General features: G+C 37.1%; 55 protein-coding genes, 1 pseudogene and 1 riboswitch. Of the genes and pseudogenes, 36 read left to right on the top strand and 20 right to left on the bottom strand.

Annotated features, from left to right (window positions below; all coding sequences use genetic code 11):
* The first annotated feature begins 459 nt into the window (after positions 1-459).
* Positions 460-678, top strand: coding sequence for a hypothetical protein (locus J4N24_RS24255; protein ID WP_207536327.1), 219 nt, complete (start codon positions 460-462; stop codon positions 676-678).
* 62 nt (positions 679-740) lie between these two features.
* Here J4N24_RS24255 and J4N24_RS24250 read toward each other — a convergent pair whose 3' ends face one another.
* Positions 741-1,130 carry a response regulator gene (locus J4N24_RS24250; protein WP_207536326.1) on the bottom strand — a complete coding sequence of 130 codons (390 nt, stop codon included), beginning with the start codon at positions 1,128-1,130 and terminating at the stop codon, positions 741-743.
* An 819-nt stretch (positions 1,131-1,949) separates the two neighbouring features.
* Here J4N24_RS24250 and J4N24_RS24245 point away from each other — a divergent pair.
* From J4N24_RS24245 to J4N24_RS24230, 4 genes and pseudogenes are all read left to right on the top strand, one after another.
* Positions 1,950-2,216, top strand: a complete 267-nt coding sequence (locus J4N24_RS24245) for a hypothetical protein (protein ID WP_207536325.1) — start codon at positions 1,950-1,952, stop codon at positions 2,214-2,216.
* Between the two features lie 212 nt (positions 2,217-2,428).
* Positions 2,429-2,866: a BLUF domain-containing protein gene (locus J4N24_RS24240; protein ID WP_207536324.1), complete on the top strand. Its 438-nt coding sequence runs from the start codon at positions 2,429-2,431 to the stop codon at positions 2,864-2,866.
* 310 nt (positions 2,867-3,176) lie between these two features.
* Positions 3,177-3,437 (top strand): annotated as a pseudogene (locus tag J4N24_RS24235) (response regulator); the annotation flags it as partial.
* A 163-nt stretch (positions 3,438-3,600) separates the two neighbouring features.
* A complete protein-coding gene (locus tag J4N24_RS24230; protein ID WP_207536323.1) occupies positions 3,601-6,003 on the top strand; it encodes an ATP-binding protein in 2,403 nt (800 codons plus the stop codon).
* Between the two features lie 106 nt (positions 6,004-6,109).
* Here J4N24_RS24230 and J4N24_RS24225 read toward each other — a convergent pair whose 3' ends face one another.
* On the bottom strand, positions 6,110-6,646 hold the full coding sequence (locus J4N24_RS24225) for a GAF domain-containing protein (RefSeq protein ID WP_207536322.1): 537 nt from the start codon (positions 6,644-6,646) through the stop codon (positions 6,110-6,112).
* A gap of 222 nt (positions 6,647-6,868) precedes the next feature.
* Between J4N24_RS24225 and J4N24_RS24220 the strand changes: the two genes are divergently transcribed.
* From J4N24_RS24220 to J4N24_RS24210, 3 genes are all read left to right on the top strand, one after another.
* Positions 6,869-7,483: a cysteine hydrolase family protein gene (locus J4N24_RS24220; protein ID WP_207536321.1), complete on the top strand. Its 615-nt coding sequence runs from the start codon at positions 6,869-6,871 to the stop codon at positions 7,481-7,483.
* Between the two features lie 83 nt (positions 7,484-7,566).
* Positions 7,567-7,887 (top strand): antibiotic biosynthesis monooxygenase family protein, encoded by a 321-nt coding sequence (locus tag J4N24_RS24215; protein WP_242691795.1) that lies wholly within the window; start codon positions 7,567-7,569, stop codon positions 7,885-7,887.
* A 150-nt stretch (positions 7,888-8,037) separates the two neighbouring features.
* On the top strand, positions 8,038-9,525 hold the full coding sequence (locus J4N24_RS24210) for an ATP-binding protein (RefSeq protein ID WP_207536320.1): 1,488 nt from the start codon (positions 8,038-8,040) through the stop codon (positions 9,523-9,525).
* Positions 9,526-9,886: 361 nt separating this feature from the next.
* Here J4N24_RS24210 and J4N24_RS24205 read toward each other — a convergent pair whose 3' ends face one another.
* Complete coding sequence (locus J4N24_RS24205; RefSeq protein WP_207536319.1) at positions 9,887-10,540, bottom strand: HAD family hydrolase; 654 nt, start codon at positions 10,538-10,540, stop codon at positions 9,887-9,889.
* A 46-nt stretch (positions 10,541-10,586) separates the two neighbouring features.
* Positions 10,587-11,468 carry a sugar phosphate isomerase/epimerase family protein gene (locus J4N24_RS24200; protein WP_207536318.1) on the bottom strand — a complete coding sequence of 294 codons (882 nt, stop codon included), beginning with the start codon at positions 11,466-11,468 and terminating at the stop codon, positions 10,587-10,589.
* A 138-nt stretch (positions 11,469-11,606) separates the two neighbouring features.
* Here J4N24_RS24200 and J4N24_RS24195 point away from each other — a divergent pair, with 138 nt between their 5' ends.
* Positions 11,607-12,443, top strand: a complete 837-nt coding sequence (locus J4N24_RS24195) for a helix-turn-helix domain-containing protein (protein WP_207536317.1) — start codon at positions 11,607-11,609, stop codon at positions 12,441-12,443.
* 143 nt (positions 12,444-12,586) lie between these two features.
* On the opposite strand, the gene J4N24_RS24190 is transcribed toward J4N24_RS24195, so the two are convergent.
* The gene (locus tag J4N24_RS24190) at positions 12,587-13,447 is read right to left on the bottom strand and encodes a helix-turn-helix domain-containing protein (protein WP_207536316.1); all 861 of its coding nucleotides are present in this window, start codon (positions 13,445-13,447) and stop codon (positions 12,587-12,589) included.
* Between the two features lie 98 nt (positions 13,448-13,545).
* On the opposite strand from J4N24_RS24190, the gene J4N24_RS24185 reads away from it, so the two are divergent.
* The 4 genes from J4N24_RS24185 to J4N24_RS24170 all read left to right on the top strand — a co-directional run bounded on the left by J4N24_RS24185 (position 13,546) and on the right by J4N24_RS24170 (position 16,353).
* The gene (locus J4N24_RS24185) at positions 13,546-14,700 is read left to right on the top strand and encodes an MFS transporter (RefSeq protein ID WP_207536333.1); all 1,155 of its coding nucleotides are present in this window, start codon (positions 13,546-13,548) and stop codon (positions 14,698-14,700) included.
* A gap of 447 nt (positions 14,701-15,147) precedes the next feature.
* Positions 15,148-15,438 (top strand): hypothetical protein, encoded by a 291-nt coding sequence (locus tag J4N24_RS24180; protein WP_207536315.1) that lies wholly within the window; start codon positions 15,148-15,150, stop codon positions 15,436-15,438.
* A 74-nt stretch (positions 15,439-15,512) separates the two neighbouring features.
* Positions 15,513-15,643: riboswitch (cobalamin riboswitch) on the top strand.
* A gap of 123 nt (positions 15,644-15,766) precedes the next feature.
* Positions 15,767-15,988: a hypothetical protein gene (locus tag J4N24_RS24175; RefSeq protein ID WP_207536314.1), complete on the top strand. Its 222-nt coding sequence runs from the start codon at positions 15,767-15,769 to the stop codon at positions 15,986-15,988.
* 17 nt (positions 15,989-16,005) lie between these two features.
* On the top strand, positions 16,006-16,353 hold the full coding sequence (locus J4N24_RS24170; RefSeq protein ID WP_207536313.1) for a recombinase family protein: 348 nt from the start codon (positions 16,006-16,008) through the stop codon (positions 16,351-16,353).
* Positions 16,354-16,705: 352 nt separating this feature from the next.
* Here J4N24_RS24170 and J4N24_RS24165 read toward each other — a convergent pair whose 3' ends face one another.
* Positions 16,706-17,614 (bottom strand): FimB/Mfa2 family fimbrial subunit, encoded by a 909-nt coding sequence (locus tag J4N24_RS24165; RefSeq protein ID WP_207536312.1) that lies wholly within the window; start codon positions 17,612-17,614, stop codon positions 16,706-16,708.
* Positions 17,615-17,712: 98 nt separating this feature from the next.
* On the opposite strand from J4N24_RS24165, the gene J4N24_RS24160 reads away from it, so the two are divergent.
* Complete coding sequence (locus J4N24_RS24160) at positions 17,713-18,939, top strand: collagen-like triple helix repeat-containing protein (RefSeq protein WP_207536311.1); 1,227 nt, start codon at positions 17,713-17,715, stop codon at positions 18,937-18,939.
* 88 nt (positions 18,940-19,027) lie between these two features.
* Positions 19,028-20,824: a phospholipase D-like domain-containing protein gene (locus J4N24_RS24155; RefSeq protein ID WP_207536310.1), complete on the top strand. Its 1,797-nt coding sequence runs from the start codon at positions 19,028-19,030 to the stop codon at positions 20,822-20,824.
* Between the two features lie 92 nt (positions 20,825-20,916).
* Here the strand turns inward: J4N24_RS24155 and J4N24_RS24150 are convergent, their stop codons facing one another.
* Complete coding sequence (locus J4N24_RS24150) at positions 20,917-21,249, bottom strand: hypothetical protein (RefSeq protein ID WP_207536309.1); 333 nt, start codon at positions 21,247-21,249, stop codon at positions 20,917-20,919.
* Between the two features lie 71 nt (positions 21,250-21,320).
* Here J4N24_RS24150 and J4N24_RS24145 point away from each other — a divergent pair, with 71 nt between their 5' ends.
* The 9 genes from J4N24_RS24145 to J4N24_RS24105 all read left to right on the top strand — a co-directional run bounded on the left by J4N24_RS24145 (position 21,321) and on the right by J4N24_RS24105 (position 28,364).
* The gene (locus tag J4N24_RS24145) at positions 21,321-21,617 is read left to right on the top strand and encodes a hypothetical protein (protein WP_207536308.1); all 297 of its coding nucleotides are present in this window, start codon (positions 21,321-21,323) and stop codon (positions 21,615-21,617) included.
* A gap of 15 nt (positions 21,618-21,632) precedes the next feature.
* The gene (locus J4N24_RS24140; RefSeq protein WP_207536307.1) at positions 21,633-21,890 is read left to right on the top strand and encodes a hypothetical protein; all 258 of its coding nucleotides are present in this window, start codon (positions 21,633-21,635) and stop codon (positions 21,888-21,890) included.
* Positions 21,891-21,896: 6 nt separating this feature from the next.
* On the top strand, positions 21,897-22,592 hold the full coding sequence (locus tag J4N24_RS24135) for an SOS response-associated peptidase (RefSeq protein WP_207536306.1): 696 nt from the start codon (positions 21,897-21,899) through the stop codon (positions 22,590-22,592).
* Between the two features lie 289 nt (positions 22,593-22,881).
* Positions 22,882-23,745 (top strand): hypothetical protein, encoded by an 864-nt coding sequence (locus J4N24_RS24130; protein ID WP_207536305.1) that lies wholly within the window; start codon positions 22,882-22,884, stop codon positions 23,743-23,745.
* 74 nt (positions 23,746-23,819) lie between these two features.
* Complete coding sequence (locus J4N24_RS24125; protein WP_207536304.1) at positions 23,820-24,692, top strand: DUF6562 domain-containing protein; 873 nt, start codon at positions 23,820-23,822, stop codon at positions 24,690-24,692.
* A gap of 79 nt (positions 24,693-24,771) precedes the next feature.
* Positions 24,772-25,644, top strand: a complete 873-nt coding sequence (locus J4N24_RS24120) for a DUF6562 domain-containing protein (RefSeq protein ID WP_207536303.1) — start codon at positions 24,772-24,774, stop codon at positions 25,642-25,644.
* Between the two features lie 43 nt (positions 25,645-25,687).
* Positions 25,688-26,560 (top strand): FimB/Mfa2 family fimbrial subunit, encoded by an 873-nt coding sequence (locus J4N24_RS24115; protein ID WP_207536302.1) that lies wholly within the window; start codon positions 25,688-25,690, stop codon positions 26,558-26,560.
* Between the two features lie 193 nt (positions 26,561-26,753).
* Positions 26,754-27,119, top strand: a complete 366-nt coding sequence (locus J4N24_RS24110; protein ID WP_207536301.1) for a hypothetical protein — start codon at positions 26,754-26,756, stop codon at positions 27,117-27,119.
* A gap of 222 nt (positions 27,120-27,341) precedes the next feature.
* A complete protein-coding gene (locus J4N24_RS24105) occupies positions 27,342-28,364 on the top strand; it encodes a hypothetical protein (protein ID WP_207536300.1) in 1,023 nt (340 codons plus the stop codon).
* 176 nt (positions 28,365-28,540) lie between these two features.
* On the opposite strand, the gene J4N24_RS24100 is transcribed toward J4N24_RS24105, so the two are convergent.
* Positions 28,541-29,266, bottom strand: coding sequence for a hypothetical protein (locus J4N24_RS24100; protein ID WP_207536299.1), 726 nt, complete (start codon positions 29,264-29,266; stop codon positions 28,541-28,543).
* Positions 29,267-29,524: 258 nt separating this feature from the next.
* Complete coding sequence (locus J4N24_RS24095) at positions 29,525-29,866, bottom strand: hypothetical protein (RefSeq protein WP_207536298.1); 342 nt, start codon at positions 29,864-29,866, stop codon at positions 29,525-29,527.
* A 188-nt stretch (positions 29,867-30,054) separates the two neighbouring features.
* Here J4N24_RS24095 and J4N24_RS24090 point away from each other — a divergent pair, with 188 nt between their 5' ends.
* From J4N24_RS24090 to J4N24_RS24080, 3 genes are all read left to right on the top strand, one after another.
* Positions 30,055-30,477: a hypothetical protein gene (locus J4N24_RS24090; RefSeq protein ID WP_207536297.1), complete on the top strand. Its 423-nt coding sequence runs from the start codon at positions 30,055-30,057 to the stop codon at positions 30,475-30,477.
* Positions 30,478-30,489: 12 nt separating this feature from the next.
* Positions 30,490-30,747, top strand: coding sequence for a hypothetical protein (locus J4N24_RS24085; protein WP_207536296.1), 258 nt, complete (start codon positions 30,490-30,492; stop codon positions 30,745-30,747).
* Positions 30,748-30,946: 199 nt separating this feature from the next.
* On the top strand, positions 30,947-34,075 hold the full coding sequence (locus tag J4N24_RS24080) for an SIR2 family protein (protein ID WP_207536295.1): 3,129 nt from the start codon (positions 30,947-30,949) through the stop codon (positions 34,073-34,075).
* A gap of 202 nt (positions 34,076-34,277) precedes the next feature.
* Here the strand turns inward: J4N24_RS24080 and J4N24_RS24075 are convergent, their stop codons facing one another.
* The gene (locus tag J4N24_RS24075) at positions 34,278-37,421 is read right to left on the bottom strand and encodes a type ISP restriction/modification enzyme (protein ID WP_207536294.1); all 3,144 of its coding nucleotides are present in this window, start codon (positions 37,419-37,421) and stop codon (positions 34,278-34,280) included.
* Between the two features lie 301 nt (positions 37,422-37,722).
* Here J4N24_RS24075 and J4N24_RS25955 point away from each other — a divergent pair, with 301 nt between their 5' ends.
* Together J4N24_RS25955 and J4N24_RS24065 are read left to right on the top strand one after the other, a co-directional pair.
* Positions 37,723-38,373 (top strand): helix-turn-helix transcriptional regulator, encoded by a 651-nt coding sequence (locus J4N24_RS25955; RefSeq protein WP_207536293.1) that lies wholly within the window; start codon positions 37,723-37,725, stop codon positions 38,371-38,373.
* A gap of 47 nt (positions 38,374-38,420) precedes the next feature.
* The gene (locus tag J4N24_RS24065; RefSeq protein ID WP_207536292.1) at positions 38,421-38,996 is read left to right on the top strand and encodes a hypothetical protein; all 576 of its coding nucleotides are present in this window, start codon (positions 38,421-38,423) and stop codon (positions 38,994-38,996) included.
* A gap of 592 nt (positions 38,997-39,588) precedes the next feature.
* On the opposite strand, the gene J4N24_RS24060 is transcribed toward J4N24_RS24065, so the two are convergent.
* From J4N24_RS24060 to J4N24_RS24050, 3 genes are all read right to left on the bottom strand, one after another.
* Entirely contained in the window at positions 39,589-39,858 is a 270-nt protein-coding gene (locus J4N24_RS24060) for a hypothetical protein (RefSeq protein ID WP_207536291.1), read from the bottom strand.
* A 104-nt stretch (positions 39,859-39,962) separates the two neighbouring features.
* Positions 39,963-42,272 carry a PKD domain-containing protein gene (locus tag J4N24_RS24055; RefSeq protein ID WP_207536290.1) on the bottom strand — a complete coding sequence of 770 codons (2,310 nt, stop codon included), beginning with the start codon at positions 42,270-42,272 and terminating at the stop codon, positions 39,963-39,965.
* 201 nt (positions 42,273-42,473) lie between these two features.
* Positions 42,474-44,603 carry an LruC domain-containing protein gene (locus J4N24_RS24050; RefSeq protein WP_207536289.1) on the bottom strand — a complete coding sequence of 710 codons (2,130 nt, stop codon included), beginning with the start codon at positions 44,601-44,603 and terminating at the stop codon, positions 42,474-42,476.
* 529 nt (positions 44,604-45,132) lie between these two features.
* Between J4N24_RS24050 and J4N24_RS24045 the strand changes: the two genes are divergently transcribed.
* The gene (locus J4N24_RS24045) at positions 45,133-45,621 is read left to right on the top strand and encodes a hypothetical protein (RefSeq protein WP_207536288.1); all 489 of its coding nucleotides are present in this window, start codon (positions 45,133-45,135) and stop codon (positions 45,619-45,621) included.
* 428 nt (positions 45,622-46,049) lie between these two features.
* Here the strand turns inward: J4N24_RS24045 and J4N24_RS24040 are convergent, their stop codons facing one another.
* On the bottom strand, positions 46,050-46,292 hold the full coding sequence (locus tag J4N24_RS24040; protein ID WP_207536287.1) for a helix-turn-helix domain-containing protein: 243 nt from the start codon (positions 46,290-46,292) through the stop codon (positions 46,050-46,052).
* A gap of 113 nt (positions 46,293-46,405) precedes the next feature.
* On the opposite strand from J4N24_RS24040, the gene J4N24_RS24035 reads away from it, so the two are divergent.
* Positions 46,406-46,906, top strand: coding sequence for a hypothetical protein (locus J4N24_RS24035; RefSeq protein ID WP_207536286.1), 501 nt, complete (start codon positions 46,406-46,408; stop codon positions 46,904-46,906).
* A 324-nt stretch (positions 46,907-47,230) separates the two neighbouring features.
* Here the strand turns inward: J4N24_RS24035 and J4N24_RS24030 are convergent, their stop codons facing one another.
* The 4 genes from J4N24_RS24030 to J4N24_RS24015 all read right to left on the bottom strand — a co-directional run bounded on the left by J4N24_RS24030 (position 47,231) and on the right by J4N24_RS24015 (position 50,771).
* Complete coding sequence (locus J4N24_RS24030) at positions 47,231-48,682, bottom strand: relaxase/mobilization nuclease domain-containing protein (protein WP_207536285.1); 1,452 nt, start codon at positions 48,680-48,682, stop codon at positions 47,231-47,233.
* Entirely contained in the window at positions 48,679-49,041 is a 363-nt protein-coding gene (gene mobC / locus J4N24_RS24025) for a plasmid mobilization relaxosome protein MobC (protein WP_207536284.1), read from the bottom strand. The genes J4N24_RS24030 and mobC overlap by 4 nt, the downstream gene beginning before the upstream one ends.
* A gap of 846 nt (positions 49,042-49,887) precedes the next feature.
* Positions 49,888-50,130, bottom strand: a complete 243-nt coding sequence (locus J4N24_RS24020; protein ID WP_207536283.1) for a hypothetical protein — start codon at positions 50,128-50,130, stop codon at positions 49,888-49,890.
* A 41-nt stretch (positions 50,131-50,171) separates the two neighbouring features.
* Positions 50,172-50,771: an AAA family ATPase gene (locus J4N24_RS24015; protein WP_207536282.1), complete on the bottom strand. Its 600-nt coding sequence runs from the start codon at positions 50,769-50,771 to the stop codon at positions 50,172-50,174.
* Positions 50,772-51,456: 685 nt separating this feature from the next.
* Here J4N24_RS24015 and J4N24_RS24010 point away from each other — a divergent pair.
* Positions 51,457-52,374 (top strand): replication initiation protein, encoded by a 918-nt coding sequence (locus J4N24_RS24010; RefSeq protein ID WP_207536281.1) that lies wholly within the window; start codon positions 51,457-51,459, stop codon positions 52,372-52,374.
* 499 nt (positions 52,375-52,873) lie between these two features.
* Here J4N24_RS24010 and J4N24_RS24005 read toward each other — a convergent pair whose 3' ends face one another.
* Positions 52,874-53,317, bottom strand: a complete 444-nt coding sequence (locus J4N24_RS24005; RefSeq protein WP_369806258.1) for a HigA family addiction module antitoxin — start codon at positions 53,315-53,317, stop codon at positions 52,874-52,876.
* Positions 53,318-54,149: 832 nt separating this feature from the next.
* Here J4N24_RS24005 and J4N24_RS24000 point away from each other — a divergent pair.
* Both J4N24_RS24000 and J4N24_RS23995 read left to right on the top strand, forming a co-directional pair.
* A complete protein-coding gene (locus J4N24_RS24000; protein WP_207536280.1) occupies positions 54,150-54,425 on the top strand; it encodes a type II toxin-antitoxin system RelE family toxin in 276 nt (91 codons plus the stop codon).
* A gap of 57 nt (positions 54,426-54,482) precedes the next feature.
* Positions 54,483-54,689 (top strand): hypothetical protein, encoded by a 207-nt coding sequence (locus J4N24_RS23995; protein WP_207536279.1) that lies wholly within the window; start codon positions 54,483-54,485, stop codon positions 54,687-54,689.
* Between the two features lie 527 nt (positions 54,690-55,216).
* Here the strand turns inward: J4N24_RS23995 and J4N24_RS23990 are convergent.
* The gene (locus J4N24_RS23990) at positions 55,217-55,585 is read right to left on the bottom strand and encodes a winged helix-turn-helix transcriptional regulator (protein WP_207536278.1); all 369 of its coding nucleotides are present in this window, start codon (positions 55,583-55,585) and stop codon (positions 55,217-55,219) included.
* Positions 55,586-55,676: 91 nt separating this feature from the next.
* On the opposite strand from J4N24_RS23990, the gene J4N24_RS23985 reads away from it, so the two are divergent.
* Complete coding sequence (locus J4N24_RS23985) at positions 55,677-56,264, top strand: NAD(P)H-dependent oxidoreductase (RefSeq protein ID WP_207536277.1); 588 nt, start codon at positions 55,677-55,679, stop codon at positions 56,262-56,264.
* Positions 56,261-57,433 (top strand): MFS transporter, encoded by a 1,173-nt coding sequence (locus J4N24_RS23980; protein ID WP_207536276.1) that lies wholly within the window; start codon positions 56,261-56,263, stop codon positions 57,431-57,433. Before J4N24_RS23985 ends, J4N24_RS23980 begins: the two co-directional genes overlap by 4 nt.
* Positions 57,434-57,671 lie beyond the last annotated feature (238 nt).

Below are 57,671 nucleotides of genomic sequence, written 5' to 3'. Positions count from 1 at the left end.
ACCTCTATAACCATATTTAAAATAGGTCCAGAAGCAGCTGTTTCTCTTTTAAGATACGAATACGTTGACCTTATTAATACTATTTTCAGTTAGGGAAGGAGTACTCTTTAGCAAAAAATACTATTAGCTTCAGCAAGATGGACTTTCTAATATAATCATAAAACAAGTATATTACTTCATTTTAACTAACTTTCCCTTGTTATAGTCGTAAGAAATATTAGAGAGAACTATTACAAGGAGTAAATGCAGGGCAATGATATATATTATAGGTACTTAAATCAATGCCGGAAAGGAATTAACCTTACAAAAAGATTGCAAGTTTCCCATCGTCTACTCATAGATGATACCGGGACAACTCAATTTTTATTTTACTATGAAGAATTAGCTTTTGTGTATCTGAAACTAATAATACTTATAGCTAGTTCGGAGCGTGGCGAGTATGATGACAAAGAGCCATCTATGCTAGCAAAATCTGAGAAGTCTGACTTTAAGTTACCTTATGCCATTAACTTTTTCGAGTCTAACCGAGAGTTTCTGATAAGCTGGTTTAATGCATTCCCACATAAATATATATTCACCTTTGATTTCAACTATTTGGATTTGACACTTAACTTTTTAGAAAAAGCAATACGGTTGTATGAAGAAGAGCTGGTGAAGAGAATTAATCTTCCTGGGTAGTTATATCTATAAAAAGACTCTTACAGATGGATAATCGATTGTATTAGATTAATTTAAATAGATTATCTCCTGTTTACAATAGCCTTTAATATTTCGTTAGATAACGGTTTTGAATAAAATCCTTTAACGGCAGGATAACATTGTGATTTGGCCACATCATTTGGATCAATAGAGGAGGTAACGATAAAAACGCTGATTTCTTTATTAACCAATGCCCTTAAGTTTTCAAACATCTCTAAAAAATCCCATCCATTTACATCCGGCATATTTAAATCCAGTAAAATTATATCGGGAAGATTCATTGCTTCGTAATAGGCGTCTACTAAATCAATTAATGCTGTCTTTGGATCAATATAGCTCTTGAATTTCCTAAATGTCTTATGATGTTTTATCAATATTTCTGCTAGATAATGATGAGTAGGATCATCATCAATAAGGATTAGTTCTGCCATTGTCGAAGCGACAAATCTAAAGAAAATTATCAGGTATCAGTGAAGTCAGAGGCAGTAGACCAACTGCGGCCTACTGTTATTTATTAAATAACGTTAATTGTACGGGCTGAAGTTAAAGAAGTTAGGTTGGTTAAGGGAGGTTTGGTTTCTAGAAAATGACCCTGACTTTACTTTCTATTTCTACTATATTTCCGATATTGTGTCCCACAAATAATTGTGATAAGGTTTAGGTTGCCCTGCTGCTCTCATAGCTACAGGGCTTTTTTGTGCGCTAGGCAGGGCACTCCGCTAATTGAGAATGCTATCCGTCCGATTGCCCTGGGCGGAAGAACCATTTTCTTGCAGGAAGTTATAATGCTGCTACCCGTGCAGAAATAAATCGTGGATTAAAGTGTTCCAAAATATTTTTTCATTAACACAATATTTGAAAAACCTTGACGTTAAGCTTCTACTGGCCCATAAAGGAAAGCTAGGTTAGTTGGACTATTAAGAAAACGAGTGGTCTCTTTAACTTACCCATCACTTTTATATCTCCTATCGACAAAGTCCCCTTCCATTTCTCTCATTTAATTATTCATTTTCATGACTTGCAGGAAAAGTGATAAAGATTACATCTATTCTTAATTTGCCTCACTTAAGTATCTACCCTATTTTCATTACTTTGTACTAATTGTAAAATGAGAGTAACAGCTTATAATATAGACACAAGGGAGAAGCAGCCACTTGCCCTGGCTAATAGAAGGAAGCATCAGATTACGCTGGTTACCAATTTTTTAAACAACGATACTGTCGGATATGCCAGTAACAAGGAAGCAATAATTGTATCTTCTAAAAATTTTTTTAGACAAAGAAGTGCTTGATAGGCTGGCTGCCTACGGAATTAAGTATATCCTGATAATCGCCCCTCAAATTTCAGCTGAGGTGAATCAGTTCGGACACACTACTGTTGATAGGGCGCTAGAATACTGGCCATTTTTGTTGAGTTCTACTGATCTAGAATACTCCATTGAAGTAGGAGCAGAAGCAATAATTTCAGTTTTAGACGGATGGGACAGCATCGTTCCACCGAAAATAGTTAATGGTTAATTTCTCCCCGCTTTCCTATACGAGTGAGTGACCTGTAGCTGCCGTGTTAGCTCTCCTTTATTTATGTCTCTTTGAATACCATATATCTCGATCATTGGCCAATTATCCGTCATTAAGTATTAGATTATGTTAAGAGGTGAAGGTAACAATTTCTGCATATCCTTCGTAAAAAGGGCAACTAACTAATCAATAGAAAACTTAAGTCCTTCTTTATGGCAGCCACAGACACTGAAGTTTGGTGCATGGTGTTTGTAAGTTCAACGATAAAAGACACCACACCTGAAATGACCCATAGTATTTTAGAAACAGTGCGAAAAGAGCGACGAGAGGCAAATCTTTCCGGATTGACGATTTTTGCAGGTGGAAATAACCTTATTCTGGTTGAGGGAGAAAAAGCAGAGGTTTATAAAGAATATGAACAGGCAAAAAAACATCCTGCACATCATAGCATGATTAAGTTATATGATGGGGCTCTGCCCTGTCGCTTCTTCGAAGATAGCCCATTAGCGCTTAAGGTAATTGGGGGGGAAGGCTTCCGGGGCCTGGATAGTTTCATTACAGAGGAACAGAAAGAATATTTTGATGAATTCTTGACCATGGAGCATGCCGTGGCCCGACTATGTAAGGATTTTATAAGGAACAATACCTAGTATGGCAGTAGTAATCCGCATAATGAATACTCTTAGCGGGTAGAAGGAGCGATCGTTAGAAGTTATAATCCGGAATCAGGCGAGTATTACCTTACTCTTCATGGAAGCTCTATAGGCTGCAAACTTTTTAAATGCCAGAGGATCGTTTGATTGCGGAAGAATAACGATTCTTCCTATACTTTGGAGTATACCATAAAAAGGGCATTTTAACAGAGTGAAAAGGGTAGTTGTGTTTGAGCAGAATCAGGACATTTTGGAGGTAGTTACGCATGTTTTGGTTAATGAAAGATATTAGGTAAAGGGATTCAGTTCTGAAGAAGATTTTCTAAGTTATACTTCAGTAGCTATGCCTGATTTAATCCTTTTAGATGTTATCCATGTAACTCCTGAAGGAACTGACCTCTGCAGAAAGCTTAAAGCTCTTGATTCTATTAAGCATATACCTGTTATTGTTTTATCTACACATAACAAAGCTATCCAGACAAAGAAAATCTGTGCAGATGAAGTTATTCCAAAACCCTTCGATATCGATATCCTGCTGCAGGTTGTAGAAAATCATCTGGCAGCGTAGCGGTATTAGGCGGAAAGTCATCGAAACTATAACTTGCCCAACTTTAAATAGGAAAATGAGTTCCCTTCCTCATCCAGGTGCAACAAGTTTTGGCTTGATTAATGAGTTTTAAACTAACAAAGCTACTTTTACCCCTACTGGATAAGAATTGAGTACAATAGAAATGGATTCGAGGTTAAATAGGATAAGACAATTGGAAGACGAGCACGGATTTGGACTAGTAGGGACATACCTACTGGACTATCAGAAGAAAATAGTGTATGCAGATAAAACTTTAAGTGCTATGTACGGGTTGCCGTTTGATGAAGCAGGTATCCCACTAGCTGATTTCTTAAAAAACATCGATGAAGAGGACCTTCAACGCGCCAATCAGTTGAGAGAGGCTCAAATAAATAAAAGCGAGCCCTACCAGATTGAATACCGGATTAGAATCTCCTCTAAGGACACGAAGTGGGTTTTAGCAAGAGCTAAGGCCAAGATGATGGATGGAGATCTTTTTTATGAGGGCATAGTGGTTGACGTAACTTCAGGCAAAGAAGCAGATATTGCACTGCAAAATCAAAACAAACTGATTAAGACTATCACCGACAATGCGACTTCTGCCCTGTTTTTAATGAATGACAAAGGGTATTGTACTTTTATGAACCCAGCCGCCGAAACCATGTTTGGCTACACATTAACGGAGATTAAAAGTAAACCTCTGCACTATTTAATACATCATCATTACCCTGATGGTAGGGAGTATCCAATGGAAGAATGCCCACTGGATAGGGCGCTACCACAAAACTTCGAAATGCGTGCGCATGAAGATCTTTTTTTTCGTAAAGACGGAACTTCTCTCCCTGTACTCTGCGCTGCCAGCCCTATTTTCGAAAATGGAATTCCGGTGGCAACAGTGATCGAAGTTCGAGATATTTCAGAGCAGAAGAAAGCAAACATGCTCCTGCAAACCCATGCAGAACGTCTTGAAATATTAAACTCGATAGGTTTATCAATTTCAGAGAGTTTAGACTTGCAGGAAATACTACAAAAGGTTACCGATGCAGTAACTAAACTGACAGGCGCCAATTTTGGGGCTTTCTTCTATAATACGATTAATGCATCTGGCGAGGCTTTTTTACTATATACATTGTCGGGAGCCCCGAGAGAGGCCTTTGAAAAGTTTGGCACACCGCGCAATACTGCTGTTTTTCATCCCACTTTTGCCGGCGACGGCGTAGTCAGGGTAGCTGATATCACTAAGGATCCACGCTATGGCAAAAATGCGCCGAATAATGGAATGCCTAAAGGGCATCTTCCGGTTGTTAGCTATCTGGCTGTACCGGTAATTTCTAAGTCCGGTAAAGTTATTGGAGGACTATTTTTGGGCCATAAGGATGCAGATGTATTTACCGCAGAACACGAGAATTTAGTCCTGGGGCTTGCTTCGCAAGCGGCAATAGCCCTGGATAATGCAAAATTATACGAAGAGGTAAAAGAACTTAGTTTAAAAAAAGATGAGTTTTTGTCTATCGCCAGTCATGAACTTAAAACTCCCCTTACGAGTATAAAAGCCTTCAACCAGTTGATGCAGCGCACGAAAGACTCCACAAAGTTGCCGGATTTTGTTCAAAAGTCTGCCGAGCATATTTGCAGATTGGAGAAGCTTATTAATGACCTTTTGGATGTTAGTAAGATCAATGCCGGAAAGATGCAATATAGTATGGAGCAATTCAACTTTAGGCAGATTATTACAGATTGTGTGGAGAGTGTTCAGCACCTTGCTCCCTCTCATAAAATTTCTGTTGAAAATGTTGTTGACGTTCTATATACGGGCGATCGTTTGAGGCTGGAACAGGTATTAAATAACTTTTTGACCAATGCGATTAAATACTCTCCTGGTGGGGAAAGGGTATTAGTTAACAGCACATTACAAGGTGATAATCTCATAGTTTCGGTACAGGATTTTGGTATCGGAATTCCTCAGGACCATCTGGATAAATTATTTGACAGATACTACAGGGTAGATAACACCTCAATGCGGTTTGAAGGCTTGGGATTAGGTTTATTTATATCATCTGAAATATTGAAGCGCCATGGTGGCGACTTTTGGATTGAAAGTGAACAGGGGAAAGGCTCAACCTTCTTTTTCAGGCTGCCACTTGAAAGGCAGGGGGAAGCGGAGGTAACAGAGACAGAGATCTCTTATAAAGATTCTTCTATTACCATTCTATATAACCAGCAGGACGATCGAATTGAAGTGGATTGGAAAGGCTTTCAAAATTTTTCTTCGGTCCAGAACGGCTGTATGAAAATGTTGGAAATATTAAAAAAGAATAAGTGTTATAAAGTAATTAATGATAACAGAAATGTTCAGGGAACCTGGTCAGAAGCAGCAGAATGGGTAGGTCGGGAATGGTTTCCTATGATGGAAGAGGCTGGTCTCCGTTACTTTGCATGGATCTTCTCTCCCAGCACTTTCAGCCAATTATCCGCTAAAAAGAGCGTAGATATAAAAGAGGGTAGGGTGATCACCGAATTTTTTACAGATATCAGTTTGGCTGAGAAATGGTTGGACGGGAAATGAGCATATTCCACTTTGACCTAAAAGAGAAAAACCTTTGTTTTTCTCTTTTAGTAAACATACAAATTTTAGATGCGAGCTAGTCGGTTAGAGGGAAATATGTCCCTGGCTATATTTGTGCTTTTTCGTATGATTCAATTTCCTCTATTCGTCGTTCAAGCTCTCTTGTAACATTACTGGCAAGCCATTCCAATCTCTTATACTCGTCACCCCGAAACTTACGAGGCCTTGTATCGATTACACAAAATGCTCCAATCTTATATCCTTCTTTTGACAATATAGGTGCAGCAGCATAAAACCGCAGTCCGAATGCCCCGGTTACGAAAGGGTGAGCAAGCAAGCACTGGGCCTGACTCGCATCTTCAAAAATTGTAGTATCATCGTTTAATATGGCAAGGGAGCAAACACTCAACTCGCGTGGGACTTCCGCTCCAGCCTGGCCTCTCTTATCTGCTTTGGTCCATACCCGGTTCCCATCAACAAAATTTATCAGGGCAATGGGAGTATTGAATATGGTTGCTGCAAGAGCAGCCATATTGCCAAATACCTGATCGTGCCCGGTATCAAGGATTTTATACTTATAAAGGCTTTCAAGACGCTTGCTTTCATTAGGCGGAATAATATCCAAGTCAAAAAACTTCATCATTACTTATTTGTGTAGGTGGTTTATAAAATGGTTCCTTTACTACTTAAAAACGTTAAATGTTGGCAAATTGTTCTACTAAATACGCTCTGGAGAATATCATGACGATTAACCATAAGAATATCAGAGATCTTTACCCATGTAGCAAAATCCTCAATAGCTTCGTAAGGGTATCTAACATTCCGGTAAGAGAAAAAAGTACTATTAAGAATAAAACATCATAATATGGAAAGGGGGATTTCAAAGTTTTTGAAACCAGCACTAATTTTAATTGATATTCAAAAAGCGTTTGACAATTTAAACTATTGGGGAGGACAAAGAAACAACCCCAATGCCGAAAATAATGCTAGTAAACTTTTGAAGTTCTGGAGGGACAGCAATCTTCCAATTTTTCACATCAAGCACTGTTCTTCAAATCCAGCGTCATTGCTTCATGAGTCTAACGAAGGAAATGAATTTAAAGAAATTGTCGAGCCAATTAAAGGCGAAAGAATAATTAAAAAAAGTGTTAATAGTGCTTTTATTAATACGGACTTAAAAGAACTACTGGACTGGGAGAAAATCACTCAGCTTGTAATCGTAGGACTAACCACAGACCATTGTGTATCCACAACTGTTAGAATGGCGGGCAATTACGGCTATGAAACGTACTTAGTTTCGGATGCAACTGCAACCTTTAACAAAAAAGGCTTGGGTGGTCAGAACTTTTCTGCAGAATTGATACATGAAACAGCCCTGGCCAGTTTAAAGGATGAATTTGCGACTGTTATTTCCACTGACTTAATAACCAGCCAATATACTAAGGGTGAGGGCACTCTGAATTCTATATATCTAAAATGAAAGTCACGCATTAACATTATTTATTTGAAAAACAGGGAATGAATCAAACCAAACATCAATAATTAAATAACAATATATCTTTAATGATGATAGCAAACACACCACAACCTCCTTACTATGCTGTAATATTTAGCTCAATTAGAACAGAAGTAAATGATGGTTATTCTGAAATGGCTGATTTAATGGTAGAATTAGCCCGTGAGCAAGAAGGGTTTATCGGGGTTGAAAGCGCAAGAAATGAACTTGGAATTACTGTTTCTTACTGGAAAGATTTGGATTCGATTAGAAAATGGAAACAGAATTCTGACCATCTGATTGCGCAAAATAAAGGAAGATCTGATTGGTATAAACATTATAAAACGAGAATAGCCAAAGTTGAAAGGGACTATGGTTTTGATAAATAAATCAGAAATGCATGGTATGTAAGATGAATGTTAATAGAGCATCCCCTTTTGAAGTCTTGTGTACTAATTCATTTACCTGAATTTAAGGTAGTTTTGTAGCTGTTAGCTGACTTGCAGGTATTTTCTCTGTAAGCCTTCTTATTTTTGCGAGTGACCCATTCAAACACCGATTCATTTTATACCAGTAAAGAATTTCATACTTTTTTTGAAAATTCACCGCGTTCGTTGGTACTCAAGGCCGATGCGCCTCGTTTTACCATTTTGGCGGTCAGTGATACTTACTTAAACCTCGTACACAAGCAACGCCGAGAAATATTGGGTAAAGGCCTTTTTGAGGCGTTCCCTGGAAGCGAGGGTGATCCGTCGGAGCAGAATAGTGTTCAAAGTTCATTTATGCGCGTCATCGCAACAAGGGTGCCGGACGAGCTGCCCATATTCAAATATGAAATAGTTGTTGACAACACAGGTAGGAAAGAAACACACTACTGGACAAATTTAAATGAACCTATTTTAGATGAGGAAGGTAACGTGGCTTACCTTATTAACACAACCACAAACATCACGGGCCGTATAAGGTTGGAGCAGGCTGTCGAAGAGAGCGAAGCCCGCTTTCGTATCATGGCCGAAGGAACCAATATCTATATAGCCATGGCCGACCAGGAAAGTAATGCAATTTATTTCAACCAGGCATGGAGCAGATTAACCGGCCGGACAGTTGAAGATTTAATGGCTTATAGTTGGGTAGATTTGCTACACCCGGAAGATAAAGACCGGTACCTTAAAATTTACCTTGATGCATTCAAGGTGAAAGGTCCCTTCCATGGCGACTTTCGTATATTGAATAAAGATGGAGAGTACCGGTGGTTATTAGCTGATGGTTCAGCACGCTGGCATACAGACGGTTCATTTGCGGGATATGTCAGTGCATCTATCGATATTACCGAGCAAAAGCAAAGCGAGCAGCGCAAAAATGACTTTATCTCGATGGTAAGCCACGAGCTGAAAACGCCACTAACTTCCATGAAGAGCTTTGTTCAGGTATTACAGAGAAAAGCTCAAAAAGACGGGGATGAGCTAACTGTATCGATGCTGGATAAAGCTGACAAACAAGTTAGCCGAATGACCAGGCTAATCAACGGCTTCCTAAACCTATCACGACTGGAATCAGCCGGGATCTTTATTGATTGCAAACATGTGGATCTGGCTGAATTGATTAAAGAAGCGAAGGAAGATGCCTTAGCTCATATCAGCAGCCACCAGGTAGTTTTTGCGCCTGTTGAACCCACTATAGTAAATGCTGACCCAGATAAGATCGCCCAGGTGATACAAAACTTAATTAGTAATGCGGCCAAATACTCTACACCGGGTAGCACTATACAGGTTGCATGTGTAGCGCAGGACGGAAAGGCGGTTATCAGTGTGAAGGATGAAGGTCAGGGTATCTGCAAAGAGGACTTACCTAAACTGTTTGAGCGCTATTACCGGGTTGAAAATAACGAAAGCAGGCACATTGCAGGCTTCGGTATAGGCCTTTACTTATGTTGTGAAATTATCAAGCGACACGAAGGGAATATCTGGGCGGAAAGTGAGTTAGGCAATGGAAGCACATTTTATTTTTCCATTCCTACAGTGTATTAATGGGTAGGCTGGGACTGCATTTAAGTGGATTCATACTTTTTCTTTCATAAAAACTGCAGCCACTTTAATAATTATAAATTCTGCTAAAAATTTAAAAGTCCATTTTAACGGTGGTTTTTTTGATCGCGAGGTTATGTAGCCAGCTAAAACACCAGTTATATAGTTCAAAAAAATGGTGTCAAATAAGAAAATACTAGTGTTTATGAAGCTAGTTTTTGAACTATGTTAATCGGGTGCCTTAACGCCAAAGGCAAGAAATGAGGTATGGCCAGAAAGCTATGACTTTCTGGGCCAGATAAGTTCTAAGATGAAAAACAATGCTATTCACTTAGAATAATTTTTTACGATCTTTAATTATTTCTTAATCAATTTTTCTCAACAACCAGGAAGAAAAGTTGGCAACAGTATAAAACACTTCGTCTGGCTCCAGTTCAATTAATTTTTCCGCCTCGGTGGTTTCTGCCCAAGCTGCTGCAATCACGGCAACTCCAGCTGCTCTGCTGGCTGTTATATCGCTGGGTGCATCGCCAACATAAATTACTTCCTCTTTTTCAATGTCACTCCAACCGTCAAGTAGTAGTTTGATAGCCTCTGCTTTCCTGGATCCTTTTGGAGAGCCGGTCTCAATCACCTCAAAAAAGTGGCGCATCTTGAAATGGTTCAGGGAAACATCGGCGCTTTTTTGTCCTTTTCCCGTTACCATCGCTATTCGCACTCCTCTATTTTTTAAAATAGCCAGTAGTTCCTCTATTCCGTCAAAAGGCACGGGGAAGTTTGGATGCAACCTTTCGTAATGATAAAGGTAATCTGCAACTCCCTTTTCATAATGATCGGGGATTAAGGCCATAATAGTCCCCTCTTCCGAGGGTCCAAAGGTGGATATTATTTCAGAATCGGAAACTGAACGGTTAATGAGTGGCTGTACGGAATGGCGGAAAGCTTCGATACAAAGAGGCAAGGTATCGGCCAGTGTTCCATCCAGGTCAAATATTACAGCTTTGATTTTTGATATCATTTTTAAGTTTATAGAAATCGTTTTATTTTTATTCTTTTAAGAGCCACTAGGTTTTCAAAAGGGTCAATTCCTCGAATTGTTCAATTGAACTGTCAAAGCTATTCTTTGCCATATCTTCCAATGGCCACTTTCGCAGCTCCTCAGACAGAACTTCCACTCCCCAATGTCCTTCGTATCCAGTATTTCTGATTGCCGTTATAAATCCTTTCTGATCGAAGACGCCTTTTCCGGGAAGCTTTCTTCTATAAATAGTATCCTGCCAAAGTGGCGAAATGGGATATTTGTCAGCATCATTCAACTCAATTGATTTAATGTATTTGCCCGGAACTTTGCTAAGCTCGGCATAGGAAATATTTCCCCTGTTGATGTGCCAGATATCTAACAATAACCCTCCATTAGGATGATCAGCACCCTGGGCAATGCCTAAACCGGTTTCCAGGCTCCTGATATTGCTAAAAGGCATTATCTCCAAAGCAATATTAGTTCCATGATCCACTGCTTCCTGAGCAAGACTGCCGAACTCATCAATCATCAAAGAAATGTTATTATGGCTTTCATCTAGATGTAATCCTGGAGCTATTTTGATATTTGTAGCTTCTAAAATCTCGGCTGCAGCCATCAATTCCTTCTTCATTTGATCAGATTCCTGACGTTCCTTTCCTGTAGCGAACCACCCTCCCAGGAACTCAAACTCCAGTCGCGTGATACCATTACTGTGCAAAATATTCTTCATTTCTTTTAAGCCAATCCTGTTAGCTGTCGAAATCAAATCAGCGTGGACTAGACCAACACCTTTATATCCTGCACCTGCAGCGGCCTCAACACGATGGGCGAAGTCAAAAGGGCTTATTTCTGTAGGCCCAAAAGGATAGATATCTCCTGCAATGGTAAAATAAGCTGCCAATAGCTCAATTTTTGAATTTTCCATCTCTTTTATCGTTAAGTGCAAACGTCAGAATAATACTGCTTGTCCCGTTTGCTTAATGTTTATTTTATACAAAGCTATCAGTAATAAAACCCGTAAATTTGTAAAATCATTCCATTTTTTGGTAATAGTATGTTATAAATGAAGGTTTTTAGGCAATTTGATCCTCTTTTGGTAGATGATGTTAAAGAAACTTCATTTACCTGCTCTCATCATTCCCATACTTACTACGAGATAGTATATATCCATTCAGGGGAGGGCCAACATTTGTTTAACAATGATAAGGTGGCCTACACTGCTGGAGATCTTTTTCTAATAGCTCCTGGAGACCAGCATTCGTTTCAGATCCAAGAACCGACTCATTTTACCTACATAAAATTTACAGAGGCATACTTTGAAAGTAAAAAACATCTTTCTCCCGACGAGTTCAAAGTAGGTTCTCCAGAGATTTTGATGGAAATGAAATGGCTGAAAGACGTTAAAATTGAGCTATACGAACCTTGCAGGGAGATTTTGCATGCTACCATTAACAATATAATCCTATACAGCTCTTATCGGGAACTGGCTTCTTCACCGATTGTCTATTACCAGTTACTGAGCATTTTTGGAATAATCAGAGAAGTATTAAAATCAAGAAACAATAATGTAAACAAAGCAGAGTTAAATTTCGAAAAGCTGCTTTCCTACCTTCACGAAAACATTTATGACAGGGAGAAACTATTAGTTAGAAACGTGTCAGCTTATTTCCATATATCAGTCACCTATTTTAGCAATTACTTCAAGCGAAACTTCGGTATTTCATATCAGGATTACCTGGACAATTACAGGGTAATGCTCATAGAAAAGAGGCTAGCTGTTGGGGGACTAAAGCTAAAAGAGATCGCCCGGGAGTTTGGTTTTACAGATGTGAGTCACCTTTCTAAAGCTTTCAAGAGAGTTAAGGGAGTTACACCTAAAAAGTATGAAGCAAAAAGCTAGTTCAAGACAGGATACTGTTAATAAGAATAATGCCTTGCTTCCAAAAGTATTATCCTTTTCTCAAGCACTAACAACCTCTATTTTATTTTAAAACAGTTTAGAGTATTCCGCCAGAATAATGAAGCAAGAGTTTGGTAAGCATCTTATTTAATGATGGTGTTCATCAGAGCCTTATTCCGGAATTCCTTCGGATTTACCCCCAACTTTTTATTGAAAGATTTAATGAGATGGCTTTCGTCAAAGAAATCAAATTCATCTGCAATTTCACGTAAAGTGCAATTCCCAGATAAAAGCCGCTCTTGGATCAGCTTCAAACGATATTCGCCTATATAATCTTTATAGGAGATACCAAAAGTCCTTTTAAAATATTTACTAAAGTAACCTGGGGAAATCGAGAACTGATTAGCTATTGATGAAATGGATAGCTTACTACGACTAAGAATATTCTCATGCACATAAGTGCTTACGGCTTCGGAAGAAGGGTGTGCGCCTGATTTCCTTTCAGGGATTCTTAGTGCAAAGGTCTTGAGCAAATTTAATATGGAGAGTAATTGAAAGAATATGACCGGAGAAAAACTAGCGTCCGGCATTTTTTCACAATAGAGCACAATATTTTCTACCGTATTTTTTAAGATCTCTTTAAAAGGGTCCTGCAGCTCTACTCTTGTTTCTTTAAACAGCTTTAGTTGGTTAATAGAGGAGGGTGCAAAATAATTGCTTGCTTCTTCAACCAAATACCGGTGGTTATGATAATAGCTTTCTGTGAACTTGATGAAAGTGAAGTGCGTGCTAATGCTAATGTCGAAGAAATGATGATCTCCAGGGGTCAGTATAAATAGATTGCCATCACAATAGGGAACGATATTGCCGTTCAAATGATGCATTCCCTTCCCCGATCGGATAAAAACCAACTCAAAATAGGTATGGGAATGATCCGGATAACTATAAACTGACTCCTCAAAGTCATCAATGAGTAAGGAATCAAATTGCCTAAGAATTCGCATGTCTTAAATATACAACAACGTGTCGTTTTTATACAGTTTTCTTACAGCATGTCTAATCTATTTTCGCCCGCAATTATAAGGTTTGAATTTTGATTGGAATGAGAAAAAGTTTATTTGCGTTAGCACTGGGGGGATTAAGTATCGGGACAACGGAGTATGTAGTAATGGGACTATTGCCTGAAATGGCAAGAGATTTTAATCAAACTATTCCTCAAACGGGACATTTGATATCATCATATGCCTTGGGAGTTGTCATAGGTGCCCCCCTTTTGGTAGCTATCAGTAGCAATTACCCACCCAAAAAGGTATTGTTGTTTTTAATGTCCATTTTCGTGCTGTTTAATGGTCTCTCTGCACTTGTACCCAACCATCACCTGATGTTTTTTGTTCGCCTGCTCAGCGGCTTACCTCATGGAGCTTTCTTTGGCGTTGGCTCTGTTGTTGCCAGTCGTATTGCCAGTAAAGGCAAGGAAGCCCAAGCTATATCGGTAATGTTTGCCGGCCTGACTGTTGCAAACTTGATGATGGTACCAATTGGAACCTATATCGGTCATCACTATTCCTGGCGGTTTACATTTGGTCTAATAGCTATCTTAGGCATAATAACTGTAGCCTCAATTGCCTTTTGGCTGCCGGATCTTCCAGTAGTGCGAAAAGGGAACCTACGTAATGAGCTCCAATTTTTTGGCCGGACAGAAGCTTGGCTGCTCATCTTAATTACCTCTATCGGTACCGGAGGCTTATTTGCATGGATTAGTTATATTGCTCCTTTGCTAATAGAGGTGACTCGATTTGATCCCTCAGCAGTTCCTTATATTTTGGCCCTGGCAGGGGTGGGTATGTTGGTGGGAAATGCGGCTGGTGGGAAACTAGCCGACAAGTTTCCGCCTATAAAAGCATGTATCATTAGCTTTACAGCTATAGGGATTTGTCTTGCAATCAATTATTTTGTGTCTTCAGATAAGGTTTTTACCACCTTGATGACTTTTATTACAGGTGCTATCACCTTTACCTTGGCTACTCCCATACAACTGTTGATGATTAAGACAGCAGCAGAGGCAGAAATGCTCGGAGCCTCTGTTTCTCAGGCCTCCTTCAATATTGGCAATGCACTGGGCGCCTTTTTAGGAGGTCTGCCAATTGCAGCAGGTCTAGGGCTTACTTCTCCCTTACTAGTCGGCATACTGATGACATTATGTGGAGTCGGGTTTACAGTTGGCCTTATTAGACTGCAAGGTAGAAAGGTTATTTAATGAAAAGCATATTCAAACTGAAGTAGATGTTTTTGAACCTATTTTTTGGACCTTTAATTATGAGACATACTTCAAGGCTGAGAAAGTTATGTTACTTTCTGGACCTGCTCTTTCTTTCATGAAAACTGCAGCGATTTCAATAATTGAAATAAAACAGCTGAATTTAAAAGTCCATTTTAACGGTCGTTAAAAAGCACTGAAATGGCAAACAGCAGCCATAATTGTAGGAAAATTAGTTTTTAAGGTTTAATGAACTAAATAATAGGGCCGATATGATAATTATTACCAATAGAAATAATAAAAATTACTATTAGTCCGAATCATTCTTCTACTAATATATTTACTCGACTGAGCATCATTCCTTCAATATTTAGTTTACATTGTTGTTTACTTTCAGCTTTGAGTTTACTAGCTTTAAAGTACGGTTTTGGTAAACTGGATTAATAAATGGAAATAGCATTTTTCAAAAGGCATCAAAGAGGCGAGATCTACCATTATTATAAAGTGTATGGAGGCCCCGGTAAGACAAAGCATGGATACCAGGAGGTAATCAACTTTTTGAATGAGAAGCCCATTATTTCTATTGAACACAATTACCCGTATGATCCCATTAATCCGGATAAGCCGTTTGAACTTACCGGAACCTGGTGCACCTATGAGGTAGGTACTCCTATTTCTGACGCGGAATATCTAGAAGCATATAAGAAAGCTACTGCCCATCTATTCACCATAATATAGAAAACTTTTTTCAAGCTAGATTGATTCTAGCCCTTCTCTGTTTTATACGTAATTATGTTTGAGAATTTTTATTATCTTTACATTATCATTCTGGTTCCTACTCTGTAGGATTAAAAGGGAATTTGGTGAAAATCCAAAACAGTTGCCGCTGCTGTAAATAACTTAGGTTATAAGTCAGAAGACCTGCCACGAATAGTCTTATCTTGTTTTAGGTAATGATTGTTTGTGGAAGGAGGCATCGGTTCTATTTCCCTTGTTACTTCCTCTCCCCTTTATTTTTAACAAGTTATAAGGCTAATTGGAGCATTAACCTTTTAATTGGCTTATCATGGGCACTAAAAAAAATAATAAGAGTGACAGTAAGATTGATAAAATTACTGGAAAGCATACTATCAATATCATCCTAGCCATGCTTTTTATAATTACGTTGCTTTCCTTTGTTGCGATGTATAGCATCAATGGTGATTTACCATCAAATATATCCTCCATTTTCTCAACCCTTCTTGCCGGACTAGTAGGTTCCTTTAGAGGCAATAATTTTAGGAATTAGATCATGCTGCAGATTCAATGGACTTAATCTTTCTTTTAGATGAATTTTTAAAACTTGAAATAGTCCTTAAATCTGAAAATCTTAACTTAGATTTTTCTTCAACTGAGGGGCGATTAATAGCAAGTATTTTTGGGGCAGTCTCCGAATTTGAAAGGCATTTAATCAGAGGAAGAACATACGCAGGTTTAAAACATGCCAGGGCGCAGGGAAGGATTGGTGGCAAGCCAGAAGGATTATCTGATAGTGCTAAAAAGGCAGCAGCAAAAGCTTACGAGCTTAGATTGAAGGGCCTGACAACAGAGGAGATTCTGGGGGCAACAGGAATAAAAAGTAAGAGAACTTTATATAAATATATACGATACTGAAAGATTAGCCGAACTGACAGGAAGGCCAGTAGCAGAAAATGGCCTGCAATTAGTAGCCGAGAGATAATAAAGGCAACGGGCCTTGAAGAGCAGTTATTTATTGCGCTTTAGATAAATAAAAAACCCGTACTATGAGAGCACGGGTTAACCTAAACCTTATCACAATTATTTGTGGAGACTAATATCTGAAATATTAAATAAAAAGAAAAAAGAAAAGGGAGGTGTTTTCACCTCCCTTATTCTAAAAACCAAACCTCACCTTAATCAATCTATGAAATATTTTTCTTTCTAAACCAATACGTTGTTCTACGTATTGAGAAAGCAATAGTTACATAATTAATAGAGGTATATTTTAAGGAATCTTAATCGTTGTAGTGCTAGTATCCCAGCCTTGATTAACTTTAATAGAGAAACTTGGAGTAGCATTACCCGTTGATAATCCCGTAAATAGCTTTCCTTGTATAGTAACTTTCTTATTCTTAATGAAAGGAACATTGTTCACCTGCTTGGACAATAACGCGTTATTCTTAGCATCGTAAGCTGTGACCTCAACAGATGTAGATACACCGTCATCATTAGGTAAAGCGAAAGTGGTAAAAGTCTTATTAAATTTCCGGCGGTCGGAACTAGCTATTGTAAATGTAGCTACCCTGGATGGTGCGCTACTCATAGAATAGTTGCCGGTAACCATATAAACTCCTCCTTCATTTTTAGTTATAATACTGATTTTGCTCACTACTGAAGGAATCGAATCTTCCACTACAAGATCGATCCCTGATACAATCCTATCAAGGGTAACCTCTTGGGTAGTGGGCTCATTTACCTTAATTTCATCTATTCTTTTGAAAAAAAGATCGTAAGTTCTGGTGCCTGTACTAATGTAATCCTGGCCGATGTAGTTGTTTGCGTCATTCCAGGAGAATCCGCCTGTAGAGGCAGCAAAGGCTGCCTTATAAGTTCCTACCGGTAAATCCACTGTAATCGTTCCGAAATTTAGTGCTGTTTTAGTTTGGTTTATCACCGTAAAGGGTGTTCCATCTTTGTCATAAATCTTGCAGCTAAGATAATCAGCATGTTTTTTTACTGAATCAGCAAGCGTCGTAGATGCAGATTTGAAATCACCAACAGAAACGTTAAGATCGGAGATACTAAAAGTCACAGGAATCTTCTCTTTCTCGGTCTTAGCAGCATTTGTGTCATCCTTAGAACAGCTGGAAAATAGAAATAGGGCTAATGACAAGAATAGTAAGTGTTTTTTCATAAGAATTTAAGTGTTAGATGTAGGCAATAAAGGTAAAAAAATAAACCATTATGAAATATCAGCTTTGAGAGTCTTACTTTTGCGGAAAATTTAAACTTATGTCATTACTTAACCTATCACATCTACGTATGATGGCTTTTGCTGTCTTGGGATTAGCTATTTTCTCAAGCTGCGAAAAAGAGGGGCCAGCCGGGCCTCAAGGAGAAAAGGGCGATACAGGAGCTCAGGGAGTTCAAGGTATCGCAGGATTAAACGGAGCAAGTATCCTCTCCGGAACGGGAGAACCTGCTACTTTATTAGGAAAAGAAGGAGACTTCTACCTGGACAAGTCTACCACTAACTTCTACGGACCTAAAACTGCTACAGGATGGGGAGCTTCAACAAGTTTGAAAGGAGCTACCGGTGCTACAGGAGCCAACGGAACGAATGGAACAAACGGGACCAACGGTACAAATGGTACTAACGGCACCAATGGGAAAGATGGTAGCAAGATCTTAAGCGGATCAGGTGTTCCTGCTGCTACAGCTGGCGTCGAAGGAGACTTCTATTTTGATGCTCAAAATCTGGCTTTCTATGGTCCTAAAACTACAACTTCCTGGGGAAGTCCGGTGAGCTTAAAAGCTCCAGATACTAATAGTGTTAAGATTCTTCTTTACAAGAATCAAGTATTTCAGAAAGTTACAGCTGATGATGAGGAAAATAAACGCTATCAAGAATATTTAGATAGCTATTTGAGATCTAAAACTTCAACTGAGAGCTCTATTGCATCTTTTAAAACTCAATACGAAAATGAGATTGCTCAAATAGAAGAGGCATATAAGAAGGGCTGGATGAATCAAAGCCAGTACAATACTCAGTTAGCCACTGTAAAAAGCAATTACGAAAGTACCATCTCTTCTAATACTAGGTATCTTGAAGAAATTAATGAGTTAATAACGCTTACTACAAAGTTAATCGCAGTTGGTGCGTTCAATATGGAGTCAACCTATTCTATTGATGCGAAGTATCATGGCTATTATGATAATGGTATAGTTTCCGTCTACGTTAGGAAGTCGGGTGATTTGAACGGATGGGATAACGAAGGTACTTATCTTATTGCTGATGAGAACTACCAAACTCAATTAGGAGTTAATATTGAACCTATTAAAACTGACAAAATCAGTATTAGCGGATACTCTCAAGCAGTTCCTGAAGCAGACGTTAAAGCAGCTAAATTTGACTTGAAAATTGTTTTTATTCCTGCAGCTTCAGTTGAAGTGCTTTCAAATTCTCACATTGATATTAAAAACTACAATCAAGTTTCTAAGTTTTTGAGGCTTCAATAAATAAACGGATGGGTCTCCCAAAAGAGATCCATCATCCTTTTGATTTATCAATAGCTAATGTTCCTAGCATTTTTAAAAAATACCTTTAATGCCCATCCGAAGCCATTTCACAGGAATAGAAAATATTCTTATCTCCGAAATTAATATAGCAACAGAAAGCATTTCAGTCGCAGTCAGCTGGTTTGTTAACCATAAGCTTTTCAACACACTTTTAAAGAAAGCTTCAGAAGGAATTACTATTCGTCTAATCATAGTTAATGATGATTTAAACAATAGAGACAGTGGCTTACCCTTTCAAAAGCTGATAGACAGGAATATCCAGTTTTATTTCTCGAATAATGCCAAGTTAATGCATAATAAGTTCTGCATCATCGACTCTAAAAAGATGTTTACCGGATCTTATAACTGGACTTATGCAGCAGAAAATAATAATTGGGAAAATGTTATCGAACTAGATTACCCAGAAATAATCGACACCTATAAGCTTCAGTTTGAGAACTTGATCCAAAACAGCGATCAGGTACTGAACCTTGCCGAATTTCTGAAGCTTCACCCTCCATTGACGAATACTTACGATAAGGATGTTTTTTTGAATGAGGAAGACTTAGCTTTTGCAGGAGATCAGGACATAGATATAGAGACAAGGTTTCTTCGAGCGGAAGAAATATTAGTATCTGATGGAGCAACTGAACAGTTAAAGAAGGAACATAAAGAACTGAAAAAGAAGTATTCAGAAAGTGTCGAAGCTCTATGTAGAAACTATCCAAGTGTATTCTTAAGTCATGTCGGGGAAAGGTATCCATGGACGCCAGAACTTTTAGAGGTTTATGAAAAAAAAATTTACCCAAGGCAAATTCAGTGGAATGAAACGGTAATATGGGATAAAAATATGATTAGAAGGTTCTGGAGAACATTGGATTACTGGGCCACTAATCAGGGTAGTGTATTCAAGCATAACAGAAATATTTACCTATCCTTGAATGAGTTAAAAGAAATGCCTGATGCTTTACGCCGAAGATATTCTGACCTTAAATATCATCATCCAGATTATAATGACTCTACTGTTGACCCCTCAGTACCCTTTTATATCAATGGAGCATTCGATGGAATTCCCAATACATACCTGAATCACAAGTCACCGGAACAAAAGAACTATGAAAACGATAATTATTTGTGGACTGAAGCAGAGCTCTTGGAAGCATTGCCGAAACTAGATACTTCATTTTCACGTGCCTCTAAATCTATAAAATGGACTCGAACATTAATAAATAAAGCGCAGGAACGTAACCCTCAACAATTTTCATGGTTTTGTTCGGAAATTTACCTTACAGAAGATGAACTTTTAACCTATAAAGAGATTTTGGATTGGAGTGGTATTGCGAGAAATAGAAGGATTGACTGGACTCTTGATTTATTTGAGCGTTACAAGGACAGGTTGTTGAAGTTTCCAGCTAATTTCTCATCAAATGAAAGTTTTTGTTGGTCCACTGGCTTTATTAATAACTATCAAGATAAACTAAAATTCGATCAATTATCTCGCAACACCGCTATTCCCTTTGACGCTAGGTTCATCATCAAATATAAAGATAGGTGGCTCTATGATGCTCCTAATAGTAGTTTTAGTACAAACAGAGCCATTCCCTTTGATGAATATTTGCTAGAGGAACTAAAGGAGAAATGGCACTGGATGTCTTTAGCTGGTAATCCCTCAGTTCCCTGGACATTAAATCTAATTAATAAATACATGCCACGAAGGGAACTAGATATTTTCATGGTTAGATTGGGAGGAAATAAAGCTGTTTGGGATAGAATATTAAAGCCGGTAATTGATCACGATTTCTTACGGCACCTTGCTCCCTATATCCCTAACTGGGAAAGAAGATAACGGTGATTCTGAAGTTTGTCTACAACTACCTTCAGTTGTGACAGCCATTTTTCAGTTGATATATGAATTACTAAATTTAAAGATTGTTACGCCTAAACTCTTATCAATCCCTGCCTTGGGAATTGAGCGCCCTGCTTCATTATTTTAAGCTTTAGGTGCATCACCGGAACTCCGTTATCCTTCATCCATTCTTTAACTACCTCCACTAACTTCTTTGATAGCAGCTCAGCATTTTGCATAAACAGACTTTGTTTGAAATAGCCGCCATAGGAGGTATTAATATAATCTACATGAATCTCAATCCATTCTCCCCTGAGTACAATAGCCTCCCGCTTATTACGATCTAATATCTCCGTCTTTGGGTTAAGATTGAACCAGTTGATCAGGTGTTGTATTAGGTTTTCCGAGCTTAATTCAATATCCATGAGATCATTCTTTCAAGCAAATTTCTAAAAAATCTCCTATTTTTGCTAAAAATATTAGCAATTTTAAATATGTGATTAAGGTTCATAAAACGACTTATCTAACTATAGGTTTCGTGTTTGAGGACAGGCATCAGACGCTGACTATTCAGCCACACATTAAAATGGACCTCAGTAGTGAACCTGCCCGATATGTTTTTGAGGTAGGAATGTCGAATTGGAAACTTGGAAGTATTGAAAAAAAGGATGGATTCTGGCGTCCCGGTTTTAGACTTGATACTTGCCCATGCTGGCCTTATGAGCTTAACGCTGATGACCTTGATCTGATTGGAGAATACATAGAAACATACCTGCCAGAATATCTGCAATAATTAACCTTTAGAAACATGAAGAAAGTAGAAGAAGAAATGCCCCAACAATTTTTTAACGTTAACGTGGATATAGACCGAACTCCCTACGAGTTCATGGTTATACCCGGACAAGACCCGAAGAAACAAGACGCTGAATTTATCGTTGGTTTAGATGGAGAGGATTGCGGAATCCTAAAAATGGAATTTCCGGAGCGATGGGCCTGGAGTGATGGAAGTCTGGGGGAAGACCTCGCTGAAGCAATCGGTAACCAGATTGAGAAACGTTATATGTAATTACTTATGTGCGGAAGAGTAGCAGTGCCACAATCGGTAGATATTTTTACTGCCCTGGATCTTATCCTTAAGGAAAAAGAGCATCCTATTGATATTAACGTGCCTCCTACGGCAAGTGTGCCTGTTATTTCCGATGCAAACCCTAAAGAGCTGTCTTATAAAAGATGGTCACTTATTCCCCCTTTCGCTCAACCTGATCCTAAAAGTGGAAAGCCCCTGGTGAAACTCAGCACTTTCAATGCACGCTACGACAAGCTTCTCAACTCCAACATCTGGAAGCCCTTAGTGGGAAAGAGGCATTGTTTAGTGGTAGTAAATGGCTATTACGAATGGGAGGAGCTGGACGAATGGGCAGACGACAAGCACAAGAAAAAGAAGAAACAGCCCCATTTCATCAAGCAGAAGGGCGAAGATCTCACCCTCCTGGCTGGTCTTTGGTCGGATTGGGTGAATAAAGGCACCGGAGAAATCATAAGCAGCTGCACAGTGATCACCCATGAAGCAGTAGCAGCATGGGGCAAAATACATGACCGGATGCCTGCCTTTGTTACCAGGGAAGATTCTAAGATTTGGCTGGATAGTGAAATACCTGTTCAGGATAGATTAAAAGTCATTCAGCCAGTAGGTGAAGACTTCCTGGAATCTGTTAAAATCGATACTGTTGGAGATATTCAGGAGTTCGAGCAAAAGGTATTAAAATAAAAACAAGCCTTATATTTTCCTCGTTGCTTTTGATGATACTTTCTGCGTGTTGCGAAACACTAATCTATTTTAAAGTTGACACAGGAGCCTCGCTATCTCTAGATAAATCAGCGAGGCTCTTTTTTGAATTATTAATCATAGTCTTCCAAGTTCCAGGGAAAACTATCATTTCTACTTATAAAACTTATTCTTCTATAGGTCAACCACTTGTTAATTAATTAACTAATCTTTGTCATTAAAGGAAAACTTCTTAATATCTTTAATGCGAGTTTAGACATTTAATTCAAACATGAAAAAAACCCTACCCTTACTTTCACTAGCACTAGTGCTGGTATTATTCGCGTGTAAAAAATCTAGCAAATCAGAAGCCCAACCAGAAGAGAAACTTTATCCTGTTACATTCTCAGCTTCAGAGTTTGAACAAACTACAAAAGGGATATCTACAGTCTCAGCTGACTCTGCAAAAAGTTACTTAAAGAACTTACATTATGTTGTTTTTAATAGTAGCGGAACATTTGTGAGATCAATGCAACAAGACAGCGCTCTGGCTAACTTTGGAACAATAAGAGATAGCTTGCCCGCTGGAACATACAAGATCTTAGTATCGGGTTCTCCGGTGCGATATGGTCTCTCGCTGAATTCGGGAACTTACTCGCAAGGATTCTTTAATAGAGCTAATGGGGACTATTTCTCGAAAGAAATCCCGCTCACAGTTTCTGGGCCAGTTAGTCAGAATATTACGTTAGATCGAATTACTGGTAAACTAACAGTTCAATTTAAAGATGCAATTCCTTCTAACGTTACTAGATTAGTCTTTAGATTAGTAGATGACAGGTTAGCCGATTTCGATCAGACATTTTTTGGAAGCGTTGAGGAAAGATCTTCAGATATTAAGTCGTCAGATAGATTAACATCGAATTATACATACAGTACCTTTATCTTATACACAGGAAATGCTTTCTCACTTAATATCCGAGCATACAACTCATCTAATAGTTTAGTAGTTGATAAAACCGTTAATAATGTAACCGTCACCAAAAACAAGGAAACAATCGTTACCGGAAAACTATTTGATACCATAAATCATGATGGAGGCTTTACAATATTTGTCAATAAAGATTTGGAGCCGATACCTACTGTTATAGAGTTTTAATAAAGACATTCAACAAAAAGCCAGAGCTGACATCTCTGGCTTTCTTTTATCTCATTTACATTAATTTAATAAGTATGAAAAAAAACCTACCCTTACTTTCACTAGCACTAGTGCTGGTATTATTCGCGTGTAAAAAATCCAGCAAGACTGAGATACAGCCAGAAGAAAAGCTTTATCCAGTTACCTTCAAAGCGTCTGATTTTGAACAAACTTCTAAAGGTATTTCGAATACCTCAGCTGTTGACTCAGCTAAAAATGTATTCAAAAAATTAACTTACGCGGTTTTTAATAGCAGTGGAACATTACTTCGTACAATTTCTCAGGAGGTAAATACTTCGCCTAATTTTGGAACTATCCTTGATAGTCTTCCTGTTGGTAACTATACAGCTATTTTTATGGCATCTACAGGGGAATTACCCTATAGTATTTCTCAACTATCTAGTACAAATGTATATAACAATAATAATGACGTGTTTGCTAATAAAACAATGTTTACTATTAACGGTCCCCTGGTAAATCAGAGCGTGACGCTTAATCGTATTGTAGGGAAATTAACTATAGTATTGAAGGACGTAATACCTTCTAATGTTACCAAACTTGTTGTCGAGTATATGGATGGAAGTTACTATTACCCCGGTAGAGAAGACAACTATGGTTTAGGGCAAAAAACGTACAATTATGACATTACATCTCTTGATCGTGCCTCTAAAAATTATACTGTAACTAATTTTGTATTACCAAATACTAGTTCGACTAAAATAAATATTAGGGCTTACACGAGTACAAATACCTTAGTAGTGGACAAAACAATTAGCAATGTTGCTCTAACAAGAAACAAAGAGACAGTTGTAACAGGAACACTATTCAATTCCGTAAATCACGAAGGTGGCTTTACAGTCCTTGCTGATCAAACTTGGGACTCTTCAAAAACAGTAGTGGAGTTTTAAATTAAAGATAAAATGAATAGGAAAGCCGGAGCTGTTAGCTCTGGCTTTCTCTTATCTCCTTCAGATAATACTAATAAACATGAAAAAAACCCTACCCTTACTTTCACTAGCACTAGTGCTGGTATTATTCGCGTGTAAAAAATCTAGCAAAACGGAAGCACAGCCTGAAGAGAAACTTTATCCTGTAACCTTTTCGGCATCAGAGTTTCAACAGAGTACAAAAGGGATGCAAAGTACTCTAGCTACCGACTCAGCTAAAAAAGTGTTAAAAAAAATAATTTACGCTGTTTTCAATAGCAACGGAACGTTGCTCCGTACAATTGCTCAGGATGTAAATACCTCGCCTAATTTTGGAACTATCGTTGATAGTCTTCCTGCAGGTAATTATACAGCCACTTTTATGGCGTCCACAGGTGATTTATCATATAATATTTTAAGCACCCTTTCTAATACAAACGTATATAACGATAATAACGACTTGTTTGCCAATAAAGCTACGTTTACTGTCAGTGGTCCCTTGGTGAACCAAAATATAGTTCTTAATCGTATAGTAGGTAAATTAACTATAGTCTTGAAGGATATCATTCCTGCTAATGTTTCCCAACTTGTTGTAGAGTACTTAGATGGTAGTCACTATTACCCAAGTAGAGAGGAGAACTATAATTTAGAGCAGAAGACTTATTACTATAATATAACATCTTTAGATCGTGCCTCTGCAAATTACACGATAACTAATTTTGTATTACCAAATCTAACATCAACTAACATACATATCAGGGCATATACCAGTACAAATACCTTAGTAGTCGATAGAACAATTAATAATGTTGCGCTATCGAGAAATAAGGAGACTATTGTTACTGGAGCTTTATTTAACGATTTCAATCATCCAGGAGGGTTTACAATTTTTGTTAGTCCTAGTTGGGGTGAAAGTTCAACCATAAACTTTTAGTTTTACCCTTCCTGTGTATAGTCCTTAATTAACGTATGTCATAATGAAAGAAAAATTAGCAATTCTTTTATTGCTTATAACCACTCTTGCATGCAGAAAGACAAGTAAGCAAGAAATAGAACCCAAAGAGAAACTTTATCCTATAACTTTTAATACATCAAGTTTTACACAAGAAAGTAAAACTATTAGTGGCAAGGTATCGGATACTACTGCTGCTGTAAATTATCTTAGAGCATTATATTATTTTATCTACGATGATAAAGGGGAGCTTGTGAAATCAAGAACTCAATCTATTGATACGTCTTCTCATTTTGGGATAGTACAGGATAGCTTACCTATGGGACAATATAACATTGTTTTTCTAGGTTCTGATCAAAATAGTCCATATGGTGATCCAATAGACGATCAATCGTATTATGAGATCGCCTCTCTTAGAGAGAGTGACAGGAATCCAAACTATTTTTTGAAAAATATTCCGATAACGGTAACAAGAGATGGTGTAAATGAAAACGTAACTCTAGAGAGAATTGTTGGAATGTTATCGGTAATGCTTACCGATAACATTATCCCCGAGTCGGTAAGCTATTATGAGATTAAAATGCCTTCTGCCAGGCGTTATTACTTTCGCAATGGAGTACGTGCTCTTGAAGAATATAACTATAAAAGTTATCCGGCAGTGGTAGGGGGTAAGTTCCTTGGGGCAATTCGCCTATTTGAACCCGGTAAACCAATCGACATTACTATTACCGCGTTTAATAACAAAAATGAGATTATAGTATCTAAGGTTATCAATAATGTTTCGATTTTGAAAAATCGAGAGGTAGTACTAAAAGGCAAGTTGTTTTCAAATTCGACAGGCTTTTCCATATTTGTTAATTCCAATTGGGACGCAACACCAACCACTATAGAATTTTAAAAAAGATTATTGATATTATACAGCCAGAGCTAACACCTCTGGCTTTTTTTGTTCCCTCTATTTGTTCCCTCTATTCTCGCATACAAGGTCCTATAAGAGCTATCTGACTAGGTACAACCATATCTAATTTTTGACCAATGGCCTCTTCCTTCAAAAGGAATTAGATATACTTGTATTGAATTTCTGCAGTAAAATGATAACAGTAAAGCATCCTTTAGAAGAATGTAACAGGCAACAGGAAGAGTTTCTATCCAAGGTAAGCCAGGAAGAAAGACGCTTTCACGAACTATTCTTTGCAGTAGGGAATGCCAGTTATCTTTATTACCAACGAGCTACCGACTTTGATCCTTCCTTTACTGATTTTGAAGAATGGTTAGAGGGTCTTTCCGAGAACGTTAGATTGGATATGAGTAAAAAAGGATTTGAAGAGTGTAAGACTGTTCTTTCCTTTAGACGGTACGTGAATGAGAAAAATGATATCGGAATGGAGGAATATATTGAAAACCTAATGGGTGAGGAGTATCAGGAATACAAGGAAAAATACCTTAAACAAGGGTAAAACCAGATAACGACTAAAGTTTATACAATGACTGGTTTAGAACTTATAATACAATTTAAAGCTGATAAAGCTTACCTCACAAATGACAAAGCCATCAATCTTAGTCAAACCAATCTGCCTGAAATTGCCGTCAGTTTTAAATCCCCAGCCTACTGGCCAATCCAGGTCCTAGCTTATATAGCTTCAGAACAGCGGCTGCATTGTAAAGTTATTTCTTACAATGTGGGAGAATCGGAATTTTCATTTACTCAAATACAGCTTGCAGAAGATCTGAATAAAGTCGAAGTTATTACATTTCGAGAGATCAATACCCCTGGCCTTTTCGCTACTTTAAATGGATCCGGCTCTTTAATCCCGCAAGCCTCACAGCCTGTATATAGAAAACAAACCTACTTTGCACCACCGGAACCTCGGATTCAAACTATAACAGAAACTTTTTATGTGCCTATTAAAAACATACAATTCCGGCAAGGAGGTGTCTTTTTCAGGCAGAAGCTTAAAGAACACAGGGAAACCTTGGATTTGATAATATCAAATCCCGAGATTTTTGAGGAATTTGACGCAGTAAAGAACTATTTCGCGAATGTCCTGGGCACAAGGAAAATTGAAGTTACAGTCGAAGTGGAAACTAAAGACTATGCGATAACATCTGTTAAAGTAAGGTCCCCAGAGATAGCTAGAATAGATAAGCAGCTAATTGAACAGGTAAGATTAGAATTTGTAAAATCTACTATGTCAAAAAAAACGCTAGAGGGAGAAAAGAGCCTTTTCACAGCGGAGGAGTATCTTGATACGTTTGCCGATGAAAACGTCAAACCTGATACCTTTCATAAAAGCGATCAGGAACTATTCGAGGATCTGTTGACGATATCAAACACTAAACACTACAAGCATCTAAGATTTCTATCAAGCAAACATGATCATGCAACAATGAAACTTAGGTTTGTCCCAAAACCGTTCTCCTTTGTCTTCCTATTGGAGGGAAAGATAAACTATCATATAGTTTGGGAAACATTGAACACGGAGGAAGCAACGTACGTATGGGACGCTCCCAAGGGGGATAAAAAGTTATTAAAGGCTACCTTAGGTAAGATAGACCATATTATCAATCAAATTAAGGCCAAAGGAAAACTACTTTATTTAATTACAACCGAGGATTCATTTAAAAGAATTTATCATGACTACTCAGAGAGCGTTGATGGGTTTTTGAAATGGAAGACAGAACTAGAGAATGTAATAAACTAAAATATAATGATATCTTTAGTTGTTATAATTGTTTTTAAATATCATTTTCCTTTTGAATCTCCGACAGCTCGATTACTTGAGCCTTATTGGAACCAGGTGTCTATTGATGATGTTGATCAATTGCTGGGTTGATAGCGGATTCTAAACTAGAAATAAATAAAGGAGCAAAGAGGGAGCTATTTAAAAAGACAAAACAGAAGTTTCCCATCCTCGGCCTGAGTGAGTAAGGGTTCAATTAAACTAAGCTCATTATCGTTAGAGTGAGCAGTTTGGTTTCCTTCAAAAAGTATTGAAGCTAAAAGCGTTTTTTCACAAACATAAAAGTCATAATGTAAATAATCATTTTCAATCAGATATTCAATCGACATTGATGATCCATCAAACCGATTAATAATGTCTAACTTATTAAGTGGTTTATTTGTAGAGATATATTCTTCACCATAGAGTATATCTCCAAACCTTTGCAATCGATCTGAAAGTATTTCCCTAGAGAAATTAACTCTCTTTGAAAGGTACCATGCCTGGCAAAAAAGGGTGGTTAGTTTTCGAAAATAGAGAACTCGTATAAAAACTTCAGAAGACGGATCAAGAAATTCTTTACTTTCCAAATCTTTCAATGCAGATGAGAGAACATAGTTTATATATTCATAATCAGAATTTTCATTTTGAATAAAAGTCGGTTTATCACCTCCAAAAAAAAGATTGACCACTTCGTCAGGCTTAGCTAATAATCCACTTCGATCTTGAGGAAGGCTTTTTATTAAAAAAAATAGATCTTCCTTTTTCAAATGTCTAAGATGTTTCCCCTGATCAATTATATTATGAGCTTTATATTCATTAAACTTTTCGGGGATGACAAAATCAAAATGATATTGATTTTCCCAGTCTATCATTTCCTGCATCTTACTTAACTTTAATGATGTAATAATACCCCTACAGATAAATCCAGAAGATTGAATTTTAACGAGCTAAATTTACACTACAAAATCGTCAACGGGAAATGAGAGGAGCGGTAACCAGCTGACAGCCTTTTTTTATCTCTCAAAATTCTTCTGTCAAAACAATTCACACTTCCACCCCTTATTCCATCTTAGGTTGATTGAAAATTTTGTTTTGATCTGTTGAACATACCCACTAACGTAGGCTGCGTTAGTGGGTTTTTAGTATCCTTCAGTTTTTAGTAGCGCCTGTTGTTGAAGTTCCTTATTCCGGTTCCTGATTCTCAATCGTAGATGGTACTGGTGAACCTCATTACACCACATCCAAACCTTAGTAACTTCAGCTAGTTTCTTTATCAGTAGCTCTGCATTTTTTTCAAATACATCTTTCTTGAAGTACTTGCAGTATTCCGTGTTGATATGGTCTACATCTATGATGATATACCCCCTATCGTAGTCAAAAGAACTACTAAGGTTGGCCGTACTAATTTTAGTTTTTTCAGAGCTGTTGAACCAATCCTTTAGAAATTGAGACAGTTGAAGAGCTACAACATAATCATCCATTGTACCAAAATTTATAGCTACAAATTTGCTAAAAATTTTAGTATTTCTATAGTCAACGGCTCGATCTTTAAACAAAATAGATGTTACAACGTTTATTAAGTAAGGTGATACTGTTAGATACAAATTATCTGTAATGTGAGAATTTTAGGGTTAGCTTAATTGTTAACCCTGATTTATTAACTTGCATTATGAAAAGACTATTCCTTATAGCACTTAGTTTATTTTGCCTAACCTCCTACGCTCAAACGACTACTACAGAAAGAATTGTTACGGCTAAAGCTAAATCTCTACCGTTCAAAGTTATCACTACGGATGATATAGCAAATGTTAAGGTGGGTGATTCGGTTTTACTAACCTCCAAGGTTTATAGTGGTAAATTTTTAGATAATACTGGGCTCACCTTATTAAATTTAGGTGCTGATTACCCTAATCAATTACTAACGGTAGTGATAAGAGGTAATGACCGTAAAAAATTTGCTAGTGTTCCTGAAGAATTATTTAAAGGAAAAACAGTTTCAATTGACGGTATAGTGAGCGAATACAAAGGCAGGAAGCAAATTGTAGTTACTAATCCTGAGCAAATCAAGTTCAAAATCATTCCAGAAAAATAATATAGGGAATCAATGACGCTATACGAATACCTGCAGCTGAACGATCTGGACCAGACGAACGCAATCTGGGATCAAGGAAGATTCCTGGCCCATCGTAAGGAGGAGCTTAATGACTATGCTTTGTATGAGTTAGGAGATTTCTTTGTGGAAGTAACGTATTCAAATAATGCTAATAAAATCTTAACCTTCAAACCTTTTAAGACCATGCGCCTGCTTGAGCCCTATTGGAACCAGGTCAACATTGATGAGGTTGATCAATTGCTGGATTGATAGCGAACTCGAGATATAAATAAAGGATTAGCTTGATAATAGAATGTAAAGAACGATTTAGCTGGGTTTACAATTAATCGGAAATTCATAACGTAAGTCTGCCCGACACAATTAGCTGTTGAAAAGTCAAATTCCAATAAGTCTGCAGTTTAGTTAACTTTCACTACTTCTAATATATGTTGAGTAATTTTAGTGAACCATGAACGAGTTACAATTTGATGAATTTCTAAGATCTGTTGCAATAAGTAAGAACGATACCTTTGCTCTGCTATTGGGAGCAGGTAGTTCAATAAGTTCTGGAATTTCTTCTGCCAATGATTGTATTTGGGACTGGAAAGCAACTATTTATAAAAGCAATAATTATTCTGCTACTGGCTGGATTGAGAACTTTAAAAATCCTAAAGTACAAAGAACTATACAAGCTTGGTTAGACAACCAAGGTGGTTATGTTGAAGCTGGAAGTAAGGAGGAGTATTCCTTTTATGCAAAAAAATGTTTCCCAATTGAGAAAAATAGAAGCCAGTATTTTCAAGCATTATGCTCCAATGCAAAACCTTCTATAGGTTATCGAACGATACCTTTGCTCGTTAAACATGGGATGCTTGATTCGGTCTGGACGACAAATTTCGATGAATTGGTAACTACTTCTTGCATCCTAGGAGGTGTTCAGAGTATCGAGATTTCATTAGACACTGTTGACCGAATAAATCAAAGAACTCAAAACAGAAGTGAATTACCCGTAATTAAGTTACACGGCGATTTCAAATACGGTGAACTAAAAAACACTGCAGAAGAATTAAAGGAACAAGACCAAACTTTTAGACAGAAGCTTATAGAATATTTAGGGGACAAGCATCTAATTGTACTGGGATACAGTGGCCGCGATCTATCATTAATGGATACTCTCAAAGAGGCCTATTCAAAAAAAGGCGGTGGGATGTTATTTTGGTGTGGCTATCATGAGAATTCAAGCTCTGAGGTTACAGAGTTGATCCACCACGCTAATCAGAATAAAAGATTAGCATATTATATTCCTACAGAAGGATTCGATAACACAATGGTCAGTATCACTAAGTTGGTTCTTGCTGGGGAGAGTAAACTGAAACAAGAATTGATATCTATTCAGCAATCGAACAGTAGTAATGATTCTTTTTCTCCCTTTGATTTAAAGCCTGCACGAACAAACAAAGTCCTAAAGAGCAACTGTTTTCCAATAAAATTTCCCGAGGAAGTGTTCGTTTTTGATGCTACTCTAAATGAAAACCCTTGGGATAAGCTAAATAGTTTGTCTTTAACGAGAACGGATATTTCGGCGATACCCTATGAAAAGAAGGTATGGGCTTTGGGCACATTAGAGTCCGTAAAGGAGGCATTGATATCGGTGATCTCTGGAGATATTGTAAGAAAACCCTTGACTGATACCAGAATATACAATTCGGGCATCAACAGTCTTATGTTATCTACAATTTGTAAAATATTTGCATCAGCAATATCAGTAAAGACAAACTTTCGCGATAAAGTTTGGGGTGATGAGTATCAAAATATAGCAAATCAAAAAGTTTTCCATGCTCTCAGGTTCGCTTTAGAGAAAGTGAACGGCGAATTTTATCTTACCCTGAATCCAAGTTTTGTATTAGAGAATGAGGATGTTGACTCAAGCATAAGACAACAAATTGGCATGACCTTTTACCATAAAATTTGGAATAATCATTTCAATGATTATGTGAAAAAATGGAGTAAAAAGCTGTTTGTAAACGATAATGATAAATACGAATTTCCTATAAAATCTGGTAGTGGATTCTCTTTCATCATTGCCCGAGCTCCTATATTTACTAATATATGCGATCTAAATAATCCCTATTCTAATGCACATAATGTTCCCCAGAAGTTTTTGAGGTTGAGAGGCGTACAATTTAAGGAGGCAGCTTTACTATTTTCCACAAAACATGGCAATAATCACATATCTGATACCCACCCTATGCGTGGATTGATAAACAATAAGCCATATGAAACTAGTTTAAATACTTTTTTAGACACTACCATATATTTAGGAGTGATATGTCCAGAGCAAGACTCTAAAGTTTTATTTGAATTTTTATCCAAACAGAATCAAGAGATACCCAAGTTTAGTGAGAAAGATGATTATATATTGGATTTCAAAGGCTTTCACCGTACATATGGACTCAGCTTGAATATCCCCGAGCCCAGTTCCTCAAATTGGGAAAATGTCTCTGAACCTAGGAGTAATGATTTTAGGGAGAATATTCATGAAGTCAAGAGGAATATTTGTGATAAGATAATGAGGTTAACTGCTACCGGTAGTCAAAAAGTTATAATTATCTATATTCCGCAGAGATGGGATTATTTTACAAGCTATCATGATAATGGAGAATCTTATGACTTACATGACTACGTTAAAGCTTTTTGTGTAGAGAAGAGGGTGACTTCCCAATTCATTCGGGAAAAAACGATTAATGATGTCCGGCAGAGCTGCCAAATAAATTGGTGGTTATCTCTTTCCTATTTCGTAAAGTCTTTAAGAACTCCTTGGATCTTGAATAATACAGATAAATCTACCGCATTTGCGGGAATCGGATATAGTATTGACTCAAAAAGTGAAGAAAAGGGGCATATCGTGTTAGGTTGTAGCCATATTTATAGTTCCACTGGTGAGGGCTTGAAATACAAACTTTCTAAAATCAGCAATGATAAAATTCAATGGAGGCATAAAAAGCCTCATTTAGGCTATGATGATGCATATGAATTTGGAAAAAGTGTTATAAATCTCTTTTATGAATCCTTAAATGAAATCCCTAAACGAGTGGTTATTCATAAAAGAACCTTCTTTACCGAAGAGGAAAAAAATGGCATTTTGGATAGTCTATATGATAGTGCAAGTATCGAAGCAGTCGATTTAGTAGAGATTAATTTCGAGGATGATATACGATACGTGTCTAGCAAAATTAAAAATGGACGAACGGAAATTGATGGTTTTTCTGTATCAAGAGGGACTTGTATTCAAATAAATGCGAGTCAAGCATTGTTGTGGGCCCATGGAGTTGTACCATCTGTTAATAATCCGAAATTCAGTTTTTACCCAGGCGGTAGATATATACCGAAACCCTTGAAGGTGATCAAGCATCACGGGACCGGAAGCTTAGAACAAATTGCTAATGAGATATTAGGTTTAACTAAAATGAATTGGAATTCTTTAAACATGTACTCTCAATTACCGGCTACTATCTCATCTTCAAATGATATTGCTCGAATCGGAAAGCTAATTGAAAGCAAAGAGAAGGTCGAATATGATTATAGATATTTCATATAAGTTAGGTATTTAGATACCCTTAGGTACGATTTCTAGGCTCGTACCTACCTTTTTTCCTACCAAACCACTTAGATATTTGAGGTATATTAATAGTCCCGCCTTGTACCTTTTTTGTTTCAGTACAAGGGTGACTAATCATCGAAAGTGCCCAATAACTATTTTATAGCTTGCTTTCTGAAAATGGCCCAGCTGTCTGAACCTGTTATTCCAAAACTAATACCTGGTCAATTTCTTTCATCAAACGATCCGTTTCAGTTAAGGCCACTATAATCTTTTGGTAATGTAAAATATCCTCAAAGGAAAGTTCGTACCCCTTACGATCTTTAAGCCATTTTTGTGCAGGCTGATATCCACCGATATAAAAATTCCATGCGACTTCTGGGACATTTGAGAAGTATTGGGTGTCGTTAATATAGACGTTGCCGTTCTGAAAATTTACCTTTCCCATCACATTGCTTCCATCTACTGGATACTGGGTGATATACTTCTCCACTATAGGACTTTCAAGTAAATGTATTTGCCTAATCTCTCCACCTAGCCTTACGAGTTGCCAGAAACTTTCTCTGTCTTTTGGATAAGGAACTCTAGGGAAATCTATTTTTAAAAACTCTTTATACTTCTCGCGGTAGGCAGGTGAATGCAAAGTAGCGTAGATGTAATCTAATAAGTCTAAAGGTGAAATAGCATTCGACGAGTTGCCTTTTTCAGCAGAAAATGTGACGCTTATCCTTTCTGTAAATTTACTAATAATATCGGAATCTAAATTTGGTTGAGGTTGTGAACTATTAATGAGCTCAGAGCCAGTACTGGTTGGATATAAATAAAGTGGGGCTGTATAACCAAATGAAAATGCAGTTCCAAGTGCATGGCACTCAACTAGGCAGTTAGACACAAACACATTGGTGAATTCTCCAATTGTTGCACTTCTTTCAAATATTAATGCATAGTTCGGCTTTAGAAGATGCTTCATTATCTCTGGCCTGGGATAAGAGTGAAAACCTTTGGATTTTCCAGTATAGATGGTTCGCCGGATATCGAAAGGCCTATACAAAATATTCGCTTTGACCTTTTCGTTTTTAAGGAGATCCTCTCTAGCTGTACTTACCTTCCAATCCCTTCCATCAGGCTTAGGTGTAAACCGACTTCTGAATTCTTCTGGGTCTAATTGAAGAAAGTCGCGTTCAAGAACATTAAGCGTCTGATCATCAAAATGGATACATATACTATCTCTTTCCGTCTTTATTCCGCTAGCATACAAATTGAAAAGCTTATCTAATTTGAACCCTTTCTCATAATTAGTCGCTTCTGCAAAATTTTTAACAGTAAAGAAATAATTTGGAGCAACGCTATTTAGACTAGTCCAATTTATACTGCTTAAATTATGTCTATCTAGAAATGAATATTTGACTTCTCTTTTTCCATAAAGGTCATGTTGTAAAACTGTTGCCTGCTGGCCCAGTTGTTTTTTACCCGTTTTAACGAAAATATTTATAGAAACACCCTGCATAATATCAAATACATTTTGATCCAATCCTCCTTCTAGCGTTGCTTCCTTTTTTTTGGAATTCCCATGTAAATCCAGGATATAAATTTTGTCGAAGCTTTTCAATAAATCTTTCCTCATCTCTCGATGAATTAAACCATCAATAAAGCTGTTATTAGAAATGTAAGCCAAAATCCCGCTTCCATTCTTATCTATAAAATGTTGACCGAACCGAATAAACTTTATGTAGTCATCCGAAAGCGGTTGGATATTTCTTTCCTTTAAATTTTTCTTATAATCTGCTGTTAAACTTTCAATCCACTTTCCTTTATTGGTACTACTTACAGAGTATGGTGGGTTCCCAACAATACACATAACAGGCGTATCGCGCTTAATTCTATTTGCCTCATTAGCCTCGCTGCTTAACCAGTTAGCGAAGAGGGTTCCTGTATCTTGATGATGTTCCTCTAAGGAATTTGTTAGGTATATATTAAACCGTTTGTCATTTTTAGACTTGAACCCCGTTTCTGTAAGAAGTAGATCTAACTTTAAATGAGCCATGGCATAGGAAGCCATTAGTAGCTCGAACCCATTTAATCGAGGTATTAAATGATTTGCTACATAATTACTCCAAATACCTTGCTGTCCTTCGAATTTCTTATAAATGTGCTTTACCACTTCTGCAAGGAAAGTACCAGTACCGGTAGCTGGGTCAAGAATCTGAACTCTGTGAACCTCCTGTTCTACTTGTTTATATCCAGTACTAGAACGTTTGTCAGCGTTTTGAGTGTTGAGCTTTATTGTCGTTTTACTAGTATCAGCAAGTCCTTGAGGTAAGCCAAATTCATCTTTTAAAATATCGTCTACCGCGCGAACGATAAAGTTCACAACTGGTTCCGGAGTATACCACACGCCTCTTGCCTTACGCAACTTCGGATCATATTCTGCAAGGAAGGTTTCATAGAAGTGAATAATTGGATCTTGCATTTGCGTAGCTTTTCCAAAATTCTTTAGTAGAGCTGCAATGTCGGTAGCCCTAAAAATATCTGCTAAAGCATCCACAATCCATTTTATCCGGCTGTCAATATCCGGGCCTGCTATATAACCGAAAAGCTTCCTTAAAAAGGGATTTGTTTTTGGAATAAGTTCAGCGGCTTCTTGTCTGCTAAACGTTGCCAAAGTGGGATCATGTAAACGAGCAGCAAACATACCGTAGGCGATAGTTTGCGCGTATATATCAGCAAACTCCTTCGGCTTTATATCATGAATTAAGATCTGCTTGAAACCCACCATTTGTTCTTTCAGCGTACTATTATCCTGATTCTCCTCATCACTCGTCAATGCTTTTTCGATCACATCTGAAAGCATTCTAGCCTTGGCTGCCATCATTTCTGCTAGCTTTTTGGAACTTTTGATTGTTTGGCCTACGTGGGTGCAGAAGTTCTTTATAAGATTGGTGAATTCGGCAAAGTTCTCCGGCTTCTGGACTATTTGCCCACTCTTTATTTCTGCAATCTGCGTTGCTGTGACAAACTCTCCATCTATATAAAGCCGAAAATCTAGATAATCGGTGAAGATGAGGTTATTTAAAGAGGATCGATACCGGTCAAACTGCTCTTTTAAGCTTTTGCTTTGTAAATCGATTCCAACATCCTTTGCTTCAATATAGCCGAGGGGGATTTCGTTTCGGGTAATAATATAATCAGGGGCACCACAGGCAATTCGCGAAGGTTCATTGGTTACCAATACTCCTTCAGCAATAGTTTCTAAAAGTGTTTGTAGATCTCCACGGTAGCTATGTTCTCGTGAGATCCCTGTCTTATACCGGGTTTGGATACGTTCTACGTATTGAGCAATAGTCATAAAAAGTAAGGTTTGACAAGGTTTTCTAAACTCTATAATTAAAGAGGATTAATTGGTAAAAATGCACAAGCATTTCTGCAAATGCAATAGTGGGAGAAGGAGTTTTTATGTGATTCTTTTATTAGGAATTGAAGAATGTGAGAAAGATTTCAATGTGATTGTAGTTATGATAGAGAGGCGCAATCATTCGACTTCTTGTGGATGAATGAATTATCGTTTAAAGATTAAAATTTGTACTTTTTTTAGAAATACCCGAAATCTGGTATTTTATAGGAGAAAAATTTTAACCTATTTTAAAACTGTGACAATAGAAGAGAAGATATCCTCCTTTCGTCAGTCTGCCGAAGAGATCCCTGGGGTTGTTATTATACATAATCTCAAGGATTTGTCTGTTGCCTTTATGAATTCACGTGGTCTAAAAACCTTAGGAGTCACACTTGCCGCATTGCAAGAAATGGGAGATAAGTGGCATTTCCGTTTTTTTGATGAAAAGGAATCAGCCGAATACGTTCCTAAAATAATCGGACTATTGGAAAGAAATTCAGAAACAGAATTTATTACTCTTTTCCAGCGAGTTAAAACTGTTGATGATTGGAAGTGGTACCATACTTCGATGAAGATTTTTTTATGGAATGAGACTGGAAAACCTATACTTACAATCGGTATCGCTACTCCAATAGATCCATCTCATGATATTACCGCAAAAGTAGCGAGGTTAGTAGATGAGAATAATTTCTTAAGAGAGAACGTTCAGAAGTTTAATAGACTTACTTCAAGGGAGAAAGAAGTTCTCGTCTTTTTAGCCGAAGGACAAAGTTCTCAAATGATCTCTGACTCACTTTTTATTTCTGTAGCTACCGTTGAAACTCATAGAAGAAATATTCGCCGAAAGCTCGAAGCGGAAAACTCTTACAAATTAGGGGACTATGTAAGGGCCTTTAACTTGAAATAAATCACTGTAAACAATATATTATACTATAATTATTAACAATAAGAAAAATGACCACAAAAGCTATCTTAAGAAACTTTCTATCGGTATGTGCTCTAGTTTTGGGAACCTCATTTTGGGTTTCAGGCCAAAATTATTCAGTTGCGCCATTAAAAGATTTTCTGCAACCTAATAAAGACAAGCACAGGATTATTCTTAAGGCAATAGAAGATAGAACAGACCTGACTATTGCACAGAAATTAGTTCTTTATGAAAGTGAAATGAGTAAACTAAAAGAAGCATTTAGAACCGCACGCAAGACAGAATACCAATCGAAAGAAGTTACACTTTCAGTCGAGAAAAGTTGTACAAGTGCAAGTAGCGGAGGTGTAAAGGATTGTGGGTATGGAACTGTAAACGCACCTAATAGCGATATGTATACGCGGACAGATTGGATAAAAGTCATAGGAACCAATAAAGGTACTACAGTCGCGCCTGACGGATCATCAGCTGGACTAAAAATGACAGTTGCAGGTAAAGGCAGAAATTTTGGAACTTTGTATGCTACATTTCGCTACAAGCCCGAGAGTATTTCCACACTAGTTGACAAAGAAACTGTTGATTTATTTAATCAAGTAGTTTTATAGTTATTAAGTGCCTTTTTTTAAGTGTTATATCATGGGAACTTTGTAAAACGAATTATAAAAAAGTGTAAAAGCAGCATTAGGGGGAGTGTAGGGGTTTAACGAGACATAAATAAGGTATTAAATCCCCTACTATGGCCTCTTTTATCTCTCTCGATAATTCCTTTTAGTTAACATAAACTAAAAAAGGAGCCTTGGAAACTCCTTTTTTCTAACATAGGTAACCTAACCTATGAACTAATTTCTTATACAGGTTCATCCGGTCGTTTTCAGCAGGAGTTACATGTATTCTTAATTTTATAAATTCTTCAAAATCTGGGCATTCTTATGCCACACTTTCTCATCCAACACGCATTCAAATAAGTCACCTTCGGTTTTTAATCGCTTCGAAACAGTGTCAATGGTAAAGTCGGAAGGATTCGGTCCTTTGTTTGTCCCTCAAAGTTCTCCTAGTCATCATAAATATAAAAAGGAGCTGACTCGCTCCTTTTTATAACCTTTACCTAACGCTGAATCAATGCAAATTTCTGCCGAGATACAGTCGTTTTTTTTAGTCTATAAGTGCTTTTGTATAAATAGCTACTGCAAGAATAATTCAAAGCTTTTGTCGCTGTAAATCCTGTAATAGTTCAGCTTTATTTTTATAGTACGAAACAGTCACAGGCCCACCAATAATTATTATTTGATGAATTTCTGCGCAGGAGACAAGGTCTCCTTTCGATGTTTCATTTTGCTTATTACTTTTGCTTGATCCTGTCATATCTATAATTATTGTTAAAATACCACCGAGTAAAATACTACCAACGGTAATTAGAGTAAAAATGGCTGCTACTTCTATAGGAAGAAGGGTTAATATTATATTCATAATTCTGTCTCTAGTCGGTTCAGGAATAAGTATACTTGCTTATAATTGCAAATAGGTGTACGAAGAGTTCTGAAGCCTCAATCCGACCAAAAACAACAAGATAGCTATTCTCTAGTGAAAGTATATGTCGTATCCTCACATCCTTTTCCAGGCAAATGACTAATATGGCCACCCAGATTATTCTTGGAGACAGACCAAGTGATTGGATAAACCCAACTTGTACTGAAGTAAGGTGCTGACGTATTGATAGGCTCTGTCCATGTTATTGAAGTGTTACTTTCATTGATAGTTCCTTTCAATCCCGTTCGATGCCCTGTTTCTGGCTGGTAATATTCGGCAGTGACCACGGAACCGTTTATCCGCAATATTATCTGCGCAGGTATAGGCTTAATCCCTGTTGGCCAACTTGAACACGAAAAAGAACCTTTCCAGAAGCTATTATTTAAAGGATTTGACCTATTGGTCACTGTCAACGACACCGACTTGGATTTCCCATGAGATTTGGCGGTTAATATAACTGATCCTGGAGTGATACCCTTTACTCGTCCTTCTTTATCCACGGTTGCGAATGCGGGATTGCTGCTTAACCACTCGATCTGATGGGTCGCTGAAATGTTATTTCCGTCTGTATCTACCACTTTACCAATCAGCTGCAACGACTCATCAACTTCTATTTGGGATTTGGGAGATGTAAGCTCCACGTGACTAACGATAACGGTCTTTTGAACAGTCGCATTAAATGCAATAGGACTGCCTGTTATCAAACTATTTCCTGAGTAAACTGCCTTTGCAAAAACAATTTGCGAACCTTCTGAAAACCCCAATGTCCATTCAGTTGTAGCGATCCCTTCGCTGTTGGTTTTAGAAATTGCGGGTTGAACTTGATTAGTATTTCCGGCTATCCATGATACATCGAAATCTTTAACGGGCTTATGCTCGTTGTCGACGACTTTTACAGCCAAAGGGATAGGTAGTCGACTTCCTTTTTCACCTATCTGGTTATTACCAGAAATTAGTTCAATTGAATATTCCTTTATAGTTATGTTGAATACTCCTTTACTAATTTCGCTCCCTTGATCATCCTGAAGAGAGACTAACACTCTATATAGTCCAGGTTTGGAGAATGAATGTACTGCACTCTCGGTATTTCTCATCTCTGGAGAGCTGCCATCGCCGTAATTCCAAATAACTCTGTAGTTTGAAAGTAAACCGGGAAGAGTTATATTGAAATTTACAGGTTGTGTGACAAAAGCGACTTGGTCACTACTGATCTTTAAGTGCGGAGCGGAAGCAAGAAGTTGTTCTTGATTAAATATTGTATTCTCTTTTAACTCAAGGAAATGTGGAAACAGATCGGATCTAGCTCCAACCACGACTTCAACTCCTCTAAACAAACTCCACCAAGGGTCTTTCATGGGGGATACGTTTAATCTTGCATATTGAAAAACGTCCGCTTTTACCTTCATCGGGCTTTTTTCAAACAACTCGTAAAACCCCATTTGAAATCTAAATCCAAGTTGTAGCTTTGGCTCAATTTCAGCTTCCGCGTTTTCAACGGGTAATGCCGAGTGGTTAAGGGTTAATTCTGAAATTTTTTGCCAGCCTTGGTTAGTGTAAGTTGAACCGATCGTTGCTTTCATATCGCCAGTATATCCAAAAGAGACTTTCCCGGTAAATTTCCCGCTCCAACGGCCAAGCGCAATTAGTTTAGGAGTTATTGTCAAAGGAAGGGCACCTATAGTGATAATTTTTCGCCCAAAATTTAACTCTCCAAAGATATGCATATCGTTAAGTATATTATCTGGGCCTACTTTTTTCCCCACTCTAAGATTTAGCGAGTTATCAACACGCACCTTAAATTCAAACAGTTCAAGTTTGTTGTCTGTAATCTTTAATGAGTAATCTAAGTGAGGGTGTATATCGCAGTTAAGAAACAAATTTAGTCCTCCAGGCAAGTCCGAGTCAAAGTTCAATTTGAACGCTTCTAAAGTTTTATTTTGCTGTTTAAAGCCAGAATTGTTTCCGCTTGTGGTTAACGGTATACTCACTTTAACGTCACAATTGGCAATTGCTTCTGTTAACAAGGCAGGCCTAGTTGTAAAAATGATTTTACCCCCTTCCTCCCGCTTATTAGTTACCATCCTTAAAAGTCCATATGGAGCATTTTTCATCGTATCTGAAGCAATTATATCACCGACTTTGATCGCCGAAATAGCGGGAGAGCTTTTAAAAACCAACGATGTACTATCAGAAGACTGTAGGTCGCTTTTAGATTGCTCATCTAAAATTTTCGTGTTTTCCGACAGAGCTTTTTTAAGCTTTGGATCTGGTTTTGCGTCTTCTTGTTTATCTTTTTTACAAGTGGAAAGTAAAACAGATAAAACAACGAGGAACAATATATGGAACCTATTCATTGTTAGATGTTTAGCCAAATATATGGCATCAAAACTAATTTGGAAAGCAAAATAATATCTGTTATTGCAATGTGGTTCGACATGTGAAGATTAGCAGGCGAGGAGCACTAGACTCGCGGCCAGTTTCCATTTCTTCTTTTATTGAACTAAAAAGTGTTACCACCTTAATCCACTTCCATTATTTGTCGAAGTAAATTGAAGTTAATACGGATAAAGGTTTTCTTTATTAATATAACCTGGATAGTCCTTATACCAGTCAGAAAAAGTTTGGCTCATCTGGACCCAGTACTTCAATTTCATATAGGTTAGGCCAATATCTTTTCCTTCCAAGGGATACTTGAAATCATTTACCGGCAACATGATGGCAAAGGGTAAAGCGTCTTTGGAAATATAAAAAACATGCCATTTAAGGTTTGTATAATCATCTCCTGTTCCTAACAACCCTTCATTCACCAGAGACGTCGGCTTTTTTCCTATCATGTGAACTTCGGATCTTCCTCCTAAACGGTAATTATAGATGAAGGGATTATACTCGCTCAGGCCGAAGTTATACAAGTCTGGGCCATTTTCAAGTCGAAGCCTTACTTTAAAAGATTTCGGTTGAACATAAGGATCGGATAGACGGGTGTTCATTTGGGGAAGTTCCTTATGCATATCCTCGAAAACAAGAACTACAGCATTTTTCTGTCCTTGCTCTACAATTCCCCCTTCGCAACTAACAACAGTACTTGCGAGCATGGGAAACTCGACTCCAAATCCATTACTGAAAATTCCACCTCGAGCCCTTAAACGGTAATTTCCCTCACATTCAACAACCTTATTTAGGGAATTTGTAATTATCTTATAGGAGAAGCCAATGACCACATCATTCATGTCAAAATCTCCTTTATAGGGCCACATATCTTCAAAAAGTAAGGTATTTTCAGTATTTAAACCAGCGGGGTAAGTATTGATGAAAGCTTTTCCTCCATCATCAGGAAAATCATCCAGGTTATCTGAAATTCTATCTCCATCCCTATCCGAAAACTGAAAGGTTCCATTCCCCTCTGAATTACAACCTGTAAGGGGAATATTGATATCACAGCTGGATTTTGCTCCGTTCAGTAGTTTATCCGTCCTTAATTGTTCCAGTCCATTCATATCACAAATATTAATTGGCCCGCTGATTACTGCGAAATCCGAGTTGGATTGGGTTACTCCCGTCACCTTTACTAGGGAGGGGCCCCCTAAACCTGTAATAGGTGCCTCCAGAATTAAATCTCTGGTATAAAGCATAGCATTTGTATTCATTGTTAGGGAGCTCACGCGAGTTTCTTTCTTCACTTGAATATATCCGCTATTCGTGCTGTTAAATCCAAGATGAGAGTTCCCACCCACAATCAATTTGCAATTGTTTATAAGATTTCCAACCGAGAAATTTCCAGTGCTTGTTACACTTCCATTATTCAGTAATGTTCCTCCACTAACATTACCATTAACGGTTATACTTCCATCGTTCGTCACGATTCCCTCCACTTGAAAGTCCCCCTGATAAACAATATTCCCATAGTTATGGTAATTTAATAATGCTCCTCCCTTTACCGTAATATCGCCGTAATTCGTAAACTTCGTAAACCTATTACCCTCATGTCCGAAAGATATACCATCCAAATGAACTGTACTGCCGGGAGTAATAATTAGCTCTTTAACTTTATCTGTTATAGCCCAGCCCAGTGAGTTTAAGGTAAGATTAGTTCCGCAGATGCGCAAAACTCCTCCCCTTCGGAAAGAAAAGTCAGCACGAAAAGTTTTATTAGAGCCCCTTACACATACGGTCTCATCTTCAGCAATATGAACCGACTGATTATTTTCGGTGATCTCTACTGTTCTGGTACAGCCTATAGAGCAATCAGGTCGATCACTACTTACTGAGGCGACGCTGCTTTTTTGGTTTTCAGGCAAAGTCACAGCAACCTTAAGATCTTTAATAGTGACTTTCTTATAATCATTTGAATTATCAGGATTAGTCTTTATGATAATAATTTCGTTAATAGTATTAGCTAGTGAAACAGTAGTCTTAAAGGTCCCGCCGTTTTGAGCTGCACCTTTACTTAATAAGCGACCATCTGCCGTATAGATTCCTATAACGTACGTTGCAGATAAGTATCTCTGGTCCCTTATATCAACCTCAAAAGCAACTTCTCGCGATGTCTTCCATGAAAAATTCTCAGGAACGTTAAGATCAGAAACCCTTTTTCCGCTATCTGAAGGTATATCAGCGCTTTTCTTGCAGCCGATTGAAAAAATTATAAAATGAGTAATTGTGAAAAGAATAAGTAAAAAACGCATCATAAAAAACAGGAAAAATCAGTGAGTAAAGCTCATGATTGATCTGTAAAGTTAAAAAATCTTAGTCTTCTTTAAATGAAAGCTTAATTATAGTTCAAATTTTAGTTCTAGAGATCCTTTTTAAGTATACTAATATCTTGCAATTAGCAGTAACGCAAGAAAAAGCTTGTTTCTTCAAAATTCAGTTGTTATCTTAAAAAAAAGAGGGATTAAATATCCTTCTATCTCATTATTAAAGATGGAATCCAGCACATAACAATTGCATGGGAATTTCAGCTAACAGTACACCAATCTAATGGATTAGGTGGATTTGAAACGGTATGAAACATTTTGTAATATATTTTGAGGACACAGAACAGATGACTACAACTCCCCGAGAATGGGCAAGACAGAACCAGAGTTGTTTTCCGAATTTTAACTTCAGTGACAGTGACACCAGCAACACTCCAAGCACTGACACTGTAGCACGGCATCTGCTTCGAACAGGTTTTAAATTAATTGAATTTGATAATAATAAATTATACGTCAGACTATGAGCGTCCTAGTTCCTAAGTTTTTTAGTTTGAAGTACGTTCAGAAAAAGTCAAAAGCAGAGATTTTAAGGAGTCTCCAAATATCTGAAGCTGGCTACAGTGAGTTAGTGGAGGCTTGCAAGGAACAAAGAGACAAACGAGATAAGTTATACTCTCTTTATAAAAGAAAAGGCTTTCAAAATCTTCCATTTGAAGATTTTCTATCCTGGGTTGAGAAGCAGGATCTGCAATGTTACTATTGTGGAATTCAGCAGGATGAAATCAACCTTCTAATCTCCAAAAATAAAATTTACACTAAAAGAATTACAACCCGGGGAAGGCAGCTTGAATTAGAGCGTATACTTCCCAATGAGACTTATGACAATATTACCAACCTCAAATTTTGCTGCTACTGGTGCAATAATGCAAAGTCAGATGAATTCACCGAAGCAGAGTTCAAAGAAGTAGCAAAGGAAATAGCGAAGATTTGGAAGAATCGTTTGAAATAAGAATTAAAGTGATCTACAATTAAAAAAGAGAACGGGAGTTCTTTTTACAGCTCAACTAACCTAGCTTTTTTAACAGACGTAGTAACACGAGAACGTCGGACCATTTCAGATATTGTGCTTCCATAAAGAATTATTTTTTATTGAGGATTGCTAGAGTATTAGCTGCCCTCCCCTTTAGACCTAGATATATTCATGGCAAGATTTGCAGGAAATGAAATTCTCTGGGAAAGGATATTAAAACCGGTAGTGTGCCTTTATTATTTCTCAATGAATTAAAATGATATCATATTATGCATTACAACAGGCTAAATATATGTATTTGTGTAATACTACAATTATGTACTTATGTAAATCTACACTCAGAATGATCATTAGAGTGAGAACACCTCCTTTTAATTGTCAAAACTTATAGAGTTTAGAACTGAAAATCAGATACCCTTATCTGGAAAGAAATCCTTAAATGGAACATCTAGTACTTTGGAAATGCGATTAAGATGATTTAAATTATATTTAGCAATGTGTTTAGGATTTTCAACATGGCCAATAAAGCCCACAGATAGATCAATAAGATGGCTAAGTTTCGCTTGAGACACACCTTTAGATATCCGAATTTTCTTGACCTGATCAATTACATACTGCTCAATTTCTGTCTTTATTGAATCTCGTGGCATAAGGATGCAAAAAGCATAAACCTCTTATCCTATTCACATACATATATGTATGTATTTATCTATCTTTGTATGTGAAATAGCCAACAGAGCTACACATCAAAACGCTTTTAATTATGCCTCGCCCTTCTCATTATCTATCTATTAAGCCAATCTTTGATATTGCTGTATTTGGCTTTCCCGAAGTTGAAAGCTATTTGAAAAAAAACGGCAAAGTGAAGTTCTGTTACATATTTGTTCTCTATCAAAACCTTAGTGGTACTTATGATAATGTCACGCTAAACGAAAATTTAATAGCTACTTGCTCTTTTTACTTCTCTGTCTCAGAAAAAAAGGATCGAAAAGATCTAGTCAGAGTGATTCAAGATCATCCTGAATCGGTACAGGCCATGATATCCTCCATGCTAGTAAAAGACCGCTTCCTTGATGAAGAACGGGCTTACAAAATGCTTAATCAGGGATTTGAAGATTTTATAAACTTTAATATTTCGAACGACTATGTATTAAATTTCTTCAATCATTACTTTTCAAACCTCCAGCAAATTAACCCTCAAAGTTATGAAAATATGGAACTGGATCTAAAGCAGTATATGAGTCTTATTTCTGAATATCTTTAATCTATAATCGAAAAAGGTCATACCTGAAGTACAAAAGCTGGTATTAAAAAGATTGTCAGGGCCTCTATTTGATATAGAACTATTAATTAAATTATTATATAAATGTATACTCGGAGATTATACATTCATATAAATTCACATCCCTAAAAACAAAGTAATAAAGTGGTAAGGATTTACAGTTCAAGGTTACATTTCTAGGTTTTTGTTATAGAAACTATTTTAAAATATGGTCAATTACATTGACCTTCTTATCGGGAAATAGCGAAATATAATTAGCCAGGGTTGTTTTACCTACCCCGCCCTTTTGCGTTCCGAAAATTATAATCATCTTCTTTTCCTTTTTCTTCGCTTCTGTTCATCTTCCTCTGCTGTAACAGCAGGTGAAAAATAATCGGAAGCAGAATTTAATGTAAGCAAATCACTGAGCGTTACATTCTTTGAATCAACCTGAGTTTGCTGCAAAGAACTGACTTGGGTTTGCTGCTTTAAATGATGAGAACCATAAGGGCCATCGTTTACCTTTCGGAGATACCAATTGTAGTGTTGCTCTCCTACCAGCTCCCGTAAATCGAAGATTTTATGTTCAGACTTGTTGATTACAAAAACCTTGTTTTCATTCTCGACAAAAGCAATCTTGGATTCCAGGAAACGCATATCCTTATAGTTCTCAATAAAATTTTTAGTAATATTTTTTGTTTCATCATAGATAGGATACGGCACCTTGGTCGCCTGACCAAAAAGCATATAATCTTTGATTTCACAATTAAACTGCGACTCTAAGTAAGATTTTAGAGCCGACTTGATCTCATTGTTAAAAATGTTGTAATTAGTCAGTATGTCAAAGAACTGCTTGTCTATTTTGTCGGAGGTAAAATTGAAAAGGTCACCCATTTTCATAATATCACCTCCTTTAAATATTGCATTTGTCTTATGGTCGATTAACAAGTACCCAAAAGGCGTTTTATCGTCCTTGTAAGCAAAGTTTATATCGATGCCCATCTTTTCCCTCAACTGCTTCTGTAACTCGCTTACATAGGCTGTTTTTTGGGTTCTTTGGTCAAAGACCTGGAACACGTTATTAGAGTAGGTGGACATATACCGGTTAAGTATGGCATAAATCTGTTTCTTCCTCTGCTCATCCCTGTTCTCAGTATAGTTGATACTATCGAGGCTAAGACTTTTTAGAAGCACTCCATTATGGATAATATTTAATGCGTTGTCTCTTACATTAGTCTGGTATCCGCTACTTGTAAGTAGCTTTTCCAGTTGACCAAGATTTGAGAAGGTGTAAGTCAGCAGCTTGTCAAGCCGTTCGTCCTGGTTCACACCGTACAGCTCCTGCATAATCTCCCGCATAGCGGATTGAGCCTTAAGCTTTTCGTAGCTATCACTGATGCCTTTCAATGTGTCTTTGTCGACTCTGGTGGATACAATATGAACATGATTGTTGTCAGTGTCATTATGATAGACCACCAAGTATGGCTGCTTGCCGTAGCCCATCTTATCCATAAATTTATCCGCCATTACAGCTAAGACCTCTTTAGAATGAAGCCTTTTCTCGGTGGACAAAACAGCGTGAAACTGTTTATTTTTAACCTTATCATTTTTGATAGATTTCAAATAATCCTTCACCTCACCCTGACTGGAACTGGCGTTTATATGATAAGGCAAGTTCTTAAGCGTCATCAACTCACCAGTCCCCTTATTCACCTTATCATCATTGTACCTTACAGCACTGAATTCCTGAGACGACTTGTTTAAGATCTTAACTATCATTTTGCCAGGAGCTTATAAATCTTTCTGAATAATTCGTTTTGTTCTATCTGCAAACAATTCAACTCTCTTAGCTTTGAATTGTAATCGACAAGAACACTGTCCGAGATATTTTTCTGAGTATTTACATACTTGGCAATCTGATTGATGTTGTTCTCAATCTTCGCAAAAACATTACCCTGTTTTTCAATGAACGACATAATTTCCCTGCGGTCACTATTTAGCAATTTATTCTCGACTGATGCAATGACCATATCCGTAAGATGCAAGCCTCTCTCATCCGCAATTTTCTTCCACCTATCTTTCACCTCGTCACTTAGTCTCAAATTCAATTGAGCACGCTTTATTCTTTTTGTTTCCATAGTATAAATAAATAGCACCTGTGAATCATTTAAAAAAACGAGTTCCGAGTTTTTTAGATCCTTTTTTTCAAAAAAGGCAAGGAAGGGTTCTGGCTAGGTAGTTTGAAAAACGCCTAGACAAACTCACATCTTGCCATACTAAAAGTACAAAAGTAATCTAACCTATATAGTGCAGGTTTTATGACTTCTGGAGGACCTTTTTTTTAATTGTATATTTTAGCCTTTATATATTTATATATTACAACATCTGTAGCATACCTTACTTTCTCAGAGAATTATTTATATAAGTATAGATTTCTCCTTATACATTTATATATAACCACGGCAGCCTGTTCTTTATATAATTATATACGCGCGTCTTTATACAATCCTATAAATCCTCGTGATACATTTATATAGAACTACTGTGCCCGATTTTTATACAATTAAATATTTCTCCCCCTGATAAATCTTATACATTTATATATTATTAACAGCGTTTTTTATATATAATAATATAAAAAGAAAAGGATCCAATGTTTCTTAGATAGCTTTGTCTTAACGGGCTGTATAAAATTCGTCTATATTGTAATATCGTTCAACTAACAATACTATTAAGTTGAAAAGGATGATAAGCAAATATTATAGAGTTAATCCCCTACCCTACCCCAATAATCTTCAGATGCCACAGATCAAGATGATAGGTAAGGATTTTAAAAACAGGTTTTATAAGCGCTGGACTTGTAGATAATCAGTTTGATTACTGCAGTTGAGCAGATTTAAGTTTTGAGCTAATTTGCTTCCTTCCATTTCCGTATTAAATAGAACTTACATAATTATGTAAATACATAAAAAGGGGAACTACTCTTACTTGAGAAATTCCTCCAGGGCCTTTATGGTGATTTCTTTCAGTGATAATTCTTCTTCTAATGCGTATCCTTTCACTTTCTTTAATAAAGACTTCGGTATCCAAACATTGAGTTGAGCCTCTTCTTCTTTCTTTGCAACACCAGAGGTTTTTACAGGAGATACCTCTTGTATAGGTATCTTTACATCTTCTGATTTCAGCTTATTAGCAAGGCTATCGAGCTTATTCTTATAACTTGACATAATACAAATATACAAAATTACATAAATACATAAATAAAGAATTACAGAGTATTTACTATTTCTTCAGCAAGGGAATAAATTTCCTCTTTGGCCTTTTCGTCTTCTCCAAGTAAAACACCACCTGTTATCGGAGATCGGGCAAAACTTACCCTATCGTGGATAAGTGTGTTCAATAGGACAGCATCAAATGAATTAAGTAATGATTTGACCTCTTCAGTGATACCGGAGCGATGCTTAATCATATTTAAAACAATACCTGACTTTAGATCAGTATTTTTTTTCATCGCTTCTTTAACTAAATGCAATGTAGATCGGATAGCCATTACATCGAAAAATCCTGCTTTGGTAGGGATAAGAATATAATCGGATATGTGAAAGAGATCTGGAAGTCTGTTGGATAAATATGGCGGCGTGTCGATTATTATTAAGTCATAATTCAAAGACTTGATCTTATCAAAATCTTCGTCGCTAATGATGTCCAAAGAAGGATTGGTAGTTCTTAAATCTGAAATGCTACCCTGCAAGTCTATATCCACAAGAGCAACTCGTAACTGTTCTTGGAAACATGTAGCTAAATTATAGGCTAATGTACTTTTTCCTACTCCTCCCTTTTGATGAGCGATGGTGATAATTTTTGCCATAAACAAACATACAATAGAAATATGCATTTACATAATTATGTAGCTACGATTTAAAAGTTCTCTACCTTTATTCTTCAGTTATAAAACCTGTTTTTTATATTTTAAATAAATTCCAGGTTGGTATATTGTTAATTAGAAAACTTCAAATTAGGATAAACTTTCAGCCACCGGTAAGTATCGTGAATTTTAAAAAGTATTTAAAGAAAAAATTTTTCGTAAAAGTTAAATTTTTGAAATAAAGGAAGTGGTTTGAGTGGAGAAAATACTAGTTATAGATTTATGTAAATATGTACCAGAACAAATTTTACTGGTCTCACTTATAAAACCTGTTTTTTGCGGGGCCCAATGCTAAATCAATAATAAGTTTTCCCCTCCCTTTTTGATGATTTACTTTATTGCTGTATAATTTTTTTTCCTAAAAGCCTTTTAGTGGGAGGGAGAACACAAATTGTGAATATTTACAGTATTTGTATTATTTGAGGTTTTCGTATCTATCTGTATTTCAATAAACTACAAGAATATCGAAACAGGTTTCATAAGTTAAAAAACAGGTTTCATACGTTATCTGACAGTTTTCATAAGCTTAAAAACAGGTTTTATAAGAAAATCTAACAGATATTATAAGCTAAAAAACAGATTGAAAAAAAATACTGTTTATTTAACCTGTTTTTTCTACCTTTAAGTTATGGAAGTTATCACAAAAAAAGAGAATTCTGTTCAGATTCGACAGCATAATGTTATAACTAACGCAAGACATGAGCTTTCCGCAGTTCAATTAGATATCTATTTTATGCTTCTAAGCAGACTAAAGCCAGGTGATAACAGTAAATATGAAATAAGTGTAAAGGAGATTGAAGATTTAACAGGAAGGCAATGGAATTATCAGCAGTTGCGAGATGCAACCTCTGGTTTAATTGGTAAAGTCTTCGAAATTGAGGAGGAGGACGGTTTATTACAAGTAGCACTGATGTCCAGCGCTAAATATATCAAAGGGCAGGGTAGAATACAACTCACTATTGCTGAGGAGTTAAAACCTTATCTGGTAGACTTGAAAAATAACTTTACAAGCTTTCAGCTCTTTTGCGTTCTTTCGATGACATCTAAATATGCTAAATGGCTGTATGTTCAATTTTCCCGCTGGAAAGACATAGGTTACCTATCATATGAGCTAGAGCAACTGAAATTCAGATTAAACTTGAAGGATCCAAAGGGCAAGTTACCGGAACAGTATAAACAGTGGGGACAATTCAAGGATAACGTTCTAGAGCCATCTATAAAGCAAATCAATGAGACCTCTGATATCAGGGTGAGCTATGAAACCGAGAAAAAGGGTAAAAGTATCTATAAGATCAATTTTACCATTAAGTATGTACCTCAATTTCAAACAGTGATACCTTTTGAGGTATCCGAAGGAGACAGGGAAGCTGCGTCCTTAAAGAACAGGATGTATTCAATTGGCATTATGGACAACAAACTCATCAACAAGGTCCTTGAAAGCCCGGAATTACGTAAAAAGGCTTTAAAAGCCCTGTATGATATTGCTTTGAGAAAGGCAAACCTTTCCAATCCGGCGGGGTACTTCAGAACGACAATGGGAATTTGACGTATAAAACCTGTTTTTTGATTCAACCTAAAAGTATAAAAGCACTTATAAAACCTGTTTTTTGCAATAAACTAAGCAGTGTCCTCGTGAATTATTATGGATAAAGTTCCGTAAAAAGCAATATAGGACGATGTTTTACTATAAAGGGAGATCCCAAACGTTTAATTACAGTCAAAAAAGCTGAACTTCTCTAAAAGCACCTCTGACGTATAAAACCTGTTTTTTGTAGAATCCATCCTGGGGACCAAATCAAATCAATGCTGCTATCTCAGAGTACCTATCCGTTATCCTGGTTGTACAATTCTTGAACATGGAATTTGTTGATTAGGGGGACCGGTAGTAGAGTAAGAATAAGAGAAGGTAAGGGCTTTTAAAACTTAACGAAACTACAGAAATAAAGAATTATAGATTTAAAATAATCTATAAATACATATTTACAAAAGAATATTTAGCAGTAGAATCAATACTCTTTAACAAAAATTACTTGTCTTGGAAGGCCTTATTTTATTGGCCTTAGATCAACTGGCTTTTGTTCAAATTCTACCTGCGCTTGACGGAGATCGTATGTTCTTTGGAGTCGAACCCATAAATCTGGATTTCCTCCAAATACCTTTGCAATTTTAATAGCAACAATAGGGGTGATGGCAGACTTTCCGTTCAATATCTTAGACAGGGTAGGGGAGGGGAGGGTCAAAAGCTCAGCTGCCCTTTTAATTGTTAAACCACGAGCACGAATTACCTCTTCTTTCAATATCTCACCAGGATGCGAGCCTTGTTTTATTCCTCTTTTCATGTTTTCACTTAATTCTTCAAGACATGAAAATTTAACCTTTCCATACCCTGAATATTCAAAATAATCCTCCGATAAGCGTCCAGCTACCCATCGTTTATTCACAATACTACTTTCCAAAATTGGACCAATAAGATTTAATCCTACTTCCACAGGCACCCTACTTTCAACTTTTTTTTGAAGCTCTCCAGGTCTGGACGCTTTTGATAACTGTTATTATTGGCCCCCGTTGTATCTCCTTGTATAAATATAAGTCTTATTAACCGCTTTTCATATCATCAAACAGAAATGCTGGTTGTATCAATATTCCCAATGAATCCCTTAGAGATGGACAATTATTAAGGCTGTTCCACACAGGATACAAAAGGAGTACTAAAATTAATTATATGTAAATGCATATTGTGAATATGTAAATGCAAATCGCTAGATATATGTAAATATGTATTTATGTTAATTTGTAAAAGCTCATTTATGTAGCTATTCGAGAAATAATAAAGGCAGCCCTGTTAAGGCAAAGCTTTTACATGGTATAAGGGCAACATTATCGAATTTTTTCAACTTATTGGAAGCTCTGGTAAAAATCCCTGTTTATCTCTCTATTTTATTTCTCGAGGAATTTACTTGTCCATTAGTAGACAAGTAACAGTTGGGAAATTCACCCAGGTAAATCCGGCTTATATATACTAGCATAAAGTCAGTTGAAAAGGTTTTGATACAAGAGGCAAAGCCAACTTAACTTGACGGCTAAACGTGTTGTCGGTTATGAAGTAAATGAGGTTTCTTAGTATTGTAAGTGCAACAAAATAGGTCACTGCATATTTACTTACAAAAGGTTCACAAGCGTGAAAAAAGTGATGTCTTTTATTAGACGAGAGATTTTTTAAGATTTGCTATGAGCTAAGCTTCGTCAGGGGCGCAAAAAACGCATTGATTAAATGACGAAATTTGTAATAACAAGAAAGATAACAATCACTGCATAGGCACTATGGAGATACAGATAACAAAAAACTTTATTAAACAGGCGGGAAAGCTACCGGTGGCTGTTCAGAAAGATGTGGCAGATATAATTAAAGATATAACAGAGGCAAATAGCCTAGATAACATAAAGGGTGTAAAGAGACTAAAAGCAAAAGGAGTATTCTATAGAATAAGACTAGGAGATTACAGGATAGGCATTGAATCGCTAGAAGGAAATGTTATATCATTTAGAATAGTTGGCCATAGAAGACTAGTCTATGATACATTTCCTCCTAGTAAATGAAACTAGAATTGATATATTAGCGTTTAATTGTTGTAATTTTGTAGCAACTAGCGTTCAATGAGATTATTACTAGATAATATAAGTCCGGAACATGAAGCATACCTAACCAAGGTTATCCAAGATCTTGGTGGTAGTATAACTGTTCTAGATATTACTGAAGAAGAAGAGGATGGAGCAATGGTAAGAGCTCTTTACGCTTCATCTAATGATGAAATAGCTTCAGATGAAGAGGTGGCTAGCTTTCTTAAATCCCTAGGAAAGTAACTAGCTTCGTTTACAACCTTCAATCTAACCTTACTTCTTCCTGGCTTATTCCTGAGAATTATCAAACTTGCAAGTCTTTTCGTAAAGTTCTTTAAGGATGACAGCCCCTTGATCATTTCCATGATTGTTCTCCGGATCCTAATTTTAAATCCTATGGTTATTGTAAACCAAGAATCTGATGTACGCCGACCTACTGTTCCAGAATGTAATCGTTTTGTGAGACACGGGTGAAGCTTCTTGTGGGCCTGTTCGCTTTTCTATTCAGGCTCTACTACCCAATGTATAAAATTCAGCCTTTGTTTATTTGTTCGAAAATGTCGACTAAGAGATCTTCCGGCTGAATCTTCAAACCGTATGTTAAATTTATTAGTTCGATTTGGTCTTCACTTAATTCAAAATCTTCGACAGTATACTCGTCATCGATTTGTGAGTAGCGATCTTCTTGAATCAAGTCAAAGAAATCCATAGAAATACCTAGCTTAAAGTATTTATCAAATTTTTCTGTTGAAATATAAGTGACTTTTACTTTAGAGTTGGTTTTTCATGAATTTCCTATGCTTCGCTCCCCAGTTACTCAATTGCCCCCAAATAGGCAGCAATTCCGTGGCGATTTTGGTTAACTCATAATCTACTCTGGGAGGTACTTCCGCATATACGGTACGCTTTACCAAACCTTCCTTCTCAAGTTCTCTTAGCTGTAGCGTAAGCATTCGTTCTGTAATGCCGTTAATCTTGTCACGAAGCTCACTAAAGCGTAGTTTCCCATTTTCAAGTTTACACAATATCAATAATTTCCATCTTCCGCCAATCATACATACTGCATAGGTCAAATCACACCTTCCTACGATGGCTTTCTCGTTGTGCAGATTGGTTGAGTTTTCTTTTCTTTTTCCCATAACTTACAAATTTGTTAGTACCATACAAATAGCTGTTTACCTGCAAATTTATTCATTACTGAATAGTTTTGTAGCCATATTAAGGAATTATATGAACATATTTATTATCAATGGTGGGCAGGTCTATGCCCAAGCAAAAGGATATTTTAATAAAACAATGGCCAGTCAATCTTGCCTCTTTTTCAAAGAGCAGACGGAAGCCATCGTTCAGGCAACGGACATTAACGAACCATACAGCATTGAAATAGAAATTCAGAAATTCACTCAGGCAGATGTTATATTATACCACACCTCAATATGGTGGATGCAACTTCCGAATCTATTTAAAAAATTCCTAGATGAGGTATTGAATGCAGGCAAGAATAAAGGGATATGGACAGGGGACGGCCGATCTTCAGAAAACCCCCAAATCAATTACGGAACAGGAGGACTTCTAAAAGGCAGATACGTCGTTACAACCAGTTGGAATGCTCCTGAAACGGCCTTTACACTGCCAAACGAGTTTTTCAGTCAGACTTCCATAGACCATGGCATCCTTTACGGCTTCCATCGGATGAACGCTTTTATCGGGCTGGAACATTTGGGAAGTTTTCACTTCTATGACATTGTGAAAAACGGGGATTTAGATAGAGATATACAATTATACAGAGAATTTCTAAAAAGGACTTTTAAAAAATGAAAAAATACGCATACATAGGAGCATTGGGGTTTTTAGCGGTCATTACAACGGAATTTGGTATCATCGGCATTTTGCCGCAGGTAGCAGAACATTATCAGATAAGCATTGATAAGGCTGGATATTTATTGAGTGCTTTTGCATTAGTAATTGCCCTGACAGGGCCTTTTATGACTTTACTGGCATCGGGCTTTGACCGTAGGAAAGTAATGTTGACGGCTATCTTTATTTTTCTCATTACAGGAATTGTATCTTCATTTTCCCCACCCTTCTGGCTGTTGATGTTTGTCAGGATATTGCCTGCATTTTTACAGCCTGTTTATATCGCTACGGCATTATCGGTAGCAATATCGCAGGGCAATAAACAGAACGAGAACGAATTGATGAGTATCGTATTTAGTGGAGTTGCCATTGCAATGGTAACAACCATTCCATTCGCTACTTATATAGGCAGTCTTTTTTCTTGGGAATATTCGTTTATGGTCCAGGTAATTATCAGCGTTGTGGCATTGCTGGCGATCTACACTGTGTTACCATCAATGCCTGTAAAAGGGAAAAAGTCTTATGAAAGCCAGTTGAAAATATTGACCAAACCAACATTCATTGTTAGCACCGCAATGAATTTCTTTATGATTTCCGCATGGTTTTCCACGTATAGTTACTTTGCTGACTACCTAAATAAAGCCAAAAATATGGATAGTACAATGGTAAGTTATATGTTGTTTGTCTTCGGTATTATCGGTGTACTTGCTAACTGGACAGCAGGAAAATTGCTGAATAAAAACGTAACATATACTACCGCGTTTTTTCTTTCAGGTACAGTAATAGTACCTATACTGCTACACTTTTCAGGAGCTAACACAATTGCTACAATTATTGTAATCGCCTTATGGGGTTTTTTGTACTCGCCGAGTTTTCTGAATGCATCTACCTATATGATTTCATCGGCACCTGAGGCAATGGAGTTTGCCAACAGTCTTGCTACATCATTTGGCAACTTAGGCGTAACCGTGGGAACGACCGTGGGAGGATGGATAATTATTTCTAAAGGTGTGCAGTTTACCCCTTGGATTACAGTTATATTTGGTGTATTGGCCTTTGCGATGATAGTTTTACGTCAAAACATGGAGAAAAGAACGGGATTGCTACAACCTGACAAGACTTCGTTGTAAAGCACAGTTTACTGAAATTGTAAGTATCTATAGATTAATCCATAGATACTTACCACCTTACTGTGCTGCCTTAGAAGCAATAAACATGGGTCGAACGTTAGTTATATTTAGATCCTTTTTTGAGACTACTGTCTACTGTATTAAAGTAATTAGTGATCATCTACTATGAAAATTAAACCATTATAATCGTGCAATAATTGCCGTAGCTTTTTCATGCGATAAAACAACCATTGCGAAA

The organism is Desertivirga arenae (assembly GCF_017355785.1).
Classification (GTDB): domain Bacteria; phylum Bacteroidota; class Bacteroidia; order Sphingobacteriales; family Sphingobacteriaceae; genus Desertivirga; species Desertivirga arenae.
This window is presented reverse-complemented; position numbering and strand designations above follow the sequence as displayed.

Excerpts from the sequence above, each read along its gene's own strand:
- J4N24_RS24255 (WP_207536327.1), top strand. The coding sequence starts at position 460 with ATGCTAGCAAAATCTGAGAAGTCTGACTTTAAGTTACCTTATGCCATT.
- J4N24_RS24250 (WP_207536326.1), bottom strand. The coding sequence starts at position 1,130 with ATGGCAGAACTAATCCTTATTGATGATGATCCTACTCATCATTATCTA.
- J4N24_RS24240 (WP_207536324.1), top strand. The coding sequence starts at position 2,429 with ATGGCAGCCACAGACACTGAAGTTTGGTGCATGGTGTTTGTAAGTTCA.
- J4N24_RS24230 (WP_207536323.1), top strand. The coding sequence starts at position 3,601 with ATGGATTCGAGGTTAAATAGGATAAGACAATTGGAAGACGAGCACGGA.
- J4N24_RS24225 (WP_207536322.1), bottom strand. The coding sequence starts at position 6,646 with ATGATGAAGTTTTTTGACTTGGATATTATTCCGCCTAATGAAAGCAAG.
- J4N24_RS24220 (WP_207536321.1), top strand. The coding sequence starts at position 6,869 with ATGGAAAGGGGGATTTCAAAGTTTTTGAAACCAGCACTAATTTTAATT.
- J4N24_RS24215 (WP_242691795.1), top strand. The coding sequence starts at position 7,567 with ATGATGATAGCAAACACACCACAACCTCCTTACTATGCTGTAATATTT.
- J4N24_RS24205 (WP_207536319.1), bottom strand. The coding sequence starts at position 10,540 with ATGATATCAAAAATCAAAGCTGTAATATTTGACCTGGATGGAACACTG.
- J4N24_RS24200 (WP_207536318.1), bottom strand. The coding sequence starts at position 11,468 with ATGGAAAATTCAAAAATTGAGCTATTGGCAGCTTATTTTACCATTGCA.
- J4N24_RS24195 (WP_207536317.1), top strand. The coding sequence starts at position 11,607 with ATGAAGGTTTTTAGGCAATTTGATCCTCTTTTGGTAGATGATGTTAAA.
- J4N24_RS24190 (WP_207536316.1), bottom strand. The coding sequence starts at position 13,447 with ATGCGAATTCTTAGGCAATTTGATTCCTTACTCATTGATGACTTTGAG.
- J4N24_RS24185 (WP_207536333.1), top strand. The coding sequence starts at position 13,546 with ATGAGAAAAAGTTTATTTGCGTTAGCACTGGGGGGATTAAGTATCGGG.
- J4N24_RS24180 (WP_207536315.1), top strand. The coding sequence starts at position 15,148 with ATGGAAATAGCATTTTTCAAAAGGCATCAAAGAGGCGAGATCTACCAT.
- J4N24_RS24175 (WP_207536314.1), top strand. The coding sequence starts at position 15,767 with ATGGGCACTAAAAAAAATAATAAGAGTGACAGTAAGATTGATAAAATT.
- J4N24_RS24170 (WP_207536313.1), top strand. The coding sequence starts at position 16,006 with ATGGACTTAATCTTTCTTTTAGATGAATTTTTAAAACTTGAAATAGTC.
- J4N24_RS24165 (WP_207536312.1), bottom strand. The coding sequence starts at position 17,614 with ATGAAAAAACACTTACTATTCTTGTCATTAGCCCTATTTCTATTTTCC.
- J4N24_RS24160 (WP_207536311.1), top strand. The coding sequence starts at position 17,713 with ATGTCATTACTTAACCTATCACATCTACGTATGATGGCTTTTGCTGTC.
- J4N24_RS24155 (WP_207536310.1), top strand. The coding sequence starts at position 19,028 with ATGCCCATCCGAAGCCATTTCACAGGAATAGAAAATATTCTTATCTCC.
- J4N24_RS24150 (WP_207536309.1), bottom strand. The coding sequence starts at position 21,249 with ATGGATATTGAATTAAGCTCGGAAAACCTAATACAACACCTGATCAAC.
- J4N24_RS24140 (WP_207536307.1), top strand. The coding sequence starts at position 21,633 with ATGAAGAAAGTAGAAGAAGAAATGCCCCAACAATTTTTTAACGTTAAC.
- J4N24_RS24135 (WP_207536306.1), top strand. The coding sequence starts at position 21,897 with ATGTGCGGAAGAGTAGCAGTGCCACAATCGGTAGATATTTTTACTGCC.
- J4N24_RS24130 (WP_207536305.1), top strand. The coding sequence starts at position 22,882 with ATGAAAAAAACCCTACCCTTACTTTCACTAGCACTAGTGCTGGTATTA.
- J4N24_RS24125 (WP_207536304.1), top strand. The coding sequence starts at position 23,820 with ATGAAAAAAAACCTACCCTTACTTTCACTAGCACTAGTGCTGGTATTA.
- J4N24_RS24120 (WP_207536303.1), top strand. The coding sequence starts at position 24,772 with ATGAAAAAAACCCTACCCTTACTTTCACTAGCACTAGTGCTGGTATTA.
- J4N24_RS24115 (WP_207536302.1), top strand. The coding sequence starts at position 25,688 with ATGAAAGAAAAATTAGCAATTCTTTTATTGCTTATAACCACTCTTGCA.
- J4N24_RS24110 (WP_207536301.1), top strand. The coding sequence starts at position 26,754 with ATGATAACAGTAAAGCATCCTTTAGAAGAATGTAACAGGCAACAGGAA.
- J4N24_RS24100 (WP_207536299.1), bottom strand. The coding sequence starts at position 29,266 with ATGCAGGAAATGATAGACTGGGAAAATCAATATCATTTTGATTTTGTC.
- J4N24_RS24095 (WP_207536298.1), bottom strand. The coding sequence starts at position 29,866 with ATGGATGATTATGTTGTAGCTCTTCAACTGTCTCAATTTCTAAAGGAT.
- J4N24_RS24090 (WP_207536297.1), top strand. The coding sequence starts at position 30,055 with ATGAAAAGACTATTCCTTATAGCACTTAGTTTATTTTGCCTAACCTCC.
- J4N24_RS24085 (WP_207536296.1), top strand. The coding sequence starts at position 30,490 with ATGACGCTATACGAATACCTGCAGCTGAACGATCTGGACCAGACGAAC.
- J4N24_RS24080 (WP_207536295.1), top strand. The coding sequence starts at position 30,947 with ATGAACGAGTTACAATTTGATGAATTTCTAAGATCTGTTGCAATAAGT.
- J4N24_RS24075 (WP_207536294.1), bottom strand. The coding sequence starts at position 37,421 with ATGACTATTGCTCAATACGTAGAACGTATCCAAACCCGGTATAAGACA.
- J4N24_RS24065 (WP_207536292.1), top strand. The coding sequence starts at position 38,421 with ATGACCACAAAAGCTATCTTAAGAAACTTTCTATCGGTATGTGCTCTA.
- J4N24_RS24060 (WP_207536291.1), bottom strand. The coding sequence starts at position 39,858 with ATGAATATAATATTAACCCTTCTTCCTATAGAAGTAGCAGCCATTTTT.
- J4N24_RS24055 (WP_207536290.1), bottom strand. The coding sequence starts at position 42,272 with ATGAATAGGTTCCATATATTGTTCCTCGTTGTTTTATCTGTTTTACTT.
- J4N24_RS24050 (WP_207536289.1), bottom strand. The coding sequence starts at position 44,603 with ATGATGCGTTTTTTACTTATTCTTTTCACAATTACTCATTTTATAATT.
- J4N24_RS24045 (WP_207536288.1), top strand. The coding sequence starts at position 45,133 with ATGAGCGTCCTAGTTCCTAAGTTTTTTAGTTTGAAGTACGTTCAGAAA.
- J4N24_RS24040 (WP_207536287.1), bottom strand. The coding sequence starts at position 46,292 with ATGCCACGAGATTCAATAAAGACAGAAATTGAGCAGTATGTAATTGAT.
- J4N24_RS24035 (WP_207536286.1), top strand. The coding sequence starts at position 46,406 with ATGCCTCGCCCTTCTCATTATCTATCTATTAAGCCAATCTTTGATATT.
- J4N24_RS24030 (WP_207536285.1), bottom strand. The coding sequence starts at position 48,682 with ATGATAGTTAAGATCTTAAACAAGTCGTCTCAGGAATTCAGTGCTGTA.
- mobC (WP_207536284.1), bottom strand. The coding sequence starts at position 49,041 with ATGGAAACAAAAAGAATAAAGCGTGCTCAATTGAATTTGAGACTAAGT.
- J4N24_RS24020 (WP_207536283.1), bottom strand. The coding sequence starts at position 50,130 with ATGTCAAGTTATAAGAATAAGCTCGATAGCCTTGCTAATAAGCTGAAA.
- J4N24_RS24015 (WP_207536282.1), bottom strand. The coding sequence starts at position 50,771 with ATGGCAAAAATTATCACCATCGCTCATCAAAAGGGAGGAGTAGGAAAA.
- J4N24_RS24010 (WP_207536281.1), top strand. The coding sequence starts at position 51,457 with ATGGAAGTTATCACAAAAAAAGAGAATTCTGTTCAGATTCGACAGCAT.
- J4N24_RS24000 (WP_207536280.1), top strand. The coding sequence starts at position 54,150 with ATGGAGATACAGATAACAAAAAACTTTATTAAACAGGCGGGAAAGCTA.
- J4N24_RS23995 (WP_207536279.1), top strand. The coding sequence starts at position 54,483 with ATGAGATTATTACTAGATAATATAAGTCCGGAACATGAAGCATACCTA.
- J4N24_RS23990 (WP_207536278.1), bottom strand. The coding sequence starts at position 55,585 with ATGGGAAAAAGAAAAGAAAACTCAACCAATCTGCACAACGAGAAAGCC.
- J4N24_RS23985 (WP_207536277.1), top strand. The coding sequence starts at position 55,677 with ATGAACATATTTATTATCAATGGTGGGCAGGTCTATGCCCAAGCAAAA.
- J4N24_RS23980 (WP_207536276.1), top strand. The coding sequence starts at position 56,261 with ATGAAAAAATACGCATACATAGGAGCATTGGGGTTTTTAGCGGTCATT.